Genomic DNA, 57,671 nt, shown 5'->3' with positions numbered 1-57,671 from the left:
CGGCCTCAAGGCGTAAATCGCGTCGACCGTAACTCGTCTTACCAAAACTGTCCTCGAGTTGGTCGACCAGAACGCCCAAAGGCGCGTCCGTCTTTGCCATAAGCTCACACAGAATCAGACAGGCGAGGATTCCATCGCGCTCGGGCATATGCGCGGCGATGCCGATACCACCGGCTTCTTCGCCGCCTATGAGGACGCCGCCCTTCTTCATCTCCGCCGCTATATATTTGAAACCGACTGGTTTGACGGTCACGCGGCAGCCAAGCGCCTCGGCAATGCGACGCACGAGCGTCGAGCATGAAAGATTGACGACGACGCGCCCCTCCAAATTACGAAATTGAACCAAGTCGCCCAAAACGAGCGCCATGATCTGATGCGGATGTATATATCTGCCGCGCTCGTCAACCGCGCCGATACGATCGGCGTCGCCGTCGGTCACCAGGCCGGCGCAAGCTCCGTCCTCGATAACCGCGCGCTCGCAAGTGTCCACCCAAGGCTCAACGGGGTCGGGGCAGATATCTTCTTGGTCAGACGCCTGCCCGGCGTGAATCTCGTGCACCTCAACGCCAAGCTCGCGCAGCAAGTCGGCTAGATAACCCTGGGCTGCGCCGCCCATGGGATCGACAACCACGCGCAGGTGCGCGTCGCGGATGGCTTCGGCATCGACAAACGATGCCACCGCCTGCATATAGTCAGGAATGATATCCGCGGTGCGATATTGCCCCTCGATCCCCATTGGCTCGGGAGCCATGGTCTCTTCGAGCTCTTCGATGACATCCTGGTTGGCGGTCGAGCCGTCACCCATGCGAATCTTGAGGCACAGATAACCCTGCGGATGATGGGACCCCGTCACCATGAGCGCGCCGCACGCCCCACCGTCATAAGCCGCCGCCCACGTAAGGGCAGGGGTCGGAACAGGTCGCGAAGCGAGCACGGCGTCCAGCCCGTGCGCTGCTAGCACGCCCGCCGCAAGCTCAGCGAACTCGCTCGCCAGGGGCCGGGTGTCGAACCCTATATATACCGTTTTGCCCGGATTGGTCTTTTGCCACAACTCGCCGACGGCATCGGCGATACGGGCAACGTTATCGGCAGTGAAGTCCTCATCGACGCGAGCGCGCCAACCGTCAGTTCCAAAATGAATTATCGCGCACACGCGCAGACACCTCACAGTGTTTGGATCATGGTACGCGTGAGGTATACCCGCAACACGCACTCAGCAACCTGCCGGCACCAGCATTCACCATTTGGGCAAATGCTGCCGAGGACATGCAAGCAATAAAAAAAACCGCCCCGTATGGAGCGGTTTTGCCCTTTATATATCGAGCGCCTCGGCCATCGCTGCCGTAGTGATTGCCGTGGTTCCACAGCAACTGCCCACCATTGCGGCGCCGGCATGTCTCCATTCGATGCATGCGCGCGCGAAAGCTTCGGGATTCTCGTGCCATACGGGGCCATCCTGAGTCTGGACCGGATCGCCTACGTTGGGACGCACCGTAACGGGAGTAGTCGCCGATGCAACCATCCTGGGCACCGCCGCATTCGCGGCCGCAAGCGAACAGCAATTAACACCAACCGAGTTTGCGCCGTGTTTTTCGGCGTACAAAACGGCTGCCTCGATGTTGAGGCCATCGCCCAGCAGGTCGCCTTTATCGTCAACGACAAAACTCACCAGAACAGGCATGCCGTCGGCGGCATCTCGGGCGCCGGCAAGCATGGGCTGCAGATTACGGATAGACGTCACCGTCTCGATCAGCAGACCGTCAACACCAGCATTGAGCAAGGCGTGCGCCTGTTCGCGCGCAATGCCGCGGATTTCACGATACTCGACAGAGTCCTCGGCAAACCACTCAATACCGATCGGGCCCATCGAGCCCAGCAGTAGCTGAGGGTGCGCCTGGCGGGCATCGTCGACGGCCCCGCGATTGACCTCCGCCAAGGACGGCGCAATCTGGTCGTGCTTGAGGGCATAGCTCGATGCCTGAAAGGTATTGGTAATGAGCACCTGCGCGCCGGCGGCGACATACAAGCGATGGATACGAGAAACGGTCTGCGACTCTGCCAGATTCCAAAACGCCGGTGGAATGTCGGCGGCATCGTACTCACTCAACAAAACACTGCCCATGGGGCCCTGCGCCAACAAGGTCTCGCTCGACAAGCGGCGCGTAAGTTCCTCGGCACCAAAGCGGTTGTAATAACTCGTATCCATATATATCCCGCTATTCCTCGACGCTGATTCCCTGCTTTTCGAGATAGGCGAGCCAGCGGCTCATCGTGTCCTCGGATAGCGCATGCTCCATCATGCAGGCCTCGGAATCGGCTCGCTCAAATTCGACACCGAGCTCCTGAACCAAAAACGTGCGGATGAGGCGATGACGGTACCAGATAGCCGCGCCAACCTCGCGGCCGCGATCGGTCAGGATCACCTTGCCGTAGTGCGATTGCTCGACAAGCTCGGATGCCTTGAGAGCCGAAACCGCTTTATTGACCGATGCCTTGGAGACGCCAAGGCGCTGCGCGATGTCGACCGATCGAACGCCGTTGGTTTCCCCCTCTTCGCTTTCAATGCGAACCATGCACTCCAAGTAGTCTTCGTTCGCCACCGTCAGATGTAGTTCGCGCGAGCTATTTGTCGTATCCATGATCTTCCGTCCCTTCTGCATTCAATGGCTGATTCTACCCCATCCAAGCGTCGCGGTATGCCGTGGCATACCGTGCTAGAGTTCTTGTTGCACACGACGACCAAGATTGGAGCGGTCTTTATGGAAAACACCACCACGAACCCCGATGTCCTCGAGCGCTTTTTGCGCTACGTCCAGATCAACACGCAGTCCGAGGATGCAAACTGCGACCAGGTACCCTCGAGCGCCGTTCAGTTTGACCTTGCCAACGTGCTGGCTGAAGAGCTGCGCGAGCTTGGTGCGGAAGATGCCCACGTGACCGAGCACGCCTATGTCTGCGCGCATATCCCCGCAAGTGCGGGCGCTGAGGACAAGCCCGCCCTGGGCCTGATCGCCCATCTCGACACCACCGAAGTTGCACCGGGTGCCGGCGTGAAACCGCACATCGTACACTACGAAGGCGGCGACCTGGTCTGCGGCACGGTTGACGGTAAGCCCGTTGCCATGAGTACCGCCAAGCTTCCCGCCCTGAACGACCTCGCAGGTGAGGACCTGGTCTGCAGCGATGGCACCACGCTGCTGGGCGCGGACGACAAGGCAGGCGTCGCCGAGATCATGTCGCTTGTCGCGCGTATCGCTCAGGACCCTTCTCTGCCCCATCCCGCACTCGGCATTTGCTTCTGCCCTGACGAGGAGATCGGCCACGGAGCCGAGCTGTTGGATATCGATACCTTTGGCTGCAAGTACGCCTACACGGTCGACGGCGGCCCCATCGGCGAGCTGGAGTGGGAGTGCTTTAACGCCGCCGAGGCGACCGTCCGCTTTGAGGGCCAGTCCATCCACCCGGGCGACGCCAAGGGCCGTATGGTCAACGCAGGCAATCTGTTCTGCGACTTCAACGCGTTGCTCCCCTACGCGCAGCGCCCGGAGTATACGGAAGGCTACGAGGGCTTTTATCACCTTGAGGGTGTATCTGCGACCGTCGATCACGCCACAGCGCGCTATATCGTCCGCGACCATGACGCCGCCAAGTTCCAGCAGAAACTCGACCTTATTGATGCCGCCGCCTCGATGCTCAACCAGCGTCTGGGTGAGGAGCGCGTGACGGTCGAGATTAAGCAGCAGTATCGAAATATGGCCGAGATCGTTCGTGACTATCCCGAGCTTATTGATGTTGCCAAGGAAGCCTACCTTGCCTGCGGCGTTGAGCCCCAAGTGCTGTCAATTCGTGGCGGCACCGACGGCGCCCAGCTGTCGTTCCGCGGTCTGCCCTGCCCCAACCTTTCCACCGGCGGCTATTGCTACCACGGCGTCAACGAGTTCGTCCCGGTCAGTTCGCTCGTCAAGATGACCGACGTCCTGCAGGAACTCGTCGCCCGCTTTGCATAGGGAACTCGAACAATCTAGGTAAGCAAAACCGCCCCGTCCTCAAAACCGAGAACGGGGCGGTTTTTGGTGCAAGGGGAGTAGTCAGCACCGCAGGTTGAGCCAACGTCAGCGAGCGATGTCCAAGGCGAACAAGTTGGCATGAAAAAGGCAGGGCATTGACCTTCTGGTCATGCCCTGCCTTTTGAATGACAAATTGTCGCCTTGGGCGGCGCGCAGCGTCAAGCCGTTACGGCGTTTGGTAAAACGCCGTAACTTAGTAGTTGGCCTCGTAGCCGTTGCCGTCGCCGGTGGGCTCTTCGTAGTAGTCCGAATCGCTCGAATCGCTTGAGTCATCGGAATCGTCAGAGCTGACCGATGAGGTTGCGGTACCGTTTGCGTAGTCGTCAGACGTGTTGTTGTTCAGGTCGCCGATCGTAGAGCTGGAACCGTCGGAAAGACCCATGGTGTTGGGACCCTTGGGATCCTTGCCGGCATCGACGCGCTCCATCATTTCCTTGAGCTCGTCCTCGTAGACAAAGACGTAGCTCACACCGTCGATCATGGTGCTGTCGTCGGCGTACGAGGGCAGGTTGGCCGAGTAGATACCGTCGACATCCATACCGCGCATGGCGTTGACCGTAGCCACGATATCCTGAACGCTCATATCGGTTACGAGCATATCGGACAGCGAATTAACCAGGCCAAAAATCTTCGTGGCATCGAAGTTATTGAGAATCTGGTTGGCAAGGGCGCCAAGCACCTGACGCTGGTGGCGCATGCGCGTGTAATCGCCGTCGGCATAGGTGTAGCGGCAGCGGGCATAGGTAAGGGCGGTGGCACCGTCCATATGCTGCTGGCCAGCGGTAATCTTAATATCCAGGTGCTCGGGGTCGTCAACATCATCGGTTGCGTTAATGTCGATACCGCCAACCGAATCAATCAGTGCCTGCATACCGTCGAAGCTGACCTCGGCATAGTGGGAAATCTGAACACCGCACAGCTCGTTGACCGCCTCGACCATGGCCTCGGCGCCGCCAACGGTATGGCAGGCGTTGATCTTCATGGTCTCGCCCTTGTACTCGACCTTGGTGTCGCGCGGAACGGAAATGAGCGTCGCCTGCTTTTGCGTGGGGTCGATGCGTGCCAGGATAATCGAGTCGGCACGATACGTATCCTCGCCCGGACGGCCGTCGGTGCCAAGAAGCAGCACGTAGAACGGATCCTTTGCCTCATCGGTGTCAACCAGAACCCGACGCAGATTGTCGGTAATGACATTAGAATCGCCGAGCTTGCCCATAATGGTGGCAAACCACAGGCCGGCAGCGGTAGTGGCACTCAGCAGCACGCCAAGCACGACAATGAGCGCGACGTGACGAATCGTGTGGCTACGACGACGTTGGCGAGCGCGCTCGGAATAGCGAGCCACGTTATCGCGACTGTAGATCTTGGCCTGCGCACCAGTTGAGGGTCTTCGGGCGGTGGTATCCGCGAGGGGTTTTTTATTAAACATAGGCAACCTGTATTAGTAGATGACGGGATCGGGGACGGTAGCATGCTCGACATGCGCGCCGAGCGCCTGCAGCTTTTCGACAAACCGCTCGTAGCCGCGCTTGATGTGATGGATGGCCGAAACCTCGGTCGTCCCGTCGGCGATCAAGCCCGCTACGACGAGGGCCGCTCCGCCACGCAGATCGGGCGAGGTAACCTGTGCACCCGAGAAGCCCTTGACGCCATGAATCATGGCATGATGGCTCTCGATACGAATGTCGGCACCCATGCGCACCAGCTCAGAGGCAAACATAAAGCGATTCTCGAAGATGTTCTCGGTGATAACGGAGCTACCATCGGCAAGGGCGGAGAGCACCATAATCTGCGCCTGCATGTCCGTCGGGAAGCCGGGGAACGGAAGCGTCTGGATGTCGACCGGCTTGATACGCTCGGCACGGTTTACATGGACGCCATCCTCGACGCGCTCGCAGTCGATACCCATGAGCTCCATCTTCTTGAGCACCATGCCCAAGTGAATGGGGCAAAAACCCGTGACGTCGACACCGCGATCGTCGGCCATCAACGCACCGGCGACGATAAAGGTGCCGGCCTCGATGCGGTCGCCCACTACGCGATGGGTAACGGGATGCAGCTCTTCCACGCCCTCGATGGTCACGACAGGCGTACCGGCGCCGACAATCTTGGCGCCCATCTCGTTGAGCATGTTGGCGAGATCGACGATCTCGGGCTCGCGGGCGGCATTGTCGATAACCGTGGTACCCTTCGCGCGCACGGATGCCATGATGAGGTTCTCGGTCGCACCGACACTGGCGAACTCGAGCGTGACGGTGGTACCGCGCAGACCTTGGGGCGCATTAGCGTTGATGTAACCGTGGGCGGTATCGAACTCAACGCCCAGGGCCTCGAGACCAAGAATGTGCATATCGATCTTGCGAGCACCCAGGTTGCAGCCGCCCGGCATGGCGATCTTGGCGCGATGGAAGCGACCCAGCAGGGGTCCCATCACGGCTGTGGAAGCACGCATCTTGGCAACGAGCTCGTAGGGGGCCTCCCAAGAATCGACCTGAGAGGTATCAATCTCGAGCGTGTGCTCGTCGAGAACATCGATCGTAGCGCCCATGCCCTTGAGCACCTTGCCCATCACGTGGACATCGGAAATATCGGGCACGTTCTGCAGCGTCGTCTTGCCCGGCGCCAGAAGCGTTGCCGCCATGAGTTTGAGTGCGGAGTTCTTGGCACCCGAGACGGGCACGGAGCCTCCGATGGCGTGGCCACCCTCAACGCGGATAATATCCAAGGTCTACCCTTTCAAAAAGCATGCCCGGGATGGCTGGGCCATCCCGGGCATGATGTGTTCGCAAATGGTCGAACGCTAAATCGTTTGACTATTGGGCAAGCTTGAGCTTACACCATGCGATTTCATTATAGAGGTAGGCGCGGCGTGCATCATCCTCCGACAAATTACCCAGCTTCTCTTCAAAACCTTGAATATCAGCTTTAAGCTTGTCGGCATCGACGGTCGCCAAATCGCAAGCGCGCTCGGCGAGAACGGTCACGACATCGTCCGCAACCTGGGCATAGCCGCCGGCCACGGCAAACGTGTGGTCGACAGTGCCCATGGCCTTATCGGAAACGCGAACGTAACCGCGGTCGATCGTGCAGATCTCGCTGGAGTGAGCAGGCAGAACGCCAAACTCGCCATCCGTGGACGGAATCGACACAAACGCAGCGTCGCCCTCATAGGCGCAGCTCACGGGGCACACGATGCGGATACGCATAACCTACTTCTCCCCCATCTTGCGGGCGCGCTCGCGCACGTCCTCAATCGTGGAAGCATAGCGGAAAGCCTGCTCGGGCAGGTCATCGGCCTTGCCGTCGACAATCTCGGCGAAAGAGCGGACGGTATCCTCGACGCGGACGTAGACACCGGGGTTGCCGGTGAACTTCTCGGCGACGTGGAAGGACTGCGAGAGGAACTGCTGAATCTTACGGGCACGGTTGACCGTAAGGCGCTGCTCCTCGGACAGCTCGTCCATACCCAGAATGGCGATGATGTCCTGAAGGTCGGAGTACTCCTGCAGGAGCTCCTGGACCTTGACGGCGACACGGTAGTGCTCCTCGCCGACGATCGAGGGATCGAGAGCGTCGGAGGAAGATGCGAGCGGGTCGATAGCCGGGAACAGGCCGAGCGACGAAATGCTACGCGAAAGAACCGTGGTGGCGTCGAGGTGCGTAAACGTTGTGGCAGGCGCCGGGTCGGTCAGGTCGTCTGCGGGGACGTAGACAGCCTGGACGGAGGTAATGGAGCCCGTCTTGGTCGAGGTAATGCGCTCCTGGAGGTCGCCCATCTCGGTTGCCAGCGTGGGCTGGTAACCAACGGCGGACGGCATACGGCCCAGCAGTGCGGAAACCTCGGAACCTGCCTGGGAGAAGCGGAAGATGTTGTCGATGAACAGCAGAACGTCCTGGCCACGATCACGGAAATACTCAGCGGTAGTAAGGCCGGCCAGACCGATGCGCAGACGCGCTCCGGGCGGCTCGTTCATCTGACCATAGACCAAGCAGGTCTTGTCGATAACGCCAGACTCGCTCATCTCGAGGAACAGGTCGGTGCCCTCGCGGGTACGCTCGCCGACGCCGGTGAACACCGAGGTGCCGCCGTGCTCCTGGGCGAGGTTGTTGATGAGCTCCTGAATCAGAACGGTCTTGCCGACGCCGGCGCCGCCGAACAGGCCCGTCTTGCCGCCACGGATGTAGGGCTCGAGCAGGTCGACAGCCTTGATGCCGGTCTCGAAGATCTCGGTCTTGGTGGTGAGCTCGTCGAAACGGGGCGCTGCATGGTGGATGGGGTAGAACTCCTCCACCTCGGGCATGGGCTTGCCGTCGACGGGCTTGCCCATGACGTTCCAAATGCGGCCGAGCGTCTTGGGACCAACGGGCATCTTCATGGGCTCACCGGTATCGGTGGCGATGAGGCCGCGCTGCAGGCCGTCGGTCGAGGACATGGCGACCGTGCGGACGACGCCGCCCGGAAGCTGGCTCTCGACCTCGAGGATCGTGCTCAGGTGACCGATCGGGGTCTCGGCCTCGACCGTGAGCGCGTTGTAGATCGGGGGCACCGCGCCGTCAAACTTGACGTCGACGACAGGGCCGATGATTCGCACGATGCGACCATCACCGGCAGTCGTCTTCTTGGTGGCTTCCTCGACCGCAAGCTTTACGGTGTTATTAGCCATTACTGTTCCTCCAATGCTGAGGCTCCGCCGACGATCTCGTTAATCTCGGTCGTGATCGAAGCCTGGCGCACGCGACTATACGTGCGGGTAAGGGTCGAGATGATCGCGGTGGCGTTTTCCGTCGCGGAGTGCATGGCCTTGCGGCGTGCACCCTGCTCGGCAGCCGCCGAATCGATCAGGGCCTGGTAGATGACCGTCAGGATATAAGACGGCACAAGCTTGCCGAGAACATGCTCGGGAGAGGGCACGAACTCGAACGTGGACGAGATGCGCTTAGGGGCGTCGGTCTCGTTCTTACGCGGACCGTGGGCCATAGCGATCATCTCGGGGTCGAGCGGCAACAGATGCTCGACGCGAAGCTCCTGATCCACGCGGTTCTTGGCGTGGTGGTAGACAAGCTCGACACGGTCAAGCTCACCGGCACGATACGCATCGCAGATATGAGAGGAGATCATGCGGGCCTGATTGAAATCGGGCTCAGAGGAGTTGCCCTCAAAGTGCATGACGACGTTTTCGCGGTCACGGAAATACGTGGCCGGTTTGCGCCCACACGCGATGATCTCGCACTCGATGCCGTCGTTCGCCCAAGAAGCGGCGAGCTTTTCGGCCGTGCGCTCCACCGTCGTATTGAAACCGCCGGCAAGGCCGCGGTCCGAGGCAATAACGACAATCAGGCCATGCTTGACGCTCTCATGCTTCTGCAGCATGGGATCGGTGCCCGAACAGGAGGCGTCGCCGGCGACCGTCAACATGACGTCGGTCAGCGCCTCCTTATAGGGCTCGGCCTGCTTGGAGCGATCGAGAGCACGACGGATCTTGGCCGTAGAGACCATCTCCATCGTGCGCGTGATCTGCTTGGTCGTGGTAACCGAGGAGATTCGCTTCTTAATGTCGCGAAGGTTGGCCATGGGGCTTAGTTCTCCTCTGATCCAGAAACATCCGAATGGTGCTTGGCCATGAACTGCTGCTTGAAGTCGCCGATGACGCGCAAGAGCTCAGCCTTGGTGTCGTCGTCGATCTTCTTGGCGCGAACCTTGTCGAGCAGCGAGCCAAAGCCATTGTCCATATACTCGATAAGCTCGGCACGGAAAGGCAGCACGTCGGCGATCTCCAGGTCATCCAGGAAGCCCTCGTTGCCAGCAAACAGCGTAACGATCTGCTCGCCAACCTCAAACGGTTTATAACGCGGCTGCTTCAGGAGCTCGGTCATGCGAGCGCCGTGGGTAAGCTGCTTTTGCGTGGCCTCGTCGAGGTCGGAGCCGAACTGCGTAAAGCCGGCGAGCTCCTGGTACGAAGCAAGGTCCAGACGGAGGTTGCCGGCGACCTGCTTCATGGCCTTGGTCTGTGCATCGCCACCGACGCGGGACACGGAGATACCCACGTCGACTGCCGGGCGCTGACCCTGGAAGAAGAGCTCGGACTGCAGGTAGATCTGACCATCGGTAATGGAAATAACGTTGGTCGGAATGTAGGCCGAGACGTCGCCGTCCTGGGTCTCGATGATCGGCAGAGCCGTCATGGAGCCGTAACCGTTCTTCTTGGACATCTTGACGGCACGCTCGAGCAGACGAGAGTGCAGGTAGAAGATGTCGCCAGGATAGGCCTCGCGTCCGGGCGGACGATGCAGCGTCAGCGACATCTGACGGTAGGCCACGGCCTGCTTGGACAGGTCGTCGTAGATGACGAGCACGTGACCGCCGGGGTTGGTCTCGCTGGCAGGCTTGCCGTCCTCGCCGTTGTACATAAAGAACTCGCCGATAGCGGCACCGGCCATAGGCGCGATGTACTGCATAGGGGCGGAATCGGCAGCGGTGGCCGAAACGATGATGGTGTAGTCGAGCGCACCGTGCTGAGCGAGGGTCTCGCGGATGTTGGCAACCGTGGAGGCCTTCTGGCCGATGGCGACATAGATGCAGACCATGCCCTTGCCGCGCTGATTGAGGATAGCGTCGATGGCGATGGCGGTCTTACCGGTCTTACGGTCGCCGATGATGAGCTCACGCTGACCACGGCCGATAGGCACCATGGAGTCGATGGCCAACAGGCCGGTCTGAACCGGCTCGCACACCGGGGTACGGTCGATGACACCGGGGGCCTTGAACTCGATGGGGCGACGATGCGTGGCGACGATGTCGCCCAGACCGTCGATGGGCTGGCCGAGCGGATTGACGACGCGGCCGAGCATGGCACGGCTCACGGGGATATCCATAATGCGGCCAGTGGTGCGGCACTCGTCGCCTTCCTTGATGGAGTCGACGGCACCGAACAGAACGGCGCCGACCTCGTCACGGTCAAGGTTCTGGGCAAGGCCGAAGACGGTCTCACCGGTATCGGAGCTCTTGAACTCCAGAAGCTCGCCTGCCATGGCGCTCTTGAGGCCGGAGACACGCGCGATGCCGTCGCCTACCTCGTCGACCGTTGAAACCTCATGCGTATCGACCGTCGCGGAGAGGCTCGTGAGCTGCTCCTGCAGTTTCTTGGCGATATCCTGGGCATTGAGGGTTTCGGACATTAGGCTTCACCTCCGTACGAATTAGCAGAGTTTGCGAGGGTCTCCTGCGCGACGCGCAGCTGCGTCTTGACGGAAATGTCACGACGCTCGCCGCGGGCCTCGAGCACCAGGCCGCCCACGATAGACGGGTCGACCTGCTCGATAAGGAATACCTTGCGGCCGAAGTCCTGCTCGCATTTCTTAGTGATGGTTTGACGCAGCTCGTCGTCGAGCGGGATCGCCGTGGTGACGGTCACGCCCACTACATCCTCGTCTTCCTCGGCAACATACTTAAAGGCAGCTGCCACCTTGGGAAGAAGGTCGAGCTGGTCGCGCTTGGACATGGTGTCGAGCACGGCGATGATCTCGGGGCTGGCGCTAGCCAGGCGCTCGATCATCTCGAGGTCCTCGAACACATAGTTCTCGGCCTTGGCGGCTTCCAAAAGGGAGCGCGCGTAGGTCTCGAGTACCTTGTCCTGATAGCGGCTAGTCGGCATTCAGGCTACCTGCTTCCTGGATGTAGCGCTCGATGAGCTTCTTCTGCTCGGACTCGTCCTCGAGTGCCTCGCCCACGATCTTGGTGGCGACGGCAACGGACAGGTCGGCGATGGAGCTCGCGGCACCGGCGTAGATGGACTTGCGCTCGTCCTCGACGGTCGTATGGGCCTTGGCGATGATCTCCTCGGCCTCCTTGTGAGCAGCCTCGATGATACGGGCGCGCTCGGACTCGGCGTCCTTACGGGCCTCGAGAACGATGTCGGCAGCCTGACGACGGGCGTCGGTGACGATCGAGTCGGACTCAGCGCGCTTGGCGATGGCCTCCTGCTTGGTCTTCTCGGCCTCGTCGAGGCTCTCCTCGATCTTCTTGCCGCGCTCCTCCATGGTTTTCATGATGCCCGGCAGGGCGACCTTGGCCAGCACGATCCAGATAATCAGGAAGGCGATAAGCGCCGGGATGAACTCCGCCATCTTAGGGATGAGGATGTCCGCACCGGCAGCGCCGTCCTCGGCGAACGCGGAAACCGGCATGAGCAGCGCGGCCGCGGACGCGGAGAGTGCGATCGCGCTCTTCTGGGATGAAAGATTCATACTTGACGCTCCGTGCTATTTAACGATCAGCGCGACAACGAAGCCGATCAGAGCCAGAGCCTCGCCGAAGGCGGAGCCCATGATGAAGACGGTGAACACGCGGCCCTGGACCTCAGGCTGACGGGCCATAGCACCCGTAGCACCCAGAGCAGACAGGCCGATAGCAAGACCAGCGCCGATAACACCGAGACCGTAACCGATAACTCCCACGATTCCTCCTTTGTCGTGCGTGTCTTATTTCACGCAGGATAACCTTTTTATAACTGCCGGGCTCCATGGGTACGGGCACCGGCGGTTTAACGAATTGCCTTACCTTTAAGGCGCGAACGGAAGATTACTCCTCCTCCGCGACCTCCTCTGCTTCGGAGACATACACGGCGGTAAGGACCGTGAAAACGTAAGCCTGGATGGCGCCGACCACAAGCTCGATCGCGTAGATCAGGATGAGGATGGCAAGCCAGGCAAGCGAAGGCAGGGCGCCGACGGCGTGGGCCGCGGAAACCTGCTGAAGCAGCGGCTGCATGAACATGCTCGCCATGATGGCGAACGAACCCATGACCACGTGTCCTGCGAACATGTTGCAGAACAGACGGACGGCAAGCGTGATGAGGCGCAGGAAGGTCGAGAAAAGCTCGACGACCCACACGAGCACGTTCATCGGGAAGCTCACGCCCTGCGGGGCGAGGCTCTTGATGTAGCCGATCACGCCGTGAGCCTTGCATCCGTAGTAGATGAAGTACACGAAGGCGAAAATGGCGAGTGCGGCGGTGGAGCCGATTGCGCCGGTGCCGGGCTTCATTCCCGGGATCAGGCCGATCATGTTATTGATCAGGATGAACAGGAAAAGCGAGCACAGGAATGGGAAGTGCTTCTTCCAGTTCTCACCCACGACACCCTTGCCGATATCGTTCTCGACGTACTCGATGATGTACTCGAAACCGTTGACGAAGAAGCCCTTGGGAACCAGGGTCTGCTTCTTCTTGAACACGGCTAGGACGATCAGGAGCACGATCGTGGAGACGATCAGCCAAAACGAGTACTGCGTGATGCCGCAGCTCAGATCGCCCACGACAGGGGTGGAGCTGAACTCGCTGACCAGATGATTAATCTCATCAGGCAGCTTTTCAAAAATTTCCACGACTTACCTTTCGACCTCATGAGGATCTCGCAGCGCCTTGGCGACGCGAACCGCGCAGGCGGCCATAAAGGCCACGAAGCCGATTGCCTCGCCCAGGAGGAACATGCGAAATGCCTCTCCGAACAACACAAACACAATCAAGGTAAAGACAAGCAACGCGATTGCCGAGACCGCGAGACTCACCATACCCTTGAGCATGTCCGCATTCTGCTTATCGTCAAGAACCGGCTTGAGCGTAAAGACAAAGGGAAGGAAGGCAATCGCGCCCGCGATGGCACCTGCAACGATAGCGAGCAGATCGGCTATCTGAAACACTGGCGTCCTCACTTTCCTTTTTTATCGCCTCACAGGACAGTTCCCGCCAAACATTGGTGACTATTGTACGAGCCAATCGCTAAAGTACAACCGTAAAACAAACGGTTAATACGCACCTGTACGTTTTCTTAAGGCCTTCTTTATGCCGCAGGTACGGTAATACGTTTTTTCGAACCCCTCAGCTCAAAACGTCCGTTAACAGGAGTGCGCGCGGTCGTCTTTTGCTCGCCCGCGCGCACCATTTCTTCGTATTTTCGACGTTAGCCGGTATGGCCCAGAGATTACAGCGTGCCGTAGATGCGGTCGCCGGCGTCGCCCAGGCCGGGAACGATGTAGGCAGCCTCGTTGAGATGGTCGTCGATAGCGCAGGTATAGATATGCACATCTGGGTCCTTCTCGGTCAGCGACTTGAGGCCCTCGGGGGCAGCGACGATGCACAGCATGCGGATGTCCTTGACACCGCGCTCGCGCAGGTAGCTGATGGCCATCTCGGCCGAACCGCCCGTGGCGAGCATGGGGTCGACGACCAGGCAGATGCGCTGGTCGATATCCTTGGGCATCTTGCAGTAATACTCATGCGGCTCATGGGTAACCTCGTCGCGTTCCATACCGATGTGGCCTACGCGAGCGGAGGGCACCAGGTCGAGAATGCCGTCGACCATGCCAAGGCCCGCACGCAGGATGGGCACGATGGCGAGTTTCTTGCCGGCGAGCTGTTTGAACGTGTCGGTAGTGATGGGGGTCTCGACTTCGACGTCTTCCATAGGCAGGTCGCGCATGGCCTCGTAGCCGTCAAAAAGCGCGAGTTCGCGCACGAGCTGGCGGAACTGGTTGGTGCCGGTGTTTTTGTCGCGCAGGATCGACAGCTTGTGCTGGACAAGCGGATGGTCGACAAGGGTCACGCGGGACGTATCGTAGGTGACGGTCATGGGTTGATTGCCCCTTTCGTTGCGGCCGAGAAACGGCTTTGCTAACACGGCGCACGGCGATGTTGTTGCCGCGCGCCGTGCATAAGTTTAGCGGTTTGTTGTATCGATCGGCTCGTCGCAGCCCTACTGTGCGGTACTGAGCGAGCGCTTGACTGCATCACGCCAGCCCGCAAGGTTTTGCTCGCGACGCTCGGCGGACATATGGGGAAGGAAGGTCCTAACGATCTGGGCATTTTGCTCCAGCTCTTCAAGGTCTTCCCAATAGCCGACGGCAAGACCCGCCAAGTACGCGGCACCGATTGCCGTGGTCTCCACCGTCTCGCATTGCAGCACGGGGATATCCAGCAGGTCGGCCTGGAATTGCATGATGAACTCGTTGCGTGAGGCGCCGCCATCGACGGACAGGCGCTCAATCGAAAGTCCCACGTCCTGCTCCATGGCGCGCAGCACGTCATAACTCTGGTAGGCCATGGACTCGCAGGCCGCACGCACAATGGTCGCGCGACTCGAGGCACCGGTCAGGCCGCACACGATACCGCGGGCATGCGGATCCCACCAGGGAGCGCCCAAACCCGCAAAGGCGGGAACGAAGTAGCAGCCCTCGTTGTCGTTGATTGAAACGGCGAGTTGCGCGGACTCGCTCACGCTCGAGATGATGCCCATGTTGTTGCGAAGCCAGTTCATCGTTGAGCCGGCGGCAAAAATAGAGCCCTCGAGCGCATAGCTGACTTTGCCGTCCGCAGCGATACCGATGGTGGAGACCAGGCCATTCTTGGATTCGACGATCTCGTCGCCGGTGTTCATGAGCATAAAGCAGCCCGTGCCATAGGTGTTTTTGGTCTGGCCGGGACGGAAACAGCAGTGGCCGAACAGCGACGCCTGTTGGTCACCCGCCACGCCCATGATGGGCGGCATGTTGGTCATGATGTCGCTCGCGACGCGGCCGTAGTCGCCCGAGCTCCAGCGAACCTCGGGCATCATGGAACGTGGAACGTCAAAGAGCGCCAGCAGGTCGTCGTCCCAATCGAGCGTATGGATATTAAAGAGTGCCGTGCGGCTGGCATTGGTGTAGTCGGTGGCAAAGACCTGGCCGCCGGTGAGGTTGTAGATGAGCCAGGTGTCGATGGTGCCAAACATGAGGTCGCCCGCCGCCGCGCTCTCGCGTGCGCCGTCGACGTTGTCGAGAATCCACTGCACCTTGGAGGCCGAGAAATACGGGTCAAGCGTGAGTCCCGTGCGGGAGCGCACCAGCTCCTCGCAACCCTGTTCAACCAACGCGTCGATCGCCGGCGCGGTACGACGGCACTGCCATACGATGGCGTTATAGATGGGCTGGCCGCTCACGCGGTCCCAGACCACCGTGGTCTCGCGCTGGTTGGAGATGCCGATGGCGGCGATGCGGTCAGAATGGATGCCGCTCTTAAACTGAACCTCCATCATGACGGCAATCTGGCTGGCAAGGACCGTCATGGGGTCTTGCTCTACCCAACCGGGACGCGGAAAACTCGTTTTGACGCTGCGACGTGCCTGCGCGACGATGCATCCATACTCGTCGACGATGGTCGCAAGTACCGAGGTGGTGCCGCAGTCGAGCGCCATGATGTAGGAACCGCCAAAGTTAAACGAGGCATCTTCCATGCCCAGGCTGCCCAGATTCAACGACATCGCTTACACCTTTCTATTGCATCGGGTCGGACAGGACCCGTTCGATCTCTGATGCGGGAAGTGCGCCTTGGCGCAGGATCTGGAGCCCGCCGCGCTGGAACGACACGATGGTCGAGGCGTCGCGACACGGGGTCTCGCCGGCGTCGACGGCAACATCGACCCCCTCCAGGATGCGACCTTCGACGGCGGCAAAGCTTGCCGGCGAGGGCGCGCCGTGTGTGTTGGCGCTCGTGCAGGCAAGGGGACTGCCGCAGGCGCGGATGAGCGCTTGGACCACGGGAGAGGCCGAAGCGCGCAGGGCCACGGTGTCGTCGGCAGCACGCATAAAGGTCGGCACGCAGGGAGCCGCCTTGACCACGATAGTCAGGGCTCCCGGCCAGCATCGTCGCGCAAGTACGCGGGCATCTTCCGGGATATCCACGCCATAGCGGTCGAGCGCCTCGACGCCATCGACCAGCCAGGCGACCGTTTGGGTGAGTTCACGTTGCTTGAGAGTGAAGATGCGTCGATAGCCGGTGCCGAGCGCAGGGACTGCGGCACCGTTGACGGCAGCCTGCGGATCGCGCGGCCACGATGGGAATTCGCTTGTATCTTGGGGCACGGCGTCCGAGAAGGCGTTGACTGCCACGGCGACACCGTAGACGGTCTCGGTCGGAATCAAGGCCAGGCCGCCGCGGCCGAGCACCTCGGCTGTGCGCTCGGCGGCAAGCCGATGCGGCTCGCGCGTTCCCTCGTATACCCGATAGACCGTCTGCATGTGTATGCCAGCCCCTTACGCTCTGGTGAAAGTTTGTTTACTGAGGGGCATTCTCGCACGAAACGTTCAACCTATTTGGCCAGAGTGCATGTTGGTTTGGTGAGCGGCTCTAGTAGTCGGTGAAAGTGAGGGGGTTAATTGAAGATTTTTAGCGCGCAAGCGTAACGGTACGATCGGGAAACTCGATGCTTGCAACCAGTTTTCCGCCGAGGCTCTCTGCGTACCTGCTCAGCGTGTCGAGCCTCATCGAACCCAACTCCCCACGCTCGAGCTCGGATACACGTTTTTGAGAAACGCCCATCGACTGGGCGACCGACGCCTGTGTTAGATCTTTTAACCTGCGAATCTGAGCAAGCTTATAGGCTTCGATACGATCGCGAGTCCTCTCCTGCTCGGCGGTAATGGAGTCGCGTGTTATCCCGCGAGATTCCATATACTCATGCAGTTCCATCTCGATCGAGCCTCCTTACGTGGCGACGGTATATTTGCTCGGCCCTTGGAATGTTGATCGCATACCAACCGTTCCATTTTGCCCTTGACGATCCCGCTCGCGACTTATCACCCGCCAATAGCAATACCGCCTGGCGCTTGGGGTCAAAGGCGAAGAGGATGCGAATCACCTGCCCACCACACGACGTCACTCTCAGCTCCTTTAAATGATGAAGCTTCGAGCCCTTTACGCGGTCAACCAGCGGACGACCAAGGCTGGGACCTTCCTTCTCGAGCACCAAAAGGTCTGCATAAATCTGCTTCAGCGTAGCTTCATCCTGCTCATCAAGCCAAGGTTCAATGTAATCAAGCACGATACGGTACCGATGCAGCTGATTTGACATACCTTTCTCCTTCTATAGTAGAAGTTTTACGGTATATTGCAAGGACAAACTTGCGCAAATGTCTATTAATTCAGCTTAAATACGCTGTTTGGGCTCGGTGACGATGGCTCGGACGATGCGGGGGCGATCGGTGAGGTCATGGACGATACGCACGTCCGAAAGGCCTGCCTGGCGACAGAGCTCGGCCGCGGCATCGAGGGCACCCTCGTAGAGCTCGCAGGCAAACAGGCCGCCGGCGCGCAGCATGTAAGGCGCCGCATTGAGCAGGCGGCGGAAAATATCGAGGCCGTCGGCGCCGCCCTCGAGCGCCAGGTCGGGCTCAAAGTCCTTGACCTCGTGCGGCAGCGAGCGCATGACGTCGGTCGGGATGTAAGGCGGGTTGGAGACGAGCACATCAAAGGTGCCCCACTCTTCGCGGGGAATGGAACTCACCAGGTTGGTGAGGCTAAAGGCAACCTCATCTGCCGTGAGGCCGAGGGCGTCGCGGTTTTTGGTGGCCAGATCGATGGCGCGCGGCTCGATATCGGTGGCGGTGCAGGTAACGTGGCCGCGGCGCTCCCAGGCAAGGGAGAGCGAAATGCAGCCCGTGCCGCAGCCGACCTCGAGAACGCGGGCAGTGCAGGGCTCGGTTGGGGCAGGCGCAGCGGCATCCTGAGCTGAAGCCGTCTCCTGGCCGGCACCCTCGATGGCGATGCCGTATTCGTCGAGCTCGGGCTCGGCGGCTTCCGCGGCGTCGGCTTCTGCTGCCTGCGCGGCAGCTTCCTCGGCCTCGCGGTCGGCCAGCTCCTCGGCATAGGCACGGCTGCCCAGCACGTCGCTGCCTAGCGCCGCCTCATCGGCGGCCGTCAGGTTAGCGGCACGGCGCTCGACAGTCGCGCGCTCGTCGGCCAGCGCCGCCTCGGATTTGCGGGCCTCTTCGACCTCATCGTTCCAAGGCAGCTCAACACGCTGACGGGCAGCAGCCTCGGGGCTCAGCACCTCGGCATCCAGATAATTGAGGACTTCCTCGACGAGCATCTCGGTCTCGGGGCGCGGAATGAGCACACCGGGGGCGCACGCGACGTCGATCATGCGAAACTGCGTGCTGCCGGTGATGTATTGCAGCGGCTCGCCCTTAGCACGGCGGACAACGGCCGCATGCATGGTCTCGAGCTGGGCCGCGTTAAGCGTCTCGTCCATACGCATATATAGGTCAATGCGCGCCAGGCCCGTGGCGGCGCACAGCAGCCACTCGGCAGAAAGACGGGGGTGCTCCTCGCCGCGCTCGGCCAGGTACTCCTTGGTCCACTCGAGACAACGCTTGATGGTCCAAATCTCGTTTGCCATGGGGCCCTCCCCTCTTAAGCGCCGGACGGCGCGCGAATGTCGGAGCAGATTGTACGCGAGGCCAGCGCTTGGCAAGGGACGATTGAAGGCGATTATCGAGAATCAGCCCAGAATTTTGCACCGGGCTTGCTCAAAGTGCTCATTCGTCGACGTCTAAATCTGCATTCGTCAAGCTTTTGGCAAGGTTGACCCAAAACTGGCCAATATCTAACCAAGAACTTGCCACATCGCTTGACGCACGACCCATCAAAAATCGCCCCGCGACTTCTCGGACGCTTTTTCGAGCAATATTTTCGATAGCAGATATATGCCGTCAATTACCTTAAGCAGGTAAGCAGCTCAAATGACATCACAGCCGACTGAATAAAATATCAAGGCAATGTCACCAATGACTGCCCTACGGATCATTTGACAACCAAGGAAACGCCGATGTTTTGGCAATGCCAGCGAGCGACGTCCAGAGCGAACAAGTTGGCATCAGAACCACCCTTAAAAAGGGTGGTTTGCTCTTAGGGTATAACCCACGGGCCCCGGGCTCGCGTCTAAAGGCGCGGGCCCGGACTTCGTCCAGGCCTAGTGCATCTTGACCCGTGGCGCGCCGGTCGAACCGGCAGCATCACCCCCTCTTGAAGGGGTCCTCGTACTCCTTCACGCTCAGCTTGTCCAGCGCGATGTCGTGGGACTCCTGCTCCCTGATGTACTTGGCGATCGTCGCCTCGTTCAGGCCGACGGTGGACACGTAGTAGCCCTCCGCCCAGAACTTCCTGTTGCCGAACTTGTACTTGAGGTTGGCGTGCCTGTCGAATATCATCAGCGAGCTCTTCCCCTTCAGGTAGCCCATGACGCTCGCGACGCTGTACTTCGGCGGGATCGCCAGCAGCACGTGCACGTGGTCGGGCATCAGGTGCCCCTCGATTATCTCGATCCCCTTGTACTCGCACAGCTTCCTGAGGATCTCCCCTATGTCGCTCCTGATTTGGTTGTAGATCACTTTGCGCCTATACTTCGGCGTGAACACGATGTGGTACTTGCACATCCACTTCGTGTGGAAAAGGCTGTAGGCCTTCTGGGCCATGGCGACCACCCCTTCGACTCGAATTCTTGACGGCCTGAACAATCGTCAATATCGGTCGGAGGGGTGGCTTTGTAAAGCCGTTTGTCTCCACCCGCGTAGCGGGTGGTTTAAAGCTGGCCGCTGCGCGGCCAGCGGACTAAAGTCTTGAATGAAAAAGGCAAGGCATAGACCTTCTGGTCATGCCTTGCCTTTTGAATGACAAATTGTCGCTCTGGGCGGCGCGCAGCGTCGGCCGGTCCGCCGTTCGGTAGAACGGCGGAACCTACTACACGGCCTGCGCCAGCTTCTCGGCTCGCTCGGCGGCGGCGAGCGCCTCGATGACGGTGCCGAGCTGATCGCCCAGAAGGACGCCGTTGTAGGTGGAGTTGAAACCGATGCGGTGATCGGTCACGCGGTCCTGGGGCTGGTTGTAGGTACGGATCTTCTCGGAACGGTTGCCGTGGCCGATCTGGCTCTGGCGCTCAGCACCAAGCTCTGCCTGCTGCTTCTCGAGCTCCATCTCGTACAGACGAGCACGCAGCATCTGCATGCAGACCTCGCGGTTCTGAATCTGGGAGCGCTGCTCCTGCGACTGCACCACGGTGTTGGTGGGCAAGTGGGTGATGCGCACGGCGGAGTAGGTAGTGTTAACGCACTGACCGCCAGGGCCGGAGGCGCAGTAGGTGTCGATGCGCAGGTCGGACTGGTTGATCTGGACGTCAATTTCCTCGGCCTCGGGAAGTACGGCGACGGTAGCCGTGGAGGTCTGAATGCGGCCCTGGGACTCGGTCTTGGGAACGCGCTGGACGCGATGCACGCCGGACTCGAACTTCATGACGGAGTAGACGCGGTCGCCCTCGACCTTGAACTCGATGGACTTAAAGCCGCCGGCCTCGCTGGGGCTGGAATCGAGCACGGTGGTCTTCCAGCCGCGCGATTCGCAGAAGCGCTGGTACATCTTGTACAAGTCGCCGGCGAAGATGGCTGCCTCGTCGCCACCGGCGGCGGAGCGAATCTCGACGATGGTGTTCTTGTCGTCGTTGGGGTCGCTCGGGATGAGCATGTACTTGATGTCTTCCTCGAGCTGGGGAAGCTTTTCCTCGTTCTCGGAGATGTCCATCTGGAGCATCTCCTTCTCGTCCGCATCGCTGGTGTCGCGGAGCATCTCCTTGGCGGCCTCGATGTCATCGAGCGCGCCGATGTACTCGCGCGAGGCAGCGATGAGGTCGGACTGGTGTGCGTACTCCTTGTTGAGACGCGTGAACTCCTTGATGTCGGAGGCGACGGCCGGGTCGGAAAGCTTCTTCTCGAGCTCCTCGTAGGCCTTAATGATCTTTTCGAGCTTGTCGCGCATGGCGGGACTCCTTTATGTGCGTGAAGGCGAAAATCGGCAGAGTTGATGGGGCGCGCGGCGCCACTGCGGGGGTAAGCCCAGCTAGAACATGTCGATCTTCAGATACATGCGCATCCCTTCGCGTATGAGGTACATAGTTGCGGTCTAACCCATACATGATAGCGTGCGCAGGCATACCTGCATATAACCCGCACGGAATGCGACAAAGGGTCAGTCTCTTTCCTTGAATACAACTTCATCCGAACGCCTCCCGCATTCATCCGCACATATACGGATAAATTTGGGAATCCGATACCCTGAGGGCCGGATCGGCCGGCCCCGGGAGATCGGAGGACGCCATGTCCGGAAAGGGCGGGAAGGGCGCCGCGAGGGCGGTCCCGAGGACCCACGGCAGGCTCACCGGGTACGAGCGGGACACGGTCCAGAGGATGCTGAAGCGCAGGGTTCGCTCGGCCACTTCCTCGAGAGGTTCAAGGGCGTATCGACCCGCAGGCTCCACAGCTGCCTGATGTGGTTCAGATGGCTGCGCGAGGCCGCACGCGTCGGGGACAGGACGTCGCTCATGCGCGAGCAGCTCGACGACGGGCGCTACGAAAAGATCCGGAAGAAGATGATGGAGCCGGAGTACGAGTTCCATCTGGAGCCGGACGTGCAAACGGCGGGTTAACATAGCCTTTCACCAAAAAGGGCGAGCGGCCGCGCCCTGCGACCACCCGCCCTCAATCAAAGCCCTTCTCGGCCGCCGTAGCTACCGGTTCCGGCGCCGCAGGATAACGCCTGCGGCGATCAGCACCACCGCGCCGCCCGCGATGCCACCCAGGGCCATCGGCGACAAGCTGGTATCGCCCGTATACGGCAGACCCGGCTTCTCCTCCTTCGGCACCGGTGACTTGCTCGGCGGATTGGTGGGCGGCTCCGTCGGCGGGGTGGTCGGCGGCGTGTACGTGTTCTTGAACACCGGCGCCACGGCGCCGTCATAGGTTACCGTCGCCACCAGATGGCCCGCACCGTCGTCCGTCACCGTCACCGTTACCCGGTGCTCGGCCGCGTCGTACGTCACGTTCTTCTGACCGTCGTCCACCTCGGAGATGCTGTAGGCGTACGTTCCGGGCTTGTCGTACGAGATCGCCTCGAAGCCCACCGTGCCGTCCGCCGCGTTCTTTGCGGTCTGCAGCACCTTGCCGTCGGCATCCTTCAGCTGGAAGGAGAACTGCCCTTCCTTCAGGTCCTCGCCGCTCAGCACCTTGGAGGCCCCCAGCTTCACCTCAGTCGCGGCCGGCGCGTAACTGTTGCTGAACGCCACCGCATCCGCAGCCTTGCCGCCCTTGCTGTAGGCAACCTGCGCCTCCAGCGCGTGCGTCTCCGCATTCTCCGTCACCGTCACCGTCGCGGTAAAGACCGTCGTGTCGTAGGTGACGCCGTTCGCCGTCGCCCCTGCCCGCTCGGACACGGTGTAGACGTACGTCCCCACCTTGTCCAGCTGCAGCGGCGCGAAGCCGAACGTGCCGTCGGCGCCGTTCTGCACCGTCTGCACCACGTTACCGTCGGCGTCCTTCAGGTCGAAGAAGAACTCACCCTCGGCCAGGTCGCGGCCGGTCAGGGCCTTCGTTCCGGTAATCGTCGCCGTCGTTGCCGTCGGCGTGTAGGTGTTGGTGAAGGTCAGATCCGCGGCCGTCTTGTTCGCCGTCGCGGTCAGCTGGCCGCTGCCGTCATCGGTCACGTTCACCGTTACGTCCAGCACCGCATCGCTGTAAATGATGGTGCCATCTTGGCCCGCAACCTCCTTCACCTGGTACGCATGCGAACCAGTTGCGGTGTACGAGATGGCCTTGAAGGTAAACGCTTTACCCACGTTCGTGGTCCGGTCAATCTCCTGCCCGGTGGCCACGTCAGTCAGCGCGAATGTGAACTCGCCATCGGCGGGCGTCCGCGTGGTGGCCGGGTCGGCATTCTCAAGCACCTTGGTGCCAGAGATCTGGTAGGAGGTCTGACCCGGCTGGTAGCTGTTCGCAAACGTCATGGTATTGGGGGTGACGCCGTTCTCGGTGCCCTCGCTCGGTTTCACCGTAGAGCTCTCTACCACCAGCTTGCCGTCGTTGTTGTCCTTCACCACGTAGGTCAGGGTGTACGTCTTGCCGGTGTAGGTCACGCCCGGCACGCCCGGCGCGCCGTCCGTCGGCTGCACCTCGCGGACCGTGTAGGTAAAGGTGCCCGCATGGTCGAAGATCAGTTTGTCGAAGGCAACATTGCCGTCAGCATCGTTCTTCCGGGTCTGGATCACCGAGCCGTCAGACCCCATCAGCTCGAAGACGAAGTCTCCCGCCTTTAGCTGATAGCTGCCGTCGTGCACGTTAACGCTCTTGGTGAGGGCGATCGCACCGGAGTCCGTCGCCCGTGCCTCGTAAGTGTTGGTGAAGGTGGGCTTCGTGGCGTCCGTACCGTCGTAGGCGACGCTCGCCTGCAGCGTGCCGGCATTGTCCGCAACCGTCACCACGGCATGGTGCACCGCGGCGTCGTAGGTCACGTAGGCCAGATCACCCTTCCGCTCCACGATGGTGTACTCGTGCGTGCCCGGCTTCGCGTAGGAGAAGGCGTCGAAGTTAACACTTCCGTCCGCGCCGTTGGTCGCGGTCCGGACGGGCTTGGCCCCGGCAAGCTGCTCAGCCGTCAGGTTGCCCTCGTACACATCGAAGGTGAACTCGCCGCACTTGGGGACGATCGGCGTGTTGTCGTCCTTCTTCACATAGCTCTTCTGCGCACCGAGGGCCAGGCCGGTCGCGGCCGGCTGGTAGGTGTTAGTGAAGGTATCCGAGCCGGATGCGCTCGTCACGATCGCCTTCGCATTCAGTGCTCCGTTCCCGCCGTCCGTGACCGTCACCGTATAGGTGAGGGGATGGCTGTCATAGACCATGCCCGGCTCCGCGCCCGGCTGCTCCACGATGGTGTAGGTGAAGTCCTTGCTCGCGGCGCCGTCCAAGTCGGAGGGCTGGAACTCGCGCGTGAAGCTGACCTTGCCGTTTGCATCGTTCTTCGCGGTGTCGAGCACGTTGCCGGCAGCGTCCTTCAGGTCGAAGGTGAACTCGCCGTCCGCGGGCTTCGTCGTGTGGTCGAAGCCGTCCGCAACCTTGATGGTCTTGGTCGCCGTCAGGATTACGGAACCCTTTGCGTCGTAGGTGTTGTTGAAGGTGGGAGCCGTAGCGGCACCGTCATAGGTGACGGTCACCTTCGTCTTGTTGTTGTCGCCCTGGTTCTGCTCTACCTTGACGTGGACCTTGACTTCCTTGGCGTCGTAGGCCACGCCGTCGACGGTCTGGCCGGCTTTCTCCTCCTTGAGCGTGTAGTCGTACTCGCCCAGGTTCAGGTTCTTGACGGCCAGCTCGACCTTGCCGCCCCGGTCGTTGGTGCCCTTGGCGACCTCGTTGCCGGCCTGGTCGTACAGGCCGAAGGTGAACGCGTCGGCCGTCAGGTCCTTGCCCGTGAGGATCTTCGTCGCCTCGACGGTAACGTCCGTCGTCGGCTTCGAGTTGGTGAAGGTCGGAACGTCGGCCTCGCCGTCGTAGGTGGCGGTCGCCTTTAGCTCGCCCTTCTCATCGGAGACCTTGATGTGGACCTTCACGTCCTTCGTGTCGTACACGACGGTCGGGTCGTTGCCGGCAACCTCCTTGATGGTGTAGTCGTGATCGCCCGGCGTGTCGTAGCTGATTGCCTGGAAGGCGACCTTGCCGTCCTTGTCATTCTGGACGGTCTGGATCACGTTGCCATCCTTGTCGAGCAGCTGGAACGTGAAGTCGCCCCCTGCGAGCTCGCCACCCGTGAAGCGCTTCGTCGCCTTGAGCGTTACCGAGGTCTCCTTCGGGTGGTACGTGTTCGTGAAGGTCTTGTCTCCACTCGTTACCTGCGGTGTGGCCGTCAGCGAGCCGGTGCCATCGTCCGCGACCGTCACCTTGTAGATGAGCGCATGGGTGTCGTAGACCATGCCCGGCTCCGTGCCCGGCTTCTCCGCGATGGTGTAGGTGAAGTCCTTGCTCGCAGCGCCGCCCAGGTTGGAGAGCGTGAACTTGCGCGTGAACTTCACCGTGCCATCGGCCTTGTTCGTCGTGGTGCCGAGCACCTTGCCGTCGGCGTCCTTCAGCTCGAACGTGTATTCGCCGCCCTTCAGCTTGGTGTCGTGCGTGAAGCCCGGCGCGACCGCAACGATCTTGGTCGCCGTCAGCTCCACGGATCCCTTTGCGGTGTAGGTGTTCGTGAAGGTGGGGGCATTGGCCTTGTCACCATCGTAGGTAACAGCGGCGTCCAGCTTGCCGGCATTGTCCATGACCTTCACCACGGCATGGTGCACCGTAGCGTCGTAGGTCACGTGGGACAGGTCGCCCTCCTGTTCCGCGACGGTGTATTTGTACTCGCCGGCCTTGGTGTAGTCGATGGCCGGGAAGGTGACGGTGCCGTCCTCGCTGTTCTTGGCGCTCCGGATGGGTTGCTTGCCCTTCAGCTGCTCAGCCGTCAGGTCGCCCTCGTACAGGTCGAAGGTGAACTCGCCGCCCTTGAGCGTGGCCGGCGTGTTGTCGGGCTTCACATAGGCCTTCTTCGCCGTGAGCGCCACCGAGGTCTCGGCGGGCTGGTACTTGTTAGTGAAGGTCGGGGCATCGTTCTTGCCGTCATAGGTGACGGTCGCCTTCGCCTTGTCGCCCTCCGCCTTCACCGAGACGTGAACCGTCACCGCCTTGGTGTCGTAGGTGATAGTCGGATCGGCACCGACGTTCTCCTCCTTGAGTTTGTAGTCGTACTCGCCGATGGTCAGACCGGTGAGGGCAAGATTGATCTTGCCCTCCTTGTCGTTCTGGACGATCTTGACGGGATTACCCGTGGACGTGTCGCCTTGGTACAGGCCGAAGGCGAACGCGCCGTCCGTCAGCGCCTTGCCCGCGAGAACTTTCGTGGCCTCGACGGTAACGTCCGTCGTCGGCTTCACGTTGGTGAAGGTCGGCACGGCCTTATCGCCGCCGTAGGTGACGGTCGCGTCCAGCGTGCCGTTCTTGTTATCGGTAACGCTGACCTTGACCTTCACTTTCTGACAGTCGTAGACGATGGTCTGGTCGTTACCGGTAACTTCCTTGATGGTGTACTCGTAGTCACCTGCCTCGGTGTAGTTGATGGGCTGGAAGGTAATGTTGCCCTTCTCGTCGTTCGTGACGGTCTCAATGGGCGTGCCTTCCGCCTTGTCACCCTTGTACAGAGCGAACGAGAAGTCGTTCCCCGCGAGCGCACCGCCCCTAAAGCGTTTCTTCGCCGCCAAGGTCACGGAACCCTTCGCAGCATAGCTGTTGATAAAGGTGGCGAGGTTCACCTTGCCGTCCTTGACCTCAGCCTTGATGGGCTTGGCCTCAGCGTCACCATCCTTCTTCACCGTCACGCCCGTGACGGTCAGCTTGGCGTCCTTATCCTCGACCCTTACCGTGACGGCATAGGTCGAGGCGTCCATCGTCCAGCCGGCGTTCTGCACGCCGTCCGCTGCGGGATCATCATCAGCGTTGTGCACCTCGGTGAGCGTGAACGTGTACTCGCCCGCCTTGTTGAACGTCATATTCGAGAAGTCGACCGTCTGGCCCTTGTCCTTGATAATCTTGTCCTTCGTGGCCTTGGACTCCGCGTGCGCGTCGCCCGCCAGGTCGTCCGACACACCCAAGTCGCCGGCGGCGATCTTCTGCTGTGTCTCTTCCGTGGCGGTCAGCGTGAACGAGAACGCCTTCTCCGTGCTCTCAACACCGGAGATCTTCTTCGTCACCTGCGGGGTCAGCTCGTCGCTGGCGTCTGATTTGTAACTGTTCTTGAACGGGACGGTAGGCGTAGCGGGCTTCGCATTGCGACTCGAGACCGTCTTCACGTAGTTGGTCGTGGTATCGAGGCCCTTAATCGCCTCGGCCGTCAGCGCATCAACGTTGCCGCCCCCGCCAACAAGCGCCGTCACGCCCGGGCCCTTCGCGATGGTCGTCTCGGTGTAGAGCTGGCCTTTGTTGTCCGGATTCGGCTTCACCGCAATGAGCACGTAGGCGTCACCGGGGTACTCGGTGTCATACGTGTATCCACCAGCGTTGGCGCCATGCGCCTCAGACACCTTGTACACATACACCTTGTTGTAGCTCAGCTGCGTGAAGTTCATCTTCAGCTTGCCGGACATCGTGGCGGTCTGCGTATCGTCACCGTCATCCTTGCCCACGGTGTTCATGAACGACTTATCGGTATCAGCCGGCTCCGGGGCTGTCGTACCGTTATACGTCATCGCCTCGATGGTGAACGGGAACATGCCATTCTTCAGCGGGGTACCAACCAGAGTCTTGGTCACATCGATGCCCGCGTAGGCACCGGAGGCCGTATAGGTATTGGTAAACGCGGCAGCACCCGTCACCTGCCGGTCGGCATCCGTCGTCGCCTGCTTGTTGTCGTACGCAACCGACGCGGTCAGCCTACCGGTATGCGTGCCGTTCTCGATATCGGTCACTGTGTACGTCACTGTGGACGTATGGCCGTCATAGCTGATGCCTGTCTTGTCCGCGTCGGTCGGCCTCGTCTCGTTCACTTTGAACGTATACACGCCCGGCTTGGTAAACACAAGGTCGCCCGTGCCGAACGGGGTGGTGCGCATCGCGTCGCCGGGACCTGCGATCTCGACCTTAGTCGTCAAATCGCCAGTCTCATCGGAGTCGGCAGCCTTCTTCTGAGTAACGGCCTCGTTTTTAACTGCTTTCATCGTGGCGTCATCCGCCGGCGTCAGCGTGAAATCGAACTTGTCATCCTGCTCCCACGCACGCCCAGCCAGCGTCTTCTGCACAGTAACCGGTGCCGACGTCGTCTGCGTCACCGTGTAGGTGTTCTTGAACGGGATATATCCACCCGTGTCCGTCAGCTGCGTGCCGTCGGCCTTCCAATACGTGGCCGTGGAGGACAGGCACTTACCCGTCCCAGACTCGTTATCAACCTGCTGGTTCTTCACCAGCACGTAGTACACCGTATCGTCGTAGCCTATGCCACTGGACGTCGATGTATCGGAATCCTTGACCTCGGTCACCTTGTACACGTAGGTGAGGTTCTCGCTCTCCATCGTATAGGTGATCTGCGGGAACGCAGCGATACCGTCGTCATCGTTCTTCGCCGTGGTCGTGGTGGACGTGCACCCCTTAGGCATGGGGACCTTGCTGGCACCGACGCTGTAGGAGGTGGCGAGCTTGCCGAAATCGATGGCTCCACTCGGCACGGCATCATTCTTCATCCCGCCGAGTGCCTCGAGCTGGAACGTGAACTTATCCTTCACAAGCGGATTTGCACCGGACTGGTCGGCATACGTCTTCTGCACGTTGAAGGAGATGGTCTCCTCATCGGTGTTATAGGCGTTCGTGATCTTGGCGATTTTGTCAGCGACCTCGATCGGGCTGTCCTCATGGCTCACGCCGTCGTCGGTGTAGGTCTGCTCCATCTTGACTGCCGGCTGCGACAGCGTGCCGTCGCCGCTATCCTTCACCGTCACCGTGACGCGGTAGGAAGCGCTTGAATACCCGAACCCGGGCAGCCAGCTAGCGTCGTTTTGAGACGGCGTGGCCTCGGCAATGAGATAGGTGTAGGTGCCGGGCTTGGCGTACTCAATATTGCCGAAGTCGAACTTGTCCCCGTTCTTGACGGTCTTCACAACCTGCTTCATACCACTCACGGGCGCATCCTTGGCACCGGCGGGCATCGGCGTTCCCTTGTCCGCGCGCAGGTAAATCTTGAAGCTATCGCCATCCTTCCAGTCACGGCCCCGGAGCACCTTCTGCGCCCAGAACGCATTGGTGAGCGTCACCGGCGGCTTTACGCTGTAGGTATTCGTGAATACCAGCTTGTTGGCGGCGGCCAACGTGCCGTCGGTATTCTGTTTCGCGATCGTGCCAGAGATGCTGTCGCCCTCGCCGCCCAGGGCGTTGCCGCCCTGCTCGCGCTTGGTCAGCGTGAAGCCGGCCGGCATCTTGCCCGCGCGGGTCAGCTCCTGAACCGTATACTTGTCACCCTCGGCGAGACCGTACACGCGGATCGTCTGGCCGGCCGTGATGGTCTGCCCGCGTCCGTTCGTCAGGTCGAACATATCGCCGACCTGCTTCTCATCGGCCGCGCCCGCCTTCTCGAAGACTGCAGCCTTATACGTCTTCCCCTTGGGCACGGTGAACTTGAAGGTGAACTCCGCATCCTTATTGCCCGTCAGTCCATCGGGCACGTCAACCTTCTTCGTCACCTCGAGGCTCGCCTCGCGCTTGTTAGCCACGCGCACGCAGGCGGCGCCCGTAAACAGGGCATTCAGGTTGTTCATGTCGCGCAGATCGGCACGGGCACCTTTCGACTTGGTCCCCTTGGGCTGCTCGTCCTGGGTGATACCCATACGTATCCAGCCCGTCTCGGTCTCCAGGCGGTAGGGTTTGCCATCCTCGGTGGGCCCATACTGGTAGACACGTCCGTTGGCACCGTACTTGAGGTGCACCGTGTCGCCGGCACCGGCGGGATCGACATTGCTCCACGACAGATTACCGTCAGTATCGGTCACACCATTCGAGGTCTGCCGCACACCCTTGATCCACGTGAGCGTGTTGTCGATGTCGCCCTCTGCGCCAAACTGGCTCAGGCTCTTCATCAGCGCGCCCGGGCCCACAAACGTCGAAACGCCGTCATCGCGCGTACCGGCATCGGCATGGACGCCGTAATCGTCCACAATCACTTTGGTGAGCGTGTCGTTGAGCAGGAAACCGCTCGGCGCTGAGATTTCCTTCAGGTAGTAGGTGCGTTTCGTAAGCGGCTTGTGCTCCTTGCTCGTATTCGGGAATATGCCCGCACCTTCGAGCGGGACCGGGTTGCCGACCGACCCCGTCGTCAGGGTGTCGTAGGGGGTCTGCTCGCCCTTGAGCACGACCTTGCCGTTTGCGTCTGTTGTCACCTGATCGGCCGTGTACAGGCCGAACTTCGCCCCCTCAACGGGCTTACCCGCGGTATCGGTCTTCTGCACGAACAGGCGATTCTGGATGTTCGAGACGAGCAGGCGCGTGGCGAACTGCCGCCGGAAATTCTCCTTGCCGTCGGGGAGGTCATCGCTGAACACGTGGACCGTGTTGTCCATATCCGCCTCGGCGATGGAGCTCGCCGCTGTGTAGTAGATGGCCACCGTGTACTCGGCATCCTTGCGGGCATCACCGCTCAGCAGGTAGTAGTACTTGGAGATGTCACCGGGCAGATTTTGAATCTCTACCTGGTACTGGCCGCTCGTGTTGAGCGTGAAGGCGTGCAGGTCCTTCTTCGCCGCCTCGATAGCGCCGGCCTTACTCGGCTTCCCGGCGAGGGTGTACCCCATTCCCGTCGATGGGTCGCCCGACACGGCGTACCAATTGTTCTGATCTTTGATATCTGCGTTTGCGCTTTTATCGCGCTTGAGCACCACAGCGAACAGTATGCCGGAGTCTAGGCTGACCTTCGTCAGGTCATTATTCGCCTGGTACACGGTCGACGGCGCGGTGATGGTCTCCTTCGCGCCGGCGAACGCGCCGGTCTTCCACACGACGCTGTCCGCGTCCATACCGCCGCGGTTGATGATGACGCCGCCCGCGCCGTTCCCGGCGCTCGCGGGCACGTACTCGAGCTGCATGCTGCCACCCGTCGCCGTGAAACTCGAGCGGTATCCCTCGGGCACGCCTGTCTCCTTCAGGAGGTAGTACTTGTTGCTGTGATCCTTGTTGTAGAGATCGTCGAAGTTGATGACGCCGTTGTCATCGTCGTTCGTGAGCGTTAGGTGGCCGGCCTCGTCCGTGGTGCCGGATCCGAGGGGCTCAAGCTCGTTCTTGAAGTCCTTGTCGGTCTTATAGAGCTGGAACTCGGCACCCTGTACGAACTTGCCGTCCTGGTCGAACTTGATGATGTCGGACTCGGGAACCGTCACGAGGTTGTACTTGAGCTTCATGTTGGAGTCGGTGGCGCCACGCTCCAAGTAGAAGAACTTGAGCGTGTGGTTGGTGCCGTCAGCGAAGGTGTCGCCTTTGAAGCCCTTAGTAGTATCCTGCTTTGCTTCCTGGAACTTGCTTAACAGCGTGCCGTCTGGGGAATCGTTAACCTTAATCTTGCCCGTTTGGAAGTCGATGGTCAGATCAGCACTGGTGTGGATGCCGCCAATGTCGCCCACGAGGACATCGTCAATGAACACCCAGACGTCGTCGTCTCCGGCGAACTCGAAGGTCATGGGCTTGCCAGCGTTCGTTTTGCCATCCTTCGGCTGCACGAATCGCGTGGACATTGAGAGGCCGAAATAATGGTTGAGGGGTTTGTTACCGTTATATTGAGGGTCAGCGACGTTCTGCGACGTAATGCCGTTCGGGACGAGTTTGCCGTCCTCTTCCTTGAATACCTCATCGGCCGCATCGAAGGGGAAGAACTGGCCTACTGTCTGAGGCCCAGACCCCGCTTGCTTAACGCCGGCAGCATTGTAGACATCAAATGCATTCTTATTGGCGTTGTACGCCGCGTAGTTCTGCGAGCTGTCATACTCGTAGTAGCCGCCCTTGACCCGCAACAAACCCGTCACACCCATATGGGATATCTTGCCCGTATGGACGGAGGAATCAAACAGGTAGCCGAGGGATTCTCCCTCCCAGCGGTTGGTGAGTTTCGGGTAACCACCGGCAAGAACGTTGTTCACGATGCCGGTGCGGACCTGGGAGCCACCCGTATACTTGTTAAGATCCTCGCTGGCTCCTTGATCCTTGAACTGGAACAGGTGGTTTGCGTTGATGCCGCCGTTGCCGGAAACCGACAGATGGTCATCGGGATTCACCCAGTAATCAAACAGGTTGATCGTCGTCCCCGAGGGCGAAGTCGTCGTGACCGTGTTGCCCGCAAGCGCTGCTTCCGCACGGGTCGGCAGGAAGAAACCCACCGTCAGCGCGACGGCGAGGGCCAGAACAATCGCATATGGCGAGACCGGGCACAGCCCGCGACGACGGCCATAAGACATGACGGACCACCGCTCGCGCGGCCGGTGTCTACCAGGATGTTCCCTGCTGGGACCCCCCCCCGATAACATTATTCACGAGTAGAGACGTCGTCTCTCTGAGCTCCTGCATAATTTCCTCCCCAGTCACACGGCGACCTGCCCGGGCGCTCCCCGGGGGCCGAGGCAGTCTGGCACATGCCCGCAGTCGTTCATGGAATACCAACCCCAGCATATGTCTCTTAAGATATCTTAGTCTTTTTTCTATGACAGTTTTTATCTCATTACCGATGAAACCGGTTGCCAGTTGCCGGCTCAGTCCCTTTGTCACATTCTAGAGCGTGTGGAGCAGGGCGATGAGGAAGCGGATGCCTTGGAGGTAGGCGCGACGGGTGATGCGCTCGTTGGTGCCGTGGACGCCGCGGTCGCATTCGTCATCGTCGACCACGAAGGCGGAGAAACGGATACACTCGTGGCAAATGCGCTGGTAGTTGGCGGCATCGGTTGCACCAATCACGGTCGAGGGCACGATGCTCATCGGCTCTTGGCCCACCGCAGACGATCCGTTTTCCTCCGTCCCCTTGGGATCACGGAAATAGCGGGCGGCGATGGCGCGGACGGCCTCGAGCCCCGGACCGCCCACGCGCGGGGATGGCGAGGGCTCGGAGCTGCCGGGGCCCAGCTCGATCTCGACTCGGCCAGCGAGCCCAGCGGCGGCAACGGCCTTGCGGCAGCAGGCCACAACATCGGCCACGCTCGTACCCTCGAGCATGCGGAAGTTGATATTGGCCCACATATCCTGCGGCATTACGTTGGCACCGGTACTGCCGCCTTCGATTTGCGTGGGCGCGCAGGTGGTGGTCACAAGCGGGTACAGCTTTTTGCTGGCGAGGCAGTCGCGCACGATGGCATCCTTGCTGGCAGCAATCTCGTCTGCGGTATAAAGCCCCAGCTCGACGAGCTGCGCGGCAAGCAAATCGGTCACACGCGCCGGCCACTCGATATCGCAGATTGCGGTGATTGCACGGCTGAGCACCTCGAGCGATGTGCCGCCGTAGGGGTTGGACGAATGCCCGCCCTCACTCTTCGTCTTGAGCACGATATCGGCATAGCCCTTCTCCGCGAGGTCGGCATGCATAAGCCAGCCCTCGCCCGCGCCATACTCGGCAGCCGAAACGATGCGGTAGTCGCCCTCGTCGATCAGGTACTCAAGCTCAATGCCACGCTCCTCGAGCACACGACCGATCGCCCCCGCGCCGTACTGCGTGGTTTCCTCGTCCTGGCCAAAGGCCAGGAGCAGCGTGCGCTCGTGCTGCCAACCGTGCGCCAGCGCATACTCGACCGCCTCGAGAATGCCTGCGACCTGGTCTTTCATATCGATGGCGCCGCGACCCCAAATGTAGGTGTCGTCCACATGTCCGCTAAAGGGGGCATGCGTCCAGTCAGCCTCGGTGCCCGGCACCACGGGAACCACGTCCATGTGGCCCATGAGCATGACCGGCTTGAGGGCGGGGTCGGTGCCGGCAAGCGTCACGAGCAGCGAATGGTCGATAAGCTCGACCTTACCCGCCGTAAATACGTGCGGCCAGGCCTGCTGCATGTACGCGCGCAGGTCGTCGAACGGCTGCCAGTCCACCGCCTCGGTATCCATACTCGAGATGGTCGGAAACGACAGCACACGGCCCAGGCGCTCGCATGCGCCAGCCTCGTCTATATCGGCAAAATCATCCTCATGCGCAAAAAAGCGCCAAACCTCGGCCATGACATCCTTTCGATTGTGATGACGAGGGCCGCCCCACCGGAGCGGCCCTGCCACATAAGCGTTTGCGGTCGGCTACTTGTCCTCGAGATAACGCGAGAGGAACTCGCGGGTACGTTGGTGTTTGGGGTTGCCGAAGAGCTCGGCCGGCGCGGCATCCTCGAGCACTACGCCCTTGTCCATAAAGACCACGCGGTCGGACACCGTGCGGGCAAAGGCCATCTCGTGTGTGACGACCACCATGGTCATGCCGTCGGCAGCGAGCTTGCGCATGACCTCAAGCACCTCTCCCACGATCTCGGGGTCGAGTGCGGAAGTCGGCTCGTCAAACAGCATGATCTGTGGATTCATGCATAGGGCACGAGCGATGGCAACGCGCTGCTTTTGGCCGCCGGACAGGCGACCCACGGCGGCGTGCGCGAACTTCTCGAGCCCCACGCTCGTCAGATGCTCCATCGCGACCTTCTCGGCCTCGGCCTTGCTCATCTTTTTGAGCGTGACGGGCGCGAGCGTGCAGTTGTCGAGCACGTCCATGTTGTTGAACAGGTTAAAGCCCTGGAACACCATGCCGATGTCCTCGCGCAGCTTGTTGATGTTGCAGCGCTCGGCCGTGAGGTCCTGGCCGTGGAACCAGATGTGGCCCGCGTCCGGGGTCTCGAGCAGGTTGAGGCAGCGCAGAAAGGTCGATTTGCCCGATCCTGAGGCGCCAATAATAGTGACGACCTCGCCGGGGTTAACGGACAGGTCGATGCCCTTGAGCACCTCGAGCGAGCCGAAGCTCTTGCGCAGGCCCTCGACGCGGATGAGCGGCTCATTGGTCTGTGCGGCGGCCGCAACGCCGGTAGTAGCGGTATCTGCCATGATGATTCTCCTCGTCTTGAGCCTAGTTGGAGCTGGGCAGCGTGGCCGGAGCCTCGGCACCGAGTTTTTTGCCAAAGGCTTCGAGCAGGCGGCTCGCCACGAGCGTCAGGATTAGGTAGACCACGAGCGCCACGCAGTAGACCTCCATCTGGCGGTAGTACACGCCGGCGACCGTGGTAGTAGCGTACATAAGGTCGAACACGCCGATGACCGAGAGCACCGACGAATCCTTGATGTTGATGATGAGCTCGTTGGTGAGTGCCGGAATAGCGTTTTTAATGCCCTGGGGGAACACGACCTTGCGCATAGCCTGCCACTGCGACAGGCCCAGCGAGCGCGCTGCCTCGGCCTGGCCGGGATCGATGGATTCGATGCCGCCGCGCAGGACCTCCATCATGTAGGCGGTGGAGTTGAGCGAGATGGTGACAAGGCCGGCGGTGAAGGTACTCCAAATCTGGTTGGCCTGGGCGGTCTCGAAGCCCATGCCACGCAAAACGGTGAAGCCCGCGTAATAGATGAGCAAGCCCTGGACCATCATGGGCGTGCCGCGCACGATGGTGGAGTAGATGGTCGCAAAGCCGCGGCCGATACTCTTAAAGAAGCGCACCAGGTCGTTGTCCACGCGATCGAAGGTCTGAATTCGCAAGAACACAAAGAGCAGCGCCAGGAAGAATGCGATGACGGTGCCGAAGGTCGCAAGCGCGATGGTGATCTCGATACCGCGAATGAAGAAGTCCCCGCTCTTGTAGGTCATGTAGACCAGGCTCGACAAAAAGTCGCTGGGGTTGGAATCCGAGACAATGCTCACCTGCACCAGGTCGATAAACGACATGACGCAGCGGTCCACGAAAAAGATCGCCGCGATGGCGACCACGACGTAGCTGCCCAGGCATGCTCCACGACGGAAACGCTCGGATGCGAACGGCGACTTTTCGCGATAGTCGCTCCAGTGCATAAGCTTGGTGACCAGCGCCGCCGCCGACACGACGAGCCACGCCCACAGGATCGCCCAAAGGCAATCTTGGAACACGCCCGTGGGGGCCAAGAAGCTCAGCGGCGTGGGGTTGCGCTGGCTAAACGCCAGGCCGAGCGCCGCGATAACGCTCGTGCCCAGGTATACATAACGGTGGTCGGCCTTGATAAAGGAGGCCAGGCGATTGATGGTTTTCATGCTGCCTCCCTATGCCGGCTGACGGTCGAAGCACGCGTCCCACATTTGGTCGCGCTCCTCTTGGCTAATGCCCTTGAGTGCCTTGTCGATGAGCTTAAGCAGCTTGTCCGAGCCCTTGCGGCAGCCGACGTTTGCCGTGACCTCCTGCTTAAAGCCCTCGCCCTCGGCAAATTGAATCGGCACGATACCCGGGTTTTGGGCCATATAGCCCTTCTCGTTCTCAGTGTTGTAGGTCACGGCGTCGCAGGTGCCCTGCAGCAGGTTCGAAAACACCGTGGGGACCGAATCGACCGGGTTCTTGTGAACGACGCCCGGGATCTCGTCGATGACGGTATCGAGCATGGTGTCCTTTTGGCCGAGCACCGTGGCGCCGCTAAAGTCGCTGAGCTTGGTGGCGTTTTGGTAGGGCGAACCCTCTTTTACGAACAGGCCAAAGTAGCCAATGAAGTACGGGTCGGAAAAGCCGACGGACTCCTCGCGCTCGGGCGTGGCGCTCATGCCGGCGATGATGAGGTCGATTTGGCCGTTGTTGAGCGAATCGATAAGACCCGAGAAGCTCTGCTTGACGGCAACGGGCTCGCCGCCGAGGGCCTTGCAGACGATCTTGGCGATCTGCACGTCGTAACCATCGGCATAGGCGCCCTGCACGTTGTCGATGGGGATGGTGTACTCGCTGGCTTCGGAAACCTGCCAGTTGTACGGGGCGTAGGCCGCCTCCATGCCAATGCGGATCTTATCCTTGCCGATCACGGAATCGGACAGGTCGTCGCGACCGCCGCCCGTCGTGGGCTGAACTACTTCCAGCGTGGAGGGGCGCTGGCAACCGGCAAGTGCGCCGGCGACGACAGAAGCGCTCGCAGCGAGAGCGCTACCCAAAAAGATGCGACGGCTGCACACCGGCTGTGGATGCGCGTCGCGTTGATGGGGAGAATGCATAATCTGCCTTCCCTGTTGAATCGTATGCTGACGACTTAACAGGATATACGCCAGCAACTAGCAGCGCAGCACAAGCTCGAAAAATTAATAGACACGCGGTAGTCATTGGGGACGCCGATGTTTTGGCAATGACAACTTGTCGCTCTGGACGACGCGCAGCATCGACCGAGCGGCGGAACCTCTAGAGCAAGGTAACGCTAAAACTGCGCTTGTCCGTCTCGCCCGGGGCCAGGGTGATGGTGTTGACCTTGTGCTCAAAGACATCGTCCTCGGTGTCCATGGTGGTATGACCGGTCCAGGGCTCGAGCGCCACAAACGGAGCGTCGTTGGCGGCAGACCACACGCCGATGTACTTAAAGCCCTCAAAGTCGATCTTGACGCCGTGGCCCGACTTGCGGCCGCGCAGTGTGAGCGTGGAGCCCGGGGTATCGGTGAACATGATGGCATCGTTATCGAAGCTGCGGTGCGTGATGGGCAGCACGTCCGAGTTATCGGGAGCCTTGTAGCTACCCTCGAACGTCATGAGGCCATCGGGCGTGATGATGGGGGCCTCGTTGGTCCAAGCCTCGGTAAATGCCAGCTCGTAGTCCTCGAATGCCTCGCCCTCGGCACCGGGAGCCGGTACGTTAAACGCGGGGTGGCCGCCCACCGAGAACGGCAGGTCCACGTCGCCGGTGTTCGTAACGGCAAAGGTCTGGGTAAGCGTGGCGTCACCAGTCAGGGCATAGGTCATGTTGAGCTTAAAGTGGTACGGAAAGGCCTTGAGCGACTCGGGCGTGTCGGTGATCTCGTACGTTACCGAGGAGCCGTCCTCCGAAACCTCGACCAGCTTGTGCTCGACGATGCGCGCGAGTCCGTGGCGCGGCATCTCGCAGGTACCGGCCGCAGACGTTGCCGTGTTGTTGCGCAGCGAACCCACAATGGGGAACAGGATGGGCGCATGCTTGCCCCAAAAGGCGGGGTCGCCCTGCCACAGATACTCGTTGCCGTTGAGGGCAAGGCTCGTGAGCTGGGCACCCATGGAATCGATGGCCGCGGTAAGACTGCCGCGCTTGATGGTAGTGACGGTGGACATGCTGCTTCCTCCAAAAGTTAACAATAGTGTCGAGGGCTATTGTCCCACTCTTGGCGGCGGGGTTGAGCGACAGGCGCAGTTATTGAGCAATAGCGTAAAGGTCAAACCCGCCCTGCGGAGTGCTATCGACCGTATCGGGCGCCTGCGAGTTAAAGCTCACGGGAACCATGCGCTTTGAGGCGCTGAAGCGCGTGCCGTCGGTGGCGACGGGCGGTTCGTCGACGGTGAGCTCGTAGTCGCCGGGCTTGAGCTCGATGCCGTCACCAGCGGAATTGACGTATTGATACTCGTCAATCGTCTGCCCTTTGAGCGTACGCCCCACGATGTGGATGAGCATTTGGCTGTCGCCACGCGCGGTGTCCCACATCGCGCCGTCCTTGACCTCGACCGACACATGTACCGAGCGCGTGCGGCTGAGCGATTGCTCGACAGACATCTCGACCTTGGCGGCGTCTTGACGCTGCTGCTCGACATGGCTCCAAACGCTACCGATTGCCGAGCAGGCGATAACGCCGGCCATGAAGGCGATGAGGATGGGGCCGAGCGGAGAACGGCGGCCCGCGTCTTCCTCACGAGCCAGGTCGGGGCGATGTGTGGGCGCAGGCGCCTGGGCGCCTTGCGCGGGCACGTCGAGAATGCTGAAGGATGCCGTGCTGTCGGGGTCGATGGTGTGACGCGGCTGCGGGATCTTTGCCGGCGAGATGGACATGTCCGCCGGCTCACCGAGTGTGGCCGTGGCATCGGCCTTAGCCTCATCGGCCTCGGCTTGGGCCCAAGCCTGCTCAAAGGTCAGGGGCTCGGCGGCATCGGAGGCGGCATCAGGCTCGACAGCGGCATCGTTGCCGGTCTCGTCCTCGTCGCTCGACACGTCACGCGACGCGGGCTCGTCCCACTCCTCGTCCGGAGCCTCGCCCTCGCTATACCACCATTCAAAGTTATCGATATCCATACGGGGCGCCCCTTAGGCCTCGCAAATAAACACTCGCTAGTCTTATACCCCCAGACGGCACCGAAGCTCACCCGCGCCGGACACGAAAACCGTCACAACATTCGACGTTTTTCCTCGTTTTCGAGATTTTCGCCGAATGTTGTGACGGTTTGGATGTGACAAAGGGACTGTCCCTTTGTCACATAGCGAGGGCCGTACGGATGGATGGGTCGCTGAGAGCCTCGCGGAGCCAGGGGGCCAGCTGCTCGGGGTGACCCTGCAGGTAGCCGTCGAGCTCGGACGGGGCCACCGGACGCACTTCCGAGATCTCCTCCCGGTTGATATGCAGCTCGCCGGGCTCAACATGGGCGAGGTAGACCTCGCACCATTCGCACTCGCAGCGACCGTCACCGTGGTCCTCGCGGTACACCACGTGACCGAGGTGCTTGAGCTGATCGGGCTCGCGCGTAATGCCGAGCTCTTCGTTGATGCGGCGCGCCGTGGCGGCCGCGACGTCTTCCCCGGAGAGCGGATGGCCGGCACAGCTATCGGCCAGCACCCCGCCCCACAGTCGCTTGAGCGGACTGCGGCGACAGAGCAGCAGGCGCGCGTCTTCGCCCTGGCCCTCGACCAAAAGCGTCAGAAATGCTTGATGCAAAATGCCCTCGCCGGTATGGGCCTCGATGCGGTCGACGGGACCAAGCGCCTCGCCGGTCGCGGCATCGACCGCCACGACCTCGGCGCCCGCGCCGCCCTCATCCCAGCCGGCGCGCAGAATGCGGGCTGCGGCCTCCTCAAGCGCAAACTTGCCCTCGCCCACTGCAACCTTTGTCGTGTGCATACCCATGGGATCTCCTGTCGCCCGCAATGTACCTGAGACCATCTTCACCTGTATTGCGACTATACAGGCAAGCTTTCCATGTGACAAAGGGACTGCCCCTTCGTCACATTCTGTTAGAGTTGCAGGGATTGAATCCCGCTTATTCATGCGACATTGGAGTGACAACCTTGACCGCCGCAACCACGCCTAAAAGTAAGTCAACCGCCGCCGCGCTCTCCCCCGCGCGCACCAAGCTCTGCCTGGCGCTGCTCGTGCTGTTGGGATTCTCGCTCGGCTGCTCCGAGTTCGTGGTCATCGGCATCGAAAGTGACTTGGCAACGGAACTCGGCGTATCGCTTGCCACCGCAGGCCAACTTATTAGCGTGTTCGCACTGGTCTACGCTATCGCGACGCCGGTGCTCGCGCTCAGCACGGGGCGTTTTCGCCGCTACCAGCTGCTCGTGTGCTACAGCATCGTCTTTGTGCTCGGCAACCTGGTCATGGCGTTGACGCCCAACTTCCAGGTGCTGTTCATCTCGCGCATCATCCTGGGCTCCGTCTCGGGCGCACTGCTCGCCGTGGGCGTGACGTACATCCCCGAGCTGCTGTCCCCGCAGCAAACTTCGCTTGCCATCTCGGTGGTATATGGTGCGTTTTCCGTGGCGATGGTCTTTGTGACTTCGATCGGCAAGTTTGTGGCCGACACGCTCGATTGGCACGTGGCCATGTACGGCACGCTGACCTTTGCCGTTTTGATCTGCGGAGCGCTCGTGGCGTTTATGCCGCGCGCCGGGCAAACCGACGAGCCTGCCACCTTTCGCGAGCAGGCGGGTCTGCTACGCGAGCCGAGCATCATCACCGGCATGCTCATCTTTTTGTTTGGCGTGGGCTCGGTCTATGTGTTCTACGGCTACGTGACGCCTTATCTTGAGCAGGTGCTGGGCATGGGCACGGTCGAAGCCAGCACCACGCTCATGGCCTACGGCGTGTTCTGCCTGATCTCGAACATCCTGGGCGGGTGGATCGATGCGCGCTTTGGCATGAAGGCGCTGCTTGTGACGTTTGTGCTGCAGGCTGCGGCGTTACTCGGGCTGTTTGCTTTGGGCGGCACCATGCCGCTCGCGCTGGTCTTTGTCTTTAGCTTGGCGCTGCTCATGTACCTGTTCTCGGTGTCGTGCATCACACACTTTATGGATGTGGCACGCAGCCGCCACCCCAAGTCGATGGTACTCGCAAGTTCGGTTGAGCCCATGGCGTTTAACGTCGGCATCTCGTTTGGCACCGCAGTGGGCGGCGCCGTGGTAAGCGGAGTTGGCATTGCATATGTAGGCGCGGTCGGTGCCGTGTTCTCGCTTGTGGCCTGGGCGCTCACGCTGGTGACGATTAAGTTGGCTCGCTGGGAGCGCCGTCGTCAATCAGCACAGCCCCGGATGCAGGCATAGGGGCGAACATAGCCCAAGGTGGCGAGCAACCGGTGAAAACCGTCCCATACGAGTAGTGTTTATCCGCCTGCAAGCTCCAGTAGTGCAATTTCGGGTACTTCAGATACACACTTTTCTACTATTTCGTGTATTCCAAGTACATGAAATCGTACTAAACTATGTATCTGAAGTACACGAAATTGGAAAGGCGGCCCCATGCGCAGATCAATCGAATCCGTTATCGAATCATGGGCGACAAAGGACGCGTCGCGCCCCCTCCTCATCCGTGGTGCGCGACGCGTAGGCAAAACGTACGTTGCCGAGGAAATCGGCAGACGGATCGCCGGCGATGCGTTTGTCAAACTCGACTTTCAGACCGATCTTGAGCTGATCGCTCCGCTGTTCGACTGTCCCACCGACGACGTTGACGCCATCGTGGCGCGAATCTCAGACTATAAACGCACCCCCATTCGCAAAGAAACCGCCTTCATCCTGTTTGACGAGGTGCAGCTCTGCGAACGGGCGCTCAACTCGCTTCGCTTTTTTTCGGGTTCGGGCTGGCGCATATGCGCGACCGGCAGTCAGCTCGGCGTCGCCACGCGCAAGCGCAAGTTGCCTTTTCCCAGCGGCGTTCGTCAAGAGACCATGCATCCTATGTCGTTCGAGGAGTTTCTCTGGGCGCTCGACGAGGAGCAGATGGTCAATGCCATTCGTACCCACGCCGGCACGCTCGAGACCTACGCCGTGCACCAAGCCGCGCTCAGCCTGTTTCATCGATACCAGATCGTGGGCGGCATGCCCGCCGCCGTCAACGCATATCGCAAGACGTTATCCATCGAGGATGCGCGCGTCGAGCAGCGCGAAATCGACGAGACCTATACCGCTGATATGACCGACCCCGAAAACGGGATCAGCGGCGTGGCGGCGCGCAAGGTCTGGCGCTCCATTCCGTCCCAGCTGCTGAGATCGTCCACAAAAAAATTCAAGTACTCCGAGGTCGAACGCGGAGGCCGTCGCGCCAAGCTTATCGAGCCGCTCGACTGGCTCGAAGGCGCCGGCATCATATCGGTCAACAACCTGACCGAAGGCATCGAGCCTCCCCTCGTTCCCTTCGACGACGAAGATGGAAGTTTCTTTAAGGTCTATCTTCTCGATACCGGCCTCATGTTCTACAAACTCGGCATCAACCCGCGGCTCTGGCTCGACCTCAAAGAGGATTCCGCCATAGCGCTATCTTCCGATTTCCGAGGCGCCCTGGCGGAAAACTCGGTCATGCAAGCGTTTTCGGGCAATAGCTTGCAGACGTATTACTGGGTGCCGCCGTCGTCTTGGAAGACGACCGGCGAGCTCGATTTTTTACTTCAGACCGACCGTATGGAAATTGTGCCCGTCGAAGTAAAGTCCGCACGTAACGTGCGCGCGAGAACCCTCGGGTCGTTTATGGACAAAGCCCGATCGCCATATGCCTACATTTTGTCCGAGAACAATTTTTCCCGCAGCGAAACCGATGACGGGCGCGAGCTGCGCCACCTCCCCTTGTACGCAGCGGGCTTTATTGGAGCAAACTGCCTCAAGAGCAGTCTGTAAGCCCTGCGCGACCGCCTAGAAAGGAAGCCGCTCATGCAACGCATTCTTTTTATCTGCCATGGGAACATCTGTCGCTCGACGATGGCTGAGTCCGTGTTTACCGAGCTAGTGCGGCGCGCCGGGCGCGCGGGCGAGTTTGTCATTGATTCCGCTGCGACCTCGACCGAGGAGATCGGCAACCCGCCACACCACGGCACCATTGCCAAGCTACGCGAGGTCGGGATTCCCGTCGTCGCACATCGCGCACGTCAGGTGCGTCGCGCGGAGTATGGCGACTGGGACCACATTGTCTATATGGACGACGAGAACGCCCGCGCCCTGTACCGAATTTTTGGGAAGGACCCCGATGGCAAGATCTCGCGCCTGCTCGATTGGACCGATCGCCCCGGCGACGTGGCCGACCCCTGGTACACCGGCAATTTCGACGCCACCTACCGCGATGTACTCGCCGGTTGCACCGCCATGCTCGAGCAGCTGTAGGCGCTCGGGCGGCGCGGGCACACGGGCCACGCCATCGGCATAAAACGAGCGTGGATTTTCTCCCACTTTGAGCGTTCGAGTGCGCTCTAAACGGGAGAAAATCCACGCTCGTTATCTCGGTGGGAGAAAATCCACGCTCATGAATGTGACAAAGGGACTACCCCTTTGCCACATCCGGGACTGGCCCTAGACCGGCTTGACCTCCAGCTTTATCCCTTCGGCGCAGGAGTCGCCCAAAACATCCGAAAGGGCCCAGGTCGCATATAGCGGCAAATAGAGAACCGCTCCGTTGCGCTCAACGTTGCCTCTCGAGAAAACAATCCCGAGCCTTACGCCATATTCAGCCGTATCAAGCACATGACCGAGCGCAGCGTGCGCGTGGTAATAGGAGCCCGATTTAACCTCGATCGGAACAGCCGTCCCATCCGGTCCATCGACCACAAAGTCCACTTCGCCGCGCTTTTTTGTCTGATAGTAGTAAAGCTGGCGATTTTGGGCAGCTAGCTGCTGGGCCACCACGTTTTCGTAAATGCCGCCCAGATTGGGCTCTTTGCTATCAAGATACGCCGCTTGGGCGACTCCAACGGGGTAGCGCGCCATCAACATGCCCGTATCCGATTGATATAGCTTGAACTGCGATGGCCGTGCCGTCTTGAGCAGGGGCGATTTTGGCTCGGTTACGATATCGGCTTTGAGAGCAACGCCGGCATCGACAAGCCATACAAAATCTCGCTGATACTTCTCGTAGTGAGCCTTGGGGTCAATGGAATTGAGCACGAAGCGCTTGTTTTCGCCCTCGAGCATAATAGGGAGCTGATCGTAGATGCTCTGCACCTGCAGGGCTCGCCCGCTTGCATACTTGGAGATATCCCGCCGGTACTGTTCGTTGAGCTCTGACTGCAGCTGACGAACAGAGGCAAGGTCGCCCTGCGTGTCAAGGAAACGCTGCACGACCTCCGGCATTCCGCCGACAACGGTATAGGTCCTGAAGTTTGCCATCATCGCGTCATGAATGTAATCAGGAATGGGCCTCTCGCTGATACACGCGTCACGTATCGTTTGGCGAGCCCCCTCGCTCACCCCGGTTGCCCAGCAAAACTCCTCAAAATCGAGCGGGAACATCCTAAGCTCGTGGACATACCCCACGGGATAGGACCTGACGCCCTTGAACTGGGTCCCGAGCATTGACCCCGAAAACGCCCAGCGGCACCTCCCGTCCTCTACAAGGAACTTTGCCATCGTCATGATGTCGGGGGCCTCTTGGACCTCATCGATAAACACGAGCGTTTTGCCTGGTGCAATCGACTTTCCCGAAAGAAGCGTCACCCTGCTGATGAAATCATCGGCATTCCGCGCCTCGAGAAGAGCATCTTTTGCCTGGCGATTTTCCATGAGATTGAGCTCGATGTAGGTTGCATGGCTGGCTTTGCCAAATGCGCGAATCGAATAGCTTTTGCCGATCTGGCGAGAACCCGTGATGAATAAGGCCTTTTGCTCGGCAGACTTCAGCCAACGCTCCAGCTCTGCCGCTATTTTCCTGCGCAGCATAGGCTCTCCCCTCAGTGTCATCAAATGAAATGCAAAGTTTTATGCGCTTAATTATCGATGAAATGTAGGATTTTTAGAACCTAAAATCGGATGAAATGCAGAGATTTAGGATTATAAGCAAAAAGAAGGGGCAGCCCCGGCGAATGTGACAAAGGGACTGTCCCTTTGTCACATTGCGCTCGACTACTCGTCGACGATCTCGGCAAGCCAGACGTTCAGCGTATCGACCTCGGGGCAGCAGAACTTTGCCGTACCGGGCTCGTTGCCAGGCACGGTTCCGCCATAGCGCAGGATATCGATATAGGGAAAGCCCACATGGCAGGCCATGGCACACATCTTGCCGCGGTCTCGGTCGAAGTCAAAAACGTCGCCCGGCTTGTGACCATGGTGGCAGCGGCACGCACCCAGCTGGTCCACGCAGCTCACGCGGATGCGCGGACGCTTGCCCCGCGGCGCGCCGAGCGGCTTGTTCTCGCCCGCAGGCTTGGCGCCGCCCTCGCCAGCATTACTCATGGTCAATCACATCCAGGCAGGCCTCGATGGGAAGGCCAGCCGACTTGTCCTCTTGGTCGGCATTGCGCTCGATAAGCTCAGCCACCACGCGCATGGCATCGGACGTCGCGCGTTGCAAACTCCAACCTGCCATAACGCGGCCGACGAGCACCGCCGAGAACGTGTCACCCGTGCCCGGGAAATAGACCGGGATCAGGTCGAAGGGAATCGTGAAGTACTCCCCCGCCACATGGTCGTAACCGATGACGACATTCGCACCGTCGACCACAGCGCTCGTAATGACCACCGACTTGGCGCCCAGGGCACGCACGGCATCCACAAGAGTGCGGCCCTCATCGGGCGTGATTTGCTCGGCAATGGGCGTATCGGTGAGCAGGCACGCCTCGGTGTAGTTTGGCACCGCATAGTCGGCGCACTCGAGCAGGCTGCGCATGAGACCGATCGTGGACTCGGGCACGCCGGCGTAGAGCTTGCCGTTGTCGCCCATGATGGGGTCGACGAACACCTTGGTACCCTTTTGCGCGCGACGGTGGCAGAAGTCCGAAATGATGCGCGTCTCTTCCTCGGTCACGATAAAGCCGGTAGAGATGGCGTCGAACTCAAAGCCGAGCTCCTCCCAGATGGCGAGGCTCTGGCGCACGTACTCGGTGGTGTCGTGGATGTAGAACTTGGGATAGTTGAGCGTATCGGACACAAGTGCCGTCGGCAGGTTGTGGATGCGGTAGCCCATGTGCGACAGCACCGGCAGCATGGCGGAAAGCGCGACCTTGCCGTAGCCGCACATATCGTTGATCAGCAGCAGCTGAGTGTTCTTCATGAGGGTCTCCCTTGGTTCGGGCACGGCGCAGCAGCGCCACAGTGCGACTAAGTGTAGCGCAGGGGACGTTGTGAGCGGAGTCGAGCAGCGCGAAGGGTAAATTGTTGCGGAAAGGTTACGGAAAATGATCCCTTTTCCTCCGTCCCCAAGGGATTGCATGCACCGAAACGGACCGTGGCGGAATCACAGGTTGAGGACGGACAGCAAAAACGTTCCTAAGCGAGCAAGGTGGCGTGAAAGAGGAGGGCATAGGCCTTGTGGCCATGCACGACGATTGAACGCCAGATTGCCGCTTAGGAGCGTTTGCAGCGTCGGCCGGTTACGGCGTTTGGTAAAACGCCGTAACTATAAGGTCATGCCGCCGAAGTTGAAAGGCAGATTGCCGCTCTGGCGGGTTTGCAGCGTCGAGCCGTTACGCGGTTTGGTAAAACCGCGTAACCACTACTTTGGTACCTTGACATTCATTTCTCATGCTCCTAGATTGGTTAGGCACAAAACAATTCCACTACCTAACTAAAGAAAGGAGCAACACTAATTCATGTGCAATGAACCTCTTAACCTTTGTTCGCACGAGCCCGACGGCGACCCGTCACAGCCGGCGGATGCACCCGAAGCGGTTAGCTCAGAAGACAAGCTTGCCAAGCGCATCCTCAATGGCCTGGGCTTTTGCGGCCATTACATGCATTTTCATGGCGGAGGCGTGTCCGGCAAGGCGCCCATCATCTGCCTGCTGGCCAAGCAACCCGGCGGCGAGATGTCGCAGCAGGAACTCGGCATGCACTTTGACCTCAAGCCGGGGTCGCTTTCCGAGATCCTGTCCAAACTCGAGCTCAACGGCCTCATCGAGCGCAGCCGTAACCCCAAGGATCGACGGCAGCTCACCATTCGCCTGACCGAAACCGGCCGGGAAAACGCCCGCATCGACCAGGCAGCCCGCATTCGCTTTAGAGAGCAGGCCTTTGGTGCCCTCACCCACGACGAGCGCGAGCAGCTCGCCGAAATGCTCGAGAAAATCCGTGTAACCTGGGAGGAACTGGATGATTAAAACCCTCATGGGCAGCATCCGCGACTATATAAAAGTCACCGTTGCCACGCCGTTGCTCGTGCTTGGCGAGGTGCTCTGCGAGATGCTGATTCCATTTATCACCGCCAACCTGATCGACGCCATCAAAGATGGCACCACCGTAGCCGAGATGCTTCCCACCGCGGGCTTTTTGGTGCTCATCGCGCTGACGTCGCTTGCTTTTGGCGCCGCTGCCGGCGTCACCTGCAGCCATGCGAGTTGCGGCTTCGCTAAGAACCTGCGTCACGACCTGTTCTACAAGATCCAGACGTTCAGCTTTGCCAACATCGATGAGTTCTCGAGCTCCTCGCTCGTCACGCGCCTGACCACCGATATCAACAACGTGCAGCAGGCCTTTATGATGATCATCCGTATCGCCGTGCGCGCGCCGCTGGTATTGATCTTCGCCTTTACCATGGCATTTATCATGGGCGGCAGCGTCGCCATGGTCTACCTGGTCATCATTCCGCTGCTGGGCTTTGGGCTGTTCTTTATCATCTTTAAGGTGCGTCCCATCTTCTCGCGCGTGTTCCACAAGTACGACGCCCTTAACGAGTCCGTCGAGGAAAACGTCACCGGCATGCGCGTGGTCAAGAGCTACGTGCGCGAAGACTTTGAGAAGGAGAAGTTCGCGACCGCCGCACGCGACGTCCAGATGGACTTCACCCGCGCCGAGAAGCTGCTTGCCTTTAACAACCCCATGATGAACATCTGCGTCAACGGCGCGTTTGTCGTCATCATCTACCTGGGCTCCAAGCTCATCATCACGAGCCAGGGCACGCTGTTCGACGTGGGCCAGCTCTCCTCGATCTTTACCTATGGCTTCCAAATCCTCATGAGCCTGATGCAGCTATCGATGATCTTTGTCATGGTGACCATGGCCGACGAATCGGCGCACCGCATCACCGAGGTGCTGGCCGCCGAGCCCACGATCGCCGATCCCGCCGAGCCCGTGCTCGAGGTCGCCGATGGCTCCATCGACTTTGACCACGTGAGCTTTAAGTATTCCGCGCATGCGAAGCGCCAGGCGCTCGACGATATCGACCTGCACATTAAGAGCGGCGAGACCATCGGCATCATCGGCGGCACCGGCTCGGCCAAGTCCACGCTCGTAAACCTCATCGCCCGCCTGTACGACGCCACCGAGGGTACCGTGCGCGTGGGCGGCGTGGATGTACGCGACTACGACTTGGACGCCCTGCGCCACCAGGTGGCCATGGTGCTGCAGAAAAACGTGCTGTTTAGCGGCACGATTGCCGAGAACCTGCGTTGGGGCGACCCGAACGCCACCGACGAAGAGGTCCGCGAGGCCGCGCATCTGGCCTGCGCCGACGAGTTTGTCGACGGCTTCCCCAAGGGCTATGACACCTGGATCGAACAGGGCGGCTCCAATGTTTCCGGCGGTCAGAAGCAGCGCCTGTGCATTGCGCGTGCCCTGCTGCGTCGCCCCAAGATCTTGATCCTGGACGACTCCACGAGCGCCGTCGACACCAAGACCGACGCCAAGATTCGCGCAGGGCTGGCAAGCTATCTGCCCAACACGACCAAGCTCATCATCGCCCAGCGCATTAGCTCCGTGCAGGACGCAGACCGCATCATCGTCATGGAGGGCGGCCGCATCGCGCAGATCGGTAACCACGACGAGCTGCTCAAGACGAGCGAGATCTACCGCGAGACCTTTACCTCGCAGAACAAGATGTCTGCCGAGGGCGAAGAGGCCGTCGAGGCCGACACCGAGGCATCCGTAACGCAAGCTCAGACCCAGGAAGGAGGCGAGGCACATGAGTAAGGCAACGACCGCCGAGCGCACGCTCAACCGCAAGGGCGGCACCATGTCGCGCCTCATCAAGACGCTCTTTGGCTTTTACCCCGTGCTTTTGCCCCTCGTCGTCGCCGGCGTGGTGCTCTGCGCCATCATCAACTCCATCGGCGCGACCTTCCTTCAGAGCGCCCTGCAGATTATTAGCGAATCGTGGCAGTCGGGCGATTGGGGAGCCGCGCAGCCCAAGATCGCACAGCTCGTGACCACCCTCGCCTGCATCTACGGCATCGGCATCCTGTCCTCGCTCTTCTGGAACCGCGCCATGGCCATCGTCACGCAGGGCTCGCTGGAGAAGCTGCGCGAGAAGATGTTCAACCGCATGCAGGACCTGCCGATCCGCTACTTCGACACGCACCAGCGCGGCGACATCATGAGCCACTACACCAATGACATCGACACGCTGCGCCAGATGATCAGCCAGTCGCTGCCCAACCTGCTCATGACGGTCATCGTCATCGTCACGGTGTTCTTTATCATGCTGTACTACAGCGTGTGGATGTGCTTGGTCATTATTGCCGGCGTCGCCTTTATGACCTTTATGACCAAGCTGCTCGGCTCCAACTCCGCGCGCTTCTTTATTGCGCAGCAGACCGAGCTCGGCGTTGTCGAGGGCCATATCGAGGAAGTCATGAACGGCCAGAAGGTCGTCAAGGCATTCTGCCACGAGTCTGCCGCCGAAGCCGATTTTGACGAGCGCAACGAAAAGCTCTTCGAGGTCTCGCAGAAGGCCAACATGTACGCCAACATCCTCATGCCCATCCTTATGAACCTGGGCAACCTGCTCTACGTGCTGGTCGCACTGGCCGGCGGCATTTTCCTAGCGCTGGGCGTGCCCAACCTGAGCATCTCGGGCATGGCGCTGTCCATCGCCGTCGTGGTGCCGTTCCTCAACATGACCAAGCAGTTCTGTGGACAGATCGGCCAGATCTCGCAGCAGATCAACGCCGTGGTCATGGGCCTCGCCGGCGCCGACCGTATCTTTGAGCTCATCGACGAGGAGCCCGAAGCCGACGAAGGCTATGTGACGCTTGTCAACGCTCAGGTGAACCCCGATACCTGGCAGCTCGAGGAGGCCGACCACCACACTGGCATGTGGGCGTGGAAACATCCGCACCGCGCAACCGGCGAGATCGAGTACGTGCCGCTGCGTGGCGACCTGGTCATGGACAACGTCGACTTTGGCTACACGCCCGACCACGAGGTGCTGCACGGCGTGTCCGTGTTTGCCAAGCCGGGCCAGAAGGTCGCGTTTGTCGGCGCCACCGGTGCCGGCAAGACGACCATCACCAACCTCATCAACCGCTTCTATGACATCGCCGACGGCAAGATTCGCTACGACGGCATCAACGTCAACAAGATCCGCAAGGCAGACCTGCGCCGCTCGCTGGGCGTGGTGCTGCAGGACGTAAACCTGTTCACCGGCACCGTGATGGATAACATCCGCTACGGCAACCTGGACGCTACCGACGAGGAGTGCATCGCGGCAGCAAAGCTCGCCGGCGCGGACGACTTTATCACCCGCCTGCCCGACGGCTACGACACGATGCTCACCGGCAACGGCGCGCAGCTATCGCAGGGCCAGCGCCAGTTGATCTCGATCGCACGCGCCGCCGTCGCCGATCCGCCGGCGATGATTCTGGACGAGGCCACGTCGAGCATTGACACCCGCACCGAGGCTATCGTGCAAGCGGGCATGGACAAGCTCATGGAGGGCCGCACGACGTTTGTCATCGCGCACCGCCTGTCCACCGTGCGCAACTCCGACGCAATCATCTGTCTGGACCACGGCCGTATTATCGAGCGCGGCAACCACGACGAGCTGATCGCCAAGCGCGGATATTACTACCAGCTCTACACCGGAGCGTTTGAGCTCGAATAACGTCCGGCGAACTGGACACAAAGCTCCACAACGCACAAAGCCCCCGCAGTTCATGAACTGAGCTGCGGGGGCTTTTTGGTGCTGACGGGAAACCGTATCCCACTTTTCGGGCCCAGAATGGGATGCCGTTTCCCGCTGGGGCCCCTCCGGGAAACTGCATCCCATTTCAAGGGTTCAAACTGGGATGCAGTTTCCCCTAACGGCACCTTTGGGAAGCCGCATCCCACTCTAGACGCACAAAACGGGATGAGCTTTCCCATGGTGATCCAAGACCAGAAGCATGTCCGATAGCGCAACCAGGTCAAGAACAACAAGGCAAGCGTCACGCCAATTTGGACGAGCGTCTGCTGCAGTTTGAGGCTGCTGGCCCATATGGTAGAGTTGGCCTCACGTGAATTTCAGCACACTGCGTGTTACTTGCTTTTTTGTCATTTAGGGGAGTGACTTGTGAATACTTCTGTCGCCAAGAAAGCCAGTCGGGCGATGCGCCTGCTCATGATGGTGCTCACGGCAGTTCTCATCTTCTTCTTCATTAATGTTATGCTGCTCGTCTCCGATATCCAGGGCACGGCGCGCGTGGTCAACTACGCCGGTCTGGTGCGCGGTACCACGCAGCGAATCGTTAAGCTCGAGGACGCGGGCCAGCCTCAAGACGACCTGCTCAAAGCCGTGGATTCATACATCAACGGCTTGCGTTACGGAAGTGACGACCTCAACCTCATCCGTCTCGACGACGATGAGTATCAGGCAAAGATGATCGAGCTTGCAAATTATTATGATGAGCTTTGCGCCGAGATTAGCCGCGTGCGCGAAGTCGGCTACGAGAGCACCGACATCATCTCCATGAGCGAGGAGTTCTTTGGCATTTGCGACGATGCTACGCGACTCGCAGAGGACTACTCTCAGGAGAAGGCGTCGGCGCTCAACTATCTCGAGGGCTTGGTGATCATCGACATCGTGGGCTTGGTGGCGACCTTTGCGGTCGAACTTGTTCGCGCGGTGCGCACTGCCGCGCTCAACCGCGAGCTGCAGAGCAAAGTCTATCTCGACGAAGCCACAGGACTGCCCAATAAGAATAAGTGCGAGGAGATCTTGGGGCAGGAGCAGCCTGTCTCCGCGGAGGCGCCCGTTGCGCTGTGCGTCTTCGATCTTAACAATCTGCATATGGTCAATAACAACTTCGGCCATGAGAAGGGCGATGAATACATTCGCTCTTTTGCCCAACAACTGGGAAGTGTGGCGTCCGAGACCTGCTTTGTGGGTCGCGACGGCGGCGATGAGTTTATCGCGGTGCTGTGGGATGCCGACCGAGCCGCTGTGGAATCCTGTCTCGCTCGGGTTCGTGCGAACGTGAACGAGTATTCCGGGGCTCACCCCGACATGCCTATCAGCTATGCGGTGGGCTACGCGCTTTCCAGTGATTTTGATGAACCGCCTATGATGCGTGAGCTCTTTTCTCAGGCCGACAAAAACATGTACATCGACAAGAACCGCGTAAAGACAGCCGAGGCAGCCGGGCCGCAACGCGAGGACCGCTAAACCCGTAGCAAAGGGTAGCTAATTTGGGACGGGACTCTTTTGGCTATTTGAGAAGTTGTGCCATGGCGTTGACGAATTTTTGGACTTGGAGGGTGGGCTCGAGCGGATAGTGCAAAAAGACCGGTACCTCGCGGCCGCACAGGAACGGCACGCCCACAAAGGCCGGGTGCACCCCCGACCACGCCCCGCAGGTGAGCACCGCGTCGCCCTTTTCCTCCGCCTCGTTAAAGAGCGCAAAGTCAAAGCTGTCCACGTCGATCACGTCAACGCCGCCGTCGGCCAAAAGGTCGATACGCAGACTGTCCATGGCGTCGTTGCCGTGGCGGAGCACGCGCAGGCGCATGCCCTCCAGGTCGGCAACCGTAATGCGTGCCTTGCGCGCCAGCGGGCTCGTGCGCGGCAGGTCGATATAAAACGGTACGTTGACGATGCGGAGCTTTTGGCAGGCATCACCCCAGCGCGGGGTCGAAAAACTCGACTGCACCACATCGACCTCGCGACCCAAGCTGCGCATGACGGATTCGCGCTCGTCATAGAGGTCGCTCACCGGCACGATCTCAAATCGCAGCGACGGTTCCAGATCGTGGATGCCCGACCACATCGACAGCGTTTGGCGCCCCGGGCACATCATCGACACGCCCAGGCGCACGGCACCGCCATCGCCCGCCGCGCGTCGGGCGCGGCGCAGCGCGTCCTCGGACTGGCGCATAATCGAGCGCGCGTCGTCTACCAGTAACGCGCCGGCCGGTGTCACCTTGACGCCCGAGTGCGAGCGTTCGAACAGTGTGATGCCGAACTCGGCCTCGAAACCCGACACCTGTTTGACGAGCGCCGGGGTCGACACGCGCAATTTTGCCGCCGCACGTGAGAAGCTTCCCAGCTCCGCGGCGGCCGATATGGCCTCGAGTCGTCGATCGTACACGTCAATCTCCCGTTTTCGCGCCTGTGAACGCATGGCGCCACAGGGGGTCGTTTTGGCAGGTCACGCGCTCGATTGAGAAAAACTGCATCGCACAGTATAAACCTACGGTTAACGCCATTCTAACAAATATGCAATTCACCTGCGCAAATGCAAAGCATACGATAACCTGCGAAAACCACGTGGGTCGATTAATGGAAACGGCCCACCGGGAGGCACAAGAAGGGAAGTTCCTATGAGCAACTGGCTTAAGCTCGAGGGCGATGTCTGCGCCGTGACCGGCGCACTCGGCGGTATGGGCGTCGAGATCTGCCGCGAATTCGCCCGCAACGGCGCCAATGTCGTCCTGCTCGACCTGGACGAGGAAAAGGTCAAGGCCGCAGCCGCCGACCTCGCCGCCGAGTTTGGCATCCACGCCGAGGGCTACAAGATGAACGCCACCGACGAGGCCGAGGTTCAGGCCGCCGTCGATGCCACCATCGCCGACTTCGGCCGCGTCGACGTTCTCGTCAACACCGCCGGCATCCTGCGCTTCGCCGCCATGGAAGACCTGCCGCTGAGCGACTGGGAGCAGGTGCTCAACGTCAACCTCACCGGCTACTTCATCACCTCGCAGCGATTTGGTCGCGAGATGATCAAGGCCGGCCAGGGTCGCCTGGTGCACATCTCGACCGTTGCCAGCCACTCCCCCGAGACGTTCTCGGGCGTGTACAGCTCCACCAAGGCCGGCGTCAACATGATGTCCAAGATGCTCGCCGCCGAGTGGGGCCCCTACGGCGTCCGCTCTAACTGCGTCGAGCCCTGCTTCGTTAAGACCCCGATGTCGGCCAACTTCTACGCCGACCCCGAGGTCGAAAAGAGCCGCAGCCGCCTGATCGCCACGCGCCGCATCGGCGAGGTCAGCGATATCGCCAACGCCGTCATGTTCCTGGCGTCCAAGCGCTCGGACTTTACCACCGGCGACGCCATCAAGGTCGACGGCGGCTTCTCCAACATGATGGGCGACCTCACCGCCAAGCCCGGCGGCCGTCGCGCCTATGCCGACAACTACCTCAAGAACAAGGGTGTCGAGCTTTGGTCCGATGAGTCCGGCGTCGCCAAGCCGACTGACCAGTAAACCAACCCGACAGGGAGGACCCGCGGACACGCCCGTTCCTCCCCCGTATCGATTAGAAAGAGTCCAATGGCTTCCACCAACTCCAACAAGGGTCGCGCCGTCGTGCTTTCCGCCGCGTGCGTCACCATGTTCTTCATCAGCTCCATCGCGCTGTATTCCGTCGTGAGCAAGAACCTACTCGCCGTCTACCCCGAGTGGTCGAGCGCCCTTACCTGGGCCTTCCCGGTCTTTCAGACCATCATGGCCGTGACGGGCATCTTCGCCGGCCGCATCTCCGATAAGATCGGCCCGCGCAACGTCGTGATCGCCGCCGCCGTGTGCTACGGCGTGGGCTGGTTCATGTCCGGTACCGTCACCGAGCCGTGGCAGTTCTACCTGTGGTTCTCGCTCGTCGCCGCCGTCGGCAACGGCCTGGGCTACAACCCGGCGCTCACCACCGGCCAAAAGTGGTTCATCGACAAGAAGGGTCTCGCCTCCGGCATCACCCTGGCCGCTTCAACCGCCGGCCCCGCCGTGCTGTCCCCAGTGCTCGCCTCGCTGCTCATCCCGAGCCTGGGCATCTTTGGCGCCCTTAAGGCGCTCGGCGTCATCTTCTTTGTGATGATCGCCGCCTCCGCCCTGTTCCTGAAGGCCCCCGAGGCCGGTTGGCTGCCCGAGGGCTTCGAGGCCCCCAAGGGCGGCGCGCATGCCGGCACCTTCGGCGACCTCACCCCGGGCGAGATGGTCAAGACCCCGCGCTTCTGGGTCCTCATCGTCACCTTCGCCTTTGCCGCCACCGCGGGCACCCTGCTCGTGGGCAAGGTTGCCTCCATCGCCGCCGTCCAGCTCTTCGCCGACCCCACGAGCGCCGCGGCCGTCGCCCTCGGCGGTGTGGTGGTCTCCGTCAACACCTGCGCCAACCTGGTTGGCCGTCTGTCCTTTGGCCAGATCATCGACAAGCTCGGCGCCTATAAGTCGCTGCTCATCAGCCTTGTCGTCACCATCGTCGCACTCGTCATCATGTCGATGAGCTTTACGCAGGGCATGTTCTTTGTGGCGCTCGCCCTGCTCGGCTTTAGCTTTGGCGCCCTGCTCGTCATCTACCCGCCGCTCACCGGTGGCGCCTTCGGCACCAGCAACATCGGCGTCAACTACGGCATCATGTTTTTGGGCTACGCCGCTTCCACCTGGATCAGCCAGCCCATCACCGCCGTGCTGTATCACGCCGAGGCCGGCAGCGCCGCCTACCAGCAGTCCTTCTACGGCGCTATTGTGATCGCCGCCATCGCCGTCGTGCTCACCGTCTACATGATGGTCTCCGACAGCAAGAAGAAGTCCGCCTAGTTTTACCGATGCGACAAAGGGACAGCCCCTTTGTCGCATTCCACTGGTCACCAGTATTAAGGAGTCGAAATGCCTGAGCTCAACCCCGTCCGCATTGCCGTTATCGGTGCCGGCGCCATGGGCCGCAACCACATCCGCTTTGTCACCGAGGAGCCCGAGGCCGAGCTCGTCGCCATCGCTGACGCCTTTGAGGGCGCCCGCGCCACGGCCGAGGCCGCCGGCGTGCCGTTTTATACCGATCCCGCCCAGATGATGGACGAGGTCAAGCCCGAGGCCGTCATTATCGCCACCCCCAACGACCTGCACCTGGGCGTTGCCCGCGAGGCCATCAAGCGCAACATCGTGCCGCTGGTCGAAAAGCCGATCTCCAACGACCTCGAGGATGCTCAGGCCTTCGCCGCCGAGGCCGAGACCGCCGGCGTGCCCGTGCTCGTGGGTCAGCACCGTCGCCATAACCCCTTCGTCAACAAGGCCAAGGAGATCATCGAGTCCGGCGAGCTGGGCAAGCTCACCGTGTCGAGCTTCCACTATATGATCTATAAGAATGACGAGTACTTCGATGTCGAGTGGCGTCGCAAGAAGGGTGCCGGCCCGATCCTGGTCAACCTGGTGCACGACGTCGACCTGCTCCGCTACCTGCTGGGCGAGCCCGTTGCCGTCCAGGGCATGCAGTCCAGCGCCGCCCGCGGTTTTGAGACCGAGGACTCCGCCGTGGTCAACGTCCGTTTTGCCGATGGCGCGCTCGCAAGCATGACCATCTCCGACGCCACCGCCAGCCCCTGGAACTGGGAGGCAACCGCTCGCGAGGATCCGCAGTATCGCCCCTTCGACGCCGACGCCTACTTTATTGGCGGTACCTTGGGCGCCTTGTCGCTGCCCCGCCTGCATCAGTTCTCCTACGACGGCGCCTCCAACTGGCACAAGCCGCTGCAGATGGAGATCCCGGCCGTCGACCCGGCGCTGCCGCACAAGATGCAGCTCAAGCACTTTGTGAAGGTTGTCCGCCGCGAGGTCGAGCCCGTCGTGACCCCCGCCGACAACGTTAAGACGCTCACGCTTCTCAACGCTATCAAGGAGGCCGCCGAGACCGGCCAGCTCGTCGAGCTGTAACGCCTTAGGGCAGACCGCGGCAGAAGCCCCATGCCGAACCCTTCGGTCCGCCACCAACAAGCCCCTCTTCTTTGCCCCGCGAGCAGCCTCCTGCCCGCGGGGCATTTTGCTACCTTTCCGACGATTTTTCTGGGGCGAGGGGCCATTTTGCACCTCGGCCTGATTCGTTCGCCACGAAATGCGCCTATCTACTACGTTTAACCGATCGCCCTCAACCGTGCCAAATTTCGCGAAGTAAAAACCGACGCTCCTATAAGTTGTCAAGAGGCAGTTTGCGGGAGCGTTCTCTCCAATTCGCACAGGAGCTCGTAATA

The 57,671-nt window shown here is 60.5% G+C and carries 46 protein-coding genes (1 of these 46 running past the window's edge); 12 read left to right on the top strand and 34 right to left on the bottom strand.

Annotated features, from left to right (window positions below):
• The 3 genes from ACESWY_RS08145 to ACESWY_RS08135 all read right to left on the bottom strand — a co-directional run.
• Nucleotides 1-1,153, bottom strand: partial view of a phosphoglucomutase/phosphomannomutase family protein gene (locus tag ACESWY_RS08145; protein WP_373093916.1) — the 5' portion only. 248 nt of this gene lie to the left of the window's left edge; only the first 1,153 of its 1,401 coding nucleotides appear in the window; the start codon lies at nucleotides 1,151-1,153; its stop codon lies beyond the left edge, outside the window.
• Nucleotides 1,154-1,312: 159 nt separating this feature from the next.
• Complete coding sequence (locus tag ACESWY_RS08140) at nucleotides 1,313-2,206, bottom strand: homocysteine S-methyltransferase family protein (protein ID WP_373093914.1); 894 nt, start codon at nucleotides 2,204-2,206, stop codon at nucleotides 1,313-1,315.
• 10 nt (nucleotides 2,207-2,216) lie between these two features.
• Nucleotides 2,217-2,639 (bottom strand): metal-dependent transcriptional regulator, encoded by a 423-nt coding sequence (locus ACESWY_RS08135; protein WP_346963773.1) that lies wholly within the window; start codon nucleotides 2,637-2,639, stop codon nucleotides 2,217-2,219.
• Nucleotides 2,640-2,759: 120 nt separating this feature from the next.
• Between ACESWY_RS08135 and pepT the strand changes: the two genes are divergently transcribed.
• Nucleotides 2,760-4,007: a peptidase T gene (gene pepT, locus ACESWY_RS08130; protein ID WP_346963774.1), complete on the top strand. Its 1,248-nt coding sequence runs from the start codon at nucleotides 2,760-2,762 to the stop codon at nucleotides 4,005-4,007.
• A 253-nt stretch (nucleotides 4,008-4,260) separates the two neighbouring features.
• Here the strand turns inward: pepT and ACESWY_RS08125 are convergent, their stop codons facing one another.
• From ACESWY_RS08125 to prfA, 19 genes are all read right to left on the bottom strand, one after another.
• Nucleotides 4,261-5,496: an LCP family protein gene (locus tag ACESWY_RS08125; protein WP_006235722.1), complete on the bottom strand. Its 1,236-nt coding sequence runs from the start codon at nucleotides 5,494-5,496 to the stop codon at nucleotides 4,261-4,263.
• A gap of 12 nt (nucleotides 5,497-5,508) precedes the next feature.
• On the bottom strand, nucleotides 5,509-6,792 hold the full coding sequence (murA, locus tag ACESWY_RS08120) for a UDP-N-acetylglucosamine 1-carboxyvinyltransferase (RefSeq protein WP_148331846.1): 1,284 nt from the start codon (nucleotides 6,790-6,792) through the stop codon (nucleotides 5,509-5,511).
• A gap of 88 nt (nucleotides 6,793-6,880) precedes the next feature.
• The gene (atpC, locus tag ACESWY_RS08115) at nucleotides 6,881-7,273 is read right to left on the bottom strand and encodes an ATP synthase F1 subunit epsilon (RefSeq protein WP_006235718.1); all 393 of its coding nucleotides are present in this window, start codon (nucleotides 7,271-7,273) and stop codon (nucleotides 6,881-6,883) included.
• 3 nt (nucleotides 7,274-7,276) lie between these two features.
• The gene (gene atpD, locus ACESWY_RS08110; protein WP_006235717.1) at nucleotides 7,277-8,731 is read right to left on the bottom strand and encodes a F0F1 ATP synthase subunit beta; all 1,455 of its coding nucleotides are present in this window, start codon (nucleotides 8,729-8,731) and stop codon (nucleotides 7,277-7,279) included.
• Nucleotides 8,731-9,639, bottom strand: coding sequence for an ATP synthase F1 subunit gamma (gene atpG / locus ACESWY_RS08105; RefSeq protein ID WP_055310126.1), 909 nt, complete (start codon nucleotides 9,637-9,639; stop codon nucleotides 8,731-8,733). Before atpG ends, atpD begins: the two co-directional genes overlap by 1 nt.
• A 5-nt stretch (nucleotides 9,640-9,644) precedes the next feature.
• Entirely contained in the window at nucleotides 9,645-11,243 is a 1,599-nt protein-coding gene (gene atpA / locus ACESWY_RS08100; protein ID WP_035138794.1) for a F0F1 ATP synthase subunit alpha, read from the bottom strand.
• Nucleotides 11,243-11,719 carry a F0F1 ATP synthase subunit delta gene (locus tag ACESWY_RS08095; RefSeq protein ID WP_373093910.1) on the bottom strand — a complete coding sequence of 159 codons (477 nt, stop codon included), beginning with the start codon at nucleotides 11,717-11,719 and terminating at the stop codon, nucleotides 11,243-11,245. Before ACESWY_RS08095 ends, atpA begins: the two co-directional genes overlap by 1 nt.
• Nucleotides 11,709-12,311, bottom strand: coding sequence for a F0F1 ATP synthase subunit B (gene atpF, locus ACESWY_RS08090; RefSeq protein WP_055286332.1), 603 nt, complete (start codon nucleotides 12,309-12,311; stop codon nucleotides 11,709-11,711). Before atpF ends, ACESWY_RS08095 begins: the two co-directional genes overlap by 11 nt.
• Nucleotides 12,312-12,326: 15 nt before the next feature.
• A complete protein-coding gene (locus tag ACESWY_RS08085; RefSeq protein WP_022094262.1) occupies nucleotides 12,327-12,521 on the bottom strand; it encodes an ATP synthase subunit C-like protein in 195 nt (64 codons plus the stop codon).
• 124 nt (nucleotides 12,522-12,645) lie between these two features.
• Complete coding sequence (gene atpB / locus ACESWY_RS08080; RefSeq protein WP_022094263.1) at nucleotides 12,646-13,449, bottom strand: F0F1 ATP synthase subunit A; 804 nt, start codon at nucleotides 13,447-13,449, stop codon at nucleotides 12,646-12,648.
• A gap of 3 nt (nucleotides 13,450-13,452) precedes the next feature.
• Nucleotides 13,453-13,764 (bottom strand): hypothetical protein, encoded by a 312-nt coding sequence (locus ACESWY_RS08075; protein WP_373093907.1) that lies wholly within the window; start codon nucleotides 13,762-13,764, stop codon nucleotides 13,453-13,455.
• Between the two features lie 281 nt (nucleotides 13,765-14,045).
• Nucleotides 14,046-14,693: a uracil phosphoribosyltransferase gene (gene upp / locus ACESWY_RS08070; RefSeq protein ID WP_373093905.1), complete on the bottom strand. Its 648-nt coding sequence runs from the start codon at nucleotides 14,691-14,693 to the stop codon at nucleotides 14,046-14,048.
• Nucleotides 14,694-14,816: 123 nt separating this feature from the next.
• Nucleotides 14,817-16,358 (bottom strand): glycerol kinase GlpK, encoded by a 1,542-nt coding sequence (glpK, locus tag ACESWY_RS08065; RefSeq protein ID WP_373093903.1) that lies wholly within the window; start codon nucleotides 16,356-16,358, stop codon nucleotides 14,817-14,819.
• 13 nt (nucleotides 16,359-16,371) lie between these two features.
• Nucleotides 16,372-17,115: an L-threonylcarbamoyladenylate synthase gene (locus tag ACESWY_RS08060; RefSeq protein WP_373093901.1), complete on the bottom strand. Its 744-nt coding sequence runs from the start codon at nucleotides 17,113-17,115 to the stop codon at nucleotides 16,372-16,374.
• A 148-nt stretch (nucleotides 17,116-17,263) separates the two neighbouring features.
• A complete protein-coding gene (locus tag ACESWY_RS08055; protein ID WP_006235701.1) occupies nucleotides 17,264-17,566 on the bottom strand; it encodes a helix-turn-helix domain-containing protein in 303 nt (100 codons plus the stop codon).
• The gene (locus ACESWY_RS08050; RefSeq protein ID WP_022094268.1) at nucleotides 17,553-17,948 is read right to left on the bottom strand and encodes a type II toxin-antitoxin system RelE/ParE family toxin; all 396 of its coding nucleotides are present in this window, start codon (nucleotides 17,946-17,948) and stop codon (nucleotides 17,553-17,555) included. Before ACESWY_RS08050 ends, ACESWY_RS08055 begins: the two co-directional genes overlap by 14 nt.
• A 75-nt stretch (nucleotides 17,949-18,023) precedes the next feature.
• Complete coding sequence (locus ACESWY_RS08045; RefSeq protein ID WP_138375269.1) at nucleotides 18,024-19,274, bottom strand: N5-glutamine methyltransferase family protein; 1,251 nt, start codon at nucleotides 19,272-19,274, stop codon at nucleotides 18,024-18,026.
• A 616-nt stretch (nucleotides 19,275-19,890) separates the two neighbouring features.
• Complete coding sequence (tnpA, locus tag ACESWY_RS08040) at nucleotides 19,891-20,349, bottom strand: IS200/IS605 family transposase (protein ID WP_373093898.1); 459 nt, start codon at nucleotides 20,347-20,349, stop codon at nucleotides 19,891-19,893.
• Nucleotides 20,350-20,614: 265 nt separating this feature from the next.
• Nucleotides 20,615-21,682: a peptide chain release factor 1 gene (prfA, locus tag ACESWY_RS08035; protein ID WP_138375237.1), complete on the bottom strand. Its 1,068-nt coding sequence runs from the start codon at nucleotides 21,680-21,682 to the stop codon at nucleotides 20,615-20,617.
• Nucleotides 21,683-22,190: 508 nt separating this feature from the next.
• On the opposite strand from prfA, the gene ACESWY_RS08030 reads away from it, so the two are divergent.
• Nucleotides 22,191-22,349 (top strand): hypothetical protein, encoded by a 159-nt coding sequence (locus ACESWY_RS08030; protein ID WP_158567811.1) that lies wholly within the window; start codon nucleotides 22,191-22,193, stop codon nucleotides 22,347-22,349.
• An 81-nt stretch (nucleotides 22,350-22,430) separates the two neighbouring features.
• Here the strand turns inward: ACESWY_RS08030 and ACESWY_RS08025 are convergent, their stop codons facing one another.
• The 8 genes from ACESWY_RS08025 to idi form a co-directional block, all read right to left on the bottom strand.
• Nucleotides 22,431-32,693: a Spy0128 family protein gene (locus ACESWY_RS08025; protein ID WP_373093895.1), complete on the bottom strand. Its 10,263-nt coding sequence runs from the start codon at nucleotides 32,691-32,693 to the stop codon at nucleotides 22,431-22,433.
• Between the two features lie 310 nt (nucleotides 32,694-33,003).
• Nucleotides 33,004-34,431 carry a M20/M25/M40 family metallo-hydrolase gene (locus ACESWY_RS08020; RefSeq protein ID WP_373093893.1) on the bottom strand — a complete coding sequence of 476 codons (1,428 nt, stop codon included), beginning with the start codon at nucleotides 34,429-34,431 and terminating at the stop codon, nucleotides 33,004-33,006.
• Nucleotides 34,432-34,503: 72 nt separating this feature from the next.
• Nucleotides 34,504-35,289 (bottom strand): amino acid ABC transporter ATP-binding protein, encoded by a 786-nt coding sequence (locus ACESWY_RS08015; protein WP_118099385.1) that lies wholly within the window; start codon nucleotides 35,287-35,289, stop codon nucleotides 34,504-34,506.
• 22 nt (nucleotides 35,290-35,311) lie between these two features.
• On the bottom strand, nucleotides 35,312-36,460 hold the full coding sequence (locus tag ACESWY_RS08010; RefSeq protein WP_152067887.1) for an amino acid ABC transporter permease: 1,149 nt from the start codon (nucleotides 36,458-36,460) through the stop codon (nucleotides 35,312-35,314).
• Nucleotides 36,461-36,469: 9 nt separating this feature from the next.
• Entirely contained in the window at nucleotides 36,470-37,396 is a 927-nt protein-coding gene (locus ACESWY_RS08005) for a transporter substrate-binding domain-containing protein (protein ID WP_373093890.1), read from the bottom strand.
• A 181-nt stretch (nucleotides 37,397-37,577) separates the two neighbouring features.
• On the bottom strand, nucleotides 37,578-38,471 hold the full coding sequence (locus tag ACESWY_RS08000) for an aldose 1-epimerase family protein (protein ID WP_373093888.1): 894 nt from the start codon (nucleotides 38,469-38,471) through the stop codon (nucleotides 37,578-37,580).
• A 79-nt stretch (nucleotides 38,472-38,550) separates the two neighbouring features.
• Nucleotides 38,551-39,420 carry a hypothetical protein gene (locus ACESWY_RS07995; protein WP_373093886.1) on the bottom strand — a complete coding sequence of 290 codons (870 nt, stop codon included), beginning with the start codon at nucleotides 39,418-39,420 and terminating at the stop codon, nucleotides 38,551-38,553.
• A 178-nt stretch (nucleotides 39,421-39,598) separates the two neighbouring features.
• Nucleotides 39,599-40,246, bottom strand: coding sequence for an isopentenyl-diphosphate Delta-isomerase (gene idi, locus ACESWY_RS07990; protein WP_373093884.1), 648 nt, complete (start codon nucleotides 40,244-40,246; stop codon nucleotides 39,599-39,601).
• A gap of 152 nt (nucleotides 40,247-40,398) precedes the next feature.
• Here idi and ACESWY_RS07985 point away from each other — a divergent pair, with 152 nt between their 5' ends.
• The 3 genes from ACESWY_RS07985 to ACESWY_RS07975 all read left to right on the top strand — a co-directional run bounded on the left by ACESWY_RS07985 (nucleotide 40,399) and on the right by ACESWY_RS07975 (nucleotide 43,707).
• A complete protein-coding gene (locus tag ACESWY_RS07985; RefSeq protein ID WP_373093883.1) occupies nucleotides 40,399-41,661 on the top strand; it encodes an MFS transporter in 1,263 nt (420 codons plus the stop codon).
• Between the two features lie 195 nt (nucleotides 41,662-41,856).
• Nucleotides 41,857-43,227 carry an ATP-binding protein gene (locus ACESWY_RS07980; protein WP_250787170.1) on the top strand — a complete coding sequence of 457 codons (1,371 nt, stop codon included), beginning with the start codon at nucleotides 41,857-41,859 and terminating at the stop codon, nucleotides 43,225-43,227.
• 33 nt (nucleotides 43,228-43,260) lie between these two features.
• The gene (locus ACESWY_RS07975) at nucleotides 43,261-43,707 is read left to right on the top strand and encodes a low molecular weight protein-tyrosine-phosphatase (protein ID WP_373093882.1); all 447 of its coding nucleotides are present in this window, start codon (nucleotides 43,261-43,263) and stop codon (nucleotides 43,705-43,707) included.
• Between the two features lie 186 nt (nucleotides 43,708-43,893).
• Here ACESWY_RS07975 and ACESWY_RS07970 read toward each other — a convergent pair whose 3' ends face one another.
• The 3 genes from ACESWY_RS07970 to ACESWY_RS07960 form a co-directional block, all read right to left on the bottom strand.
• The gene (locus ACESWY_RS07970) at nucleotides 43,894-45,255 is read right to left on the bottom strand and encodes an ATP-binding protein (RefSeq protein ID WP_373093880.1); all 1,362 of its coding nucleotides are present in this window, start codon (nucleotides 45,253-45,255) and stop codon (nucleotides 43,894-43,896) included.
• A gap of 183 nt (nucleotides 45,256-45,438) precedes the next feature.
• Nucleotides 45,439-45,768 (bottom strand): TIGR04076 family protein, encoded by a 330-nt coding sequence (locus tag ACESWY_RS07965; RefSeq protein ID WP_215674512.1) that lies wholly within the window; start codon nucleotides 45,766-45,768, stop codon nucleotides 45,439-45,441.
• Nucleotides 45,761-46,585 (bottom strand): PfkB family carbohydrate kinase, encoded by an 825-nt coding sequence (locus tag ACESWY_RS07960; protein ID WP_035138774.1) that lies wholly within the window; start codon nucleotides 46,583-46,585, stop codon nucleotides 45,761-45,763. The genes ACESWY_RS07965 and ACESWY_RS07960 overlap by 8 nt, the downstream gene beginning before the upstream one ends.
• 538 nt (nucleotides 46,586-47,123) lie before the next feature.
• Here ACESWY_RS07960 and ACESWY_RS07955 point away from each other — a divergent pair.
• The 4 genes from ACESWY_RS07955 to ACESWY_RS07940 all read left to right on the top strand — a co-directional run bounded on the left by ACESWY_RS07955 (nucleotide 47,124) and on the right by ACESWY_RS07940 (nucleotide 52,888).
• A complete protein-coding gene (locus ACESWY_RS07955) occupies nucleotides 47,124-47,630 on the top strand; it encodes a MarR family winged helix-turn-helix transcriptional regulator (protein ID WP_195240123.1) in 507 nt (168 codons plus the stop codon).
• Nucleotides 47,623-49,437: an ABC transporter ATP-binding protein gene (locus ACESWY_RS07950; RefSeq protein ID WP_346976930.1), complete on the top strand. Its 1,815-nt coding sequence runs from the start codon at nucleotides 47,623-47,625 to the stop codon at nucleotides 49,435-49,437. The genes ACESWY_RS07955 and ACESWY_RS07950 overlap by 8 nt, the downstream gene beginning before the upstream one ends.
• Nucleotides 49,430-51,349 carry an ABC transporter ATP-binding protein gene (locus ACESWY_RS07945; protein ID WP_373093877.1) on the top strand — a complete coding sequence of 640 codons (1,920 nt, stop codon included), beginning with the start codon at nucleotides 49,430-49,432 and terminating at the stop codon, nucleotides 51,347-51,349. Before ACESWY_RS07950 ends, ACESWY_RS07945 begins: the two co-directional genes overlap by 8 nt.
• A gap of 447 nt (nucleotides 51,350-51,796) precedes the next feature.
• Nucleotides 51,797-52,888 carry a GGDEF domain-containing protein gene (locus tag ACESWY_RS07940; RefSeq protein WP_373093875.1) on the top strand — a complete coding sequence of 364 codons (1,092 nt, stop codon included), beginning with the start codon at nucleotides 51,797-51,799 and terminating at the stop codon, nucleotides 52,886-52,888.
• Nucleotides 52,889-52,931: 43 nt separating this feature from the next.
• Here ACESWY_RS07940 and ACESWY_RS07935 read toward each other — a convergent pair whose 3' ends face one another.
• Nucleotides 52,932-53,810, bottom strand: coding sequence for a LysR family transcriptional regulator (locus tag ACESWY_RS07935; protein WP_368135183.1), 879 nt, complete (start codon nucleotides 53,808-53,810; stop codon nucleotides 52,932-52,934).
• A gap of 232 nt (nucleotides 53,811-54,042) precedes the next feature.
• Between ACESWY_RS07935 and ACESWY_RS07930 the strand changes: the two genes are divergently transcribed.
• The 3 genes from ACESWY_RS07930 (at nucleotide 54,043) to ACESWY_RS07920 (ending at nucleotide 57,357) form a co-directional block, all read left to right on the top strand.
• On the top strand, nucleotides 54,043-54,924 hold the full coding sequence (locus ACESWY_RS07930; RefSeq protein WP_118934451.1) for an SDR family NAD(P)-dependent oxidoreductase: 882 nt from the start codon (nucleotides 54,043-54,045) through the stop codon (nucleotides 54,922-54,924).
• 66 nt (nucleotides 54,925-54,990) lie between these two features.
• Nucleotides 54,991-56,247: an MFS transporter gene (locus tag ACESWY_RS07925; protein WP_195240106.1), complete on the top strand. Its 1,257-nt coding sequence runs from the start codon at nucleotides 54,991-54,993 to the stop codon at nucleotides 56,245-56,247.
• 69 nt (nucleotides 56,248-56,316) lie between these two features.
• Nucleotides 56,317-57,357 (top strand): Gfo/Idh/MocA family oxidoreductase, encoded by a 1,041-nt coding sequence (locus tag ACESWY_RS07920; protein WP_373093873.1) that lies wholly within the window; start codon nucleotides 56,317-56,319, stop codon nucleotides 57,355-57,357.
• Nucleotides 57,358-57,671 lie beyond the last annotated feature (314 nt).

Source organism: Collinsella aerofaciens ATCC 25986 (assembly GCF_964237925.1).
GTDB classification, from domain to species: domain Bacteria; phylum Actinomycetota; class Coriobacteriia; order Coriobacteriales; family Coriobacteriaceae; genus Collinsella; species Collinsella aerofaciens_BJ.
This window is presented reverse-complemented; position numbering and strand designations above follow the sequence as displayed.

Coding starts and splice junctions, on each gene's coding strand:
- ACESWY_RS08140 (WP_373093914.1), bottom strand. CDS start 2,206: ATGGATACGAGTTATTACAACCGCTTTGGTGCCGAGGAACTTACGCGC.
- ACESWY_RS08135 (WP_346963773.1), bottom strand. CDS start 2,639: ATGGATACGACAAATAGCTCGCGCGAACTACATCTGACGGTGGCGAAC.
- pepT (WP_346963774.1), top strand. CDS start 2,760: ATGGAAAACACCACCACGAACCCCGATGTCCTCGAGCGCTTTTTGCGC.
- ACESWY_RS08125 (WP_006235722.1), bottom strand. CDS start 5,496: ATGTTTAATAAAAAACCCCTCGCGGATACCACCGCCCGAAGACCCTCA.
- atpC (WP_006235718.1), bottom strand. CDS start 7,273: ATGCGTATCCGCATCGTGTGCCCCGTGAGCTGCGCCTATGAGGGCGAC.
- atpD (WP_006235717.1), bottom strand. CDS start 8,731: ATGGCTAATAACACCGTAAAGCTTGCGGTCGAGGAAGCCACCAAGAAG.
- atpG (WP_055310126.1), bottom strand. CDS start 9,639: ATGGCCAACCTTCGCGACATTAAGAAGCGAATCTCCTCGGTTACCACG.
- atpA (WP_035138794.1), bottom strand. CDS start 11,243: ATGTCCGAAACCCTCAATGCCCAGGATATCGCCAAGAAACTGCAGGAG.
- ACESWY_RS08095 (WP_373093910.1), bottom strand. CDS start 11,719: ATGCCGACTAGCCGCTATCAGGACAAGGTACTCGAGACCTACGCGCGC.
- atpF (WP_055286332.1), bottom strand. CDS start 12,311: ATGAATCTTTCATCCCAGAAGAGCGCGATCGCACTCTCCGCGTCCGCG.
- upp (WP_373093905.1), bottom strand. CDS start 14,693: ATGACCGTCACCTACGATACGTCCCGCGTGACCCTTGTCGACCATCCG.
- glpK (WP_373093903.1), bottom strand. CDS start 16,358: ATGTCGTTGAATCTGGGCAGCCTGGGCATGGAAGATGCCTCGTTTAAC.
- ACESWY_RS08060 (WP_373093901.1), bottom strand. CDS start 17,115: ATGCAGACGGTCTATCGGGTATACGAGGGAACGCGCGAGCCGCATCGG.
- ACESWY_RS08055 (WP_006235701.1), bottom strand. CDS start 17,566: ATGGAACTGCATGAGTATATGGAATCTCGCGGGATAACACGCGACTCC.
- ACESWY_RS08050 (WP_022094268.1), bottom strand. CDS start 17,948: ATGTCAAATCAGCTGCATCGGTACCGTATCGTGCTTGATTACATTGAA.
- ACESWY_RS08045 (WP_138375269.1), bottom strand. CDS start 19,274: ATGGCAAACGAGATTTGGACCATCAAGCGTTGTCTCGAGTGGACCAAG.
- tnpA (WP_373093898.1), bottom strand. CDS start 20,349: ATGGCCCAGAAGGCCTACAGCCTTTTCCACACGAAGTGGATGTGCAAG.
- prfA (WP_138375237.1), bottom strand. CDS start 21,682: ATGCGCGACAAGCTCGAAAAGATCATTAAGGCCTACGAGGAGCTCGAG.
- ACESWY_RS08030 (WP_158567811.1), top strand. CDS start 22,191: ATGTGGTTCAGATGGCTGCGCGAGGCCGCACGCGTCGGGGACAGGACG.
- ACESWY_RS08025 (WP_373093895.1), bottom strand. CDS start 32,693: ATGTCTTATGGCCGTCGTCGCGGGCTGTGCCCGGTCTCGCCATATGCG.
- ACESWY_RS08020 (WP_373093893.1), bottom strand. CDS start 34,431: ATGGCCGAGGTTTGGCGCTTTTTTGCGCATGAGGATGATTTTGCCGAT.
- ACESWY_RS08015 (WP_118099385.1), bottom strand. CDS start 35,289: ATGGCAGATACCGCTACTACCGGCGTTGCGGCCGCCGCACAGACCAAT.
- ACESWY_RS08010 (WP_152067887.1), bottom strand. CDS start 36,460: ATGAAAACCATCAATCGCCTGGCCTCCTTTATCAAGGCCGACCACCGT.
- ACESWY_RS08005 (WP_373093890.1), bottom strand. CDS start 37,396: ATGCATTCTCCCCATCAACGCGACGCGCATCCACAGCCGGTGTGCAGC.
- ACESWY_RS08000 (WP_373093888.1), bottom strand. CDS start 38,471: ATGTCCACCGTCACTACCATCAAGCGCGGCAGTCTTACCGCGGCCATC.
- ACESWY_RS07995 (WP_373093886.1), bottom strand. CDS start 39,420: ATGGATATCGATAACTTTGAATGGTGGTATAGCGAGGGCGAGGCTCCG.
- idi (WP_373093884.1), bottom strand. CDS start 40,246: ATGGGTATGCACACGACAAAGGTTGCAGTGGGCGAGGGCAAGTTTGCG.
- ACESWY_RS07980 (WP_250787170.1), top strand. CDS start 41,857: ATGCGCAGATCAATCGAATCCGTTATCGAATCATGGGCGACAAAGGAC.
- ACESWY_RS07975 (WP_373093882.1), top strand. CDS start 43,261: ATGCAACGCATTCTTTTTATCTGCCATGGGAACATCTGTCGCTCGACG.
- ACESWY_RS07970 (WP_373093880.1), bottom strand. CDS start 45,255: ATGCTGCGCAGGAAAATAGCGGCAGAGCTGGAGCGTTGGCTGAAGTCT.
- ACESWY_RS07965 (WP_215674512.1), bottom strand. CDS start 45,768: ATGAGTAATGCTGGCGAGGGCGGCGCCAAGCCTGCGGGCGAGAACAAG.
- ACESWY_RS07960 (WP_035138774.1), bottom strand. CDS start 46,585: ATGAAGAACACTCAGCTGCTGCTGATCAACGATATGTGCGGCTACGGC.
- ACESWY_RS07955 (WP_195240123.1), top strand. CDS start 47,124: ATGTGCAATGAACCTCTTAACCTTTGTTCGCACGAGCCCGACGGCGAC.
- ACESWY_RS07950 (WP_346976930.1), top strand. CDS start 47,623: ATGATTAAAACCCTCATGGGCAGCATCCGCGACTATATAAAAGTCACC.
- ACESWY_RS07945 (WP_373093877.1), top strand. CDS start 49,430: ATGAGTAAGGCAACGACCGCCGAGCGCACGCTCAACCGCAAGGGCGGC.
- ACESWY_RS07930 (WP_118934451.1), top strand. CDS start 54,043: ATGAGCAACTGGCTTAAGCTCGAGGGCGATGTCTGCGCCGTGACCGGC.
- ACESWY_RS07925 (WP_195240106.1), top strand. CDS start 54,991: ATGGCTTCCACCAACTCCAACAAGGGTCGCGCCGTCGTGCTTTCCGCC.
- ACESWY_RS07920 (WP_373093873.1), top strand. CDS start 56,317: ATGCCTGAGCTCAACCCCGTCCGCATTGCCGTTATCGGTGCCGGCGCC.